Source organism: Curtobacterium pusillum (assembly GCF_013359865.1).
GTDB classification, from domain to species: Bacteria; Actinomycetota; Actinomycetes; order Actinomycetales; family Microbacteriaceae; genus Curtobacterium; species Curtobacterium pusillum.
In genome coordinates this window covers 1-57,289 of sequence record NZ_JABMCE010000069.1, presented here as the reverse complement: position 1 = coordinate 57,289, position 57,289 = coordinate 1, and the positions used below count along the sequence as shown (strand labels likewise).

The following is a 57,289-nucleotide window of genomic DNA, read 5'->3' as shown; positions in this document are numbered from 1 at the left end:
AGGCCGCCTGGCAGAAGGTCGCCGACACCGTGCAGACGGACGACGACGTCGACGTCACGATCCAGGGGTCGCCGTTCAACGACTACTGGACCAAGCTCCGCACCCAGCTCTCGACCGGCACCGCGCCCTGCATCGTCAGCATCCAGTCCCTCCGCGCCGCGAACTACACCGACGTCCTCGTGCCGATCGACGACCTGGCGAAGAAGGCGGACCTCGACCTGAGCGAGTACGACCAGACCGCACTCGACGGCATGAAGGTCGACGGCGATCTGTACGGCCTGCCGTACGACACCGGCCCCATGCTCATGTTCTACAACAAGGACCTCTTCGAGAAGGCCGGCATCGACGAGCCGAGGCCCGGCTGGACGGTGGACGACTTCGAGGCCGCGGCCGCGAAGATGAAGGCCGCCGGCACGACCATGTACGGCACGACGGTGGAGGACATCCCGCTCGAGTCGCAGATCCTCGCGTACGACGGCGGCCGGGTCATCAGCGACTCCGGAAAGCTCGACGCGAAGAACGCGAAGTTCGCCGAGGGCCTCGACTGGATCGCGAGCCTGGTGAAGAAGGGCTACGCCACGCAGGCGAGCGCGGACGGTTCGGCCGACGACAACGCGTTCGTGTCCGGCGACGTCGCGATGTACGCCGACGGCCCGTGGTCGATCATCAGCCAGAAGGCCAAGGTGAAGTTCGACCTCGGCGTCACGACGTTCCCGTCCGGCACGTCCGGTGCGAGCTCGTACGCGGCCGGCTCGGGCTTCGGCATCTCGAAGCAGTGCAAGTACCCCGAGCAGGCGTTCAAGGCCATCCAGACGATGACCAGCGAGAAGGTCCTCACGTCGCTCGCCGAGCAGGGTCGGGCCTTCCCCGGACGCACGGCGGCGCAGCAGGCCTGGTACGACAACGCCGGCATCGACGGCGTCGAGGACACCCTGAAGGCCGCGCTCGACAAGGCGGTCCCCCTGCCGGGCAACAAGAAGAGCGACCAGCTCAACCAGCTGTTCGCCCAGTACGGACTGCAGGCGGTGAACGGGCAGACCTCCGGCAAGGACACCATGTCCTCCATCGCGAGCCAGCTGAACCAGTGACGGCCTGGAGGCGCGGGTCGGCCCCGACCCGCGCCTCCCGTCCCGTCCCACCCCCTGACCGGACCCGGCGAACGACGAGGAGGTCGTCGCATGACCACCATCCAGGACCCACCGGCCGAGGCAGCCGTCCCCGCCGTCGCGACCGCGGTCGCGAGCGGTACGGTGACGCCCCGCCCGAAGGGCGGCGACGCCCCCGGCGTCGTCGGCCGGCGCTCGTGGTGGGGCGCCGCGTTCGCCGCCCCGCACTCGATCGGCCTCGTCGTGTTCACGGCGTTCCCGATCATCGCGTCGCTCGTCGTGAGCTTCATGAACTGGCCCATGCTCGGCGAACGCAGCTGGGCGGGGTTCGACAACTACGCGAAGCTCTTCACCGACCCGATCTTCCGAACGGTCACGCTGAACACGGTCGCGTTCGTGGTGCTGTACGTGCCGCTGAACCTCGTCGTGTCGCTCGGGCTCGCCGCCTGGCTGACGCCGAAGATCCGGCACCGGCACGTGTTCCGGGTACTGTTCTTCATCCCGACGGTGACGCCGATCGTGGCGAACGTCGTCGTGTGGCGGATGCTGTACCAGCCCGGCGGCGCCATCGACGCGACGCTGCAGTCGACCGTCGGCGTGCACGCGCCGAACTTCCTCGCCGACGACAAGTGGGCGATGCTCGCCGTCGTCGCGATGAGCGTCTGGCAGGGCTTCGGCTACAACATGCTGATCTTCTCGGCGGCGCTCGACTCGGTGCCGGAGAACCAGCTCGAGGCCGCGCAGCTCGACGGGGCGAACGCCTGGCAGCTGTTCTGGCGGATCAAGTTCCCGCTCATCTCGCCGTCGGTCTTCTTCGCCACCATGATGACCCTCATCACCTCGTTCCAGGTGTTCGTCCAACCCTTCGTGCTGACGAAGGGCGGACCCGGCACCGCGACCGAGACGCTCGTGCAGTACATCTACAACACGGGCTTCCAGACGCAGCAGCTCGGACTCGCCTCGGCGGGGGCCTGGGTGCTGTTCGTCATCATCCTCGGCATCACAGCCGTGCAGTTCCTCGGACAGAAGCGGTGGGTGCACTATGAGTGAGCTGACCTCGTCCAACCGGACGATCAACCCGCGGGCGGTGCCCCGCACGCACCGTCAGACCGGTCGGGTGCGCCGTGCCGTCGGCTACGTGCTGCTCTGCCTGGTGGCGCTGCTGTTCGTCTCGCCGCTCATCTACATGGTGGCGACCAGCCTGAAGCCGTCGGCCGACGTGTTCACCACGCCGCCGACGCTCTGGGGCTCCTCGTTCGAGTGGTCGAACTACGTGCAGGCGTTCACGTACCTGCCGTTCGCGCGGTTCATCCTCAACGGCGTGTTCGTCGCAGCGGCCGGCACCGCCATCAACGTCGTCGTCGCGGTGCTGTCGGGGTACGCGTTCTCCCGGCTGCGGTGGCGCGGCCGGAACCTGGTGTTCGTCCTGTTCCTCGCCACGCTGATGATCCCGCAGGACGTCCTCGTCATCCCCATGTACGTGATGATGCAGGGCTTCGGCTGGGTCGACACGTTCCAGGCGCTCATCATCCCGTGGGCGTTCACGGCCCTCGGGGCGTTCCTCGTGCGGCAGTTCTTCCTCACCGTGCCGCAGGAACTCGACGACGCAGCACGGGTCGACGGGGCGGGGACGATCCGGACGTTCTTCTCCGTGATGCTCCCGCTCGCCCGGCCGACCATGGCCGTCCTCGCGGTGTTCTCGTTCATCGCGTACTGGAACTCGTTCCTGTGGCCGCTCGTCGTCGTCAACGACGTCGAGGCCCGCGGCACCATCCCGCTCGGCCTGCAGCAGTTCTTCGGGCAGCAGGGCTCCGAGTGGAACCTCGTGATGGCGGCGTCGGTGATCTCGATGCTGCCGACCGTGATCCTGCTCGTCGTGCTCCAGAAGCACCTCGTCAAGGGCATCGTCACCTCCGGTCTCGGCGGCCGGTAGCCGACCTCGCCAGGGCGCACCGCGCCTCCCGTTCGTCCCCCTCAGAAAGGAAACCGGCCCACATGACCATCACCGCACCTGCAGAGCCGCAGACCGCGACCGACGCCGCCGGACTGCCCGCGTGGTTCACCCACGACCGGTTCGGCATGTTCATCCACTGGGGCCTCTACGCGCTCCCGGCCCGGCACGAGTGGGTGAAGAACCGCGAGCGGATCACCGACGCCGACTACCAGAAGTACTTCGACCACTTCGATCCGGACCTGTTCGACGCCGCGGACTGGGCCCGACGCGCGCGCGAGGCGGGCATGAAGTACGTCGTGCTCACCACGAAGCACCACGAGGGCTTCGCGCTCTGGGACTCGGCCCTCACCGACTACAAGGCCACGAACACCCGGTTCGGTCGGGACATCGTGCGCGAGTTCGTCGACGCCGTGCGGGCCGAGGGGCTCCGGGTCGGCTTCTACCACTCGCTCATCGACTGGCACCACCCGGACTTCACCGTCGACGGGGTGCACCCGCGGCGGGACGACGGGGAGGCCGAGATCGCCCGGCTCAACGAGGGCCGCGACATGGCCCGGTACCGCGAGTACCTGCACGGCCAGGTGTCCGAGCTGCTCACGGACTACGGCCGCATCGACTACCTCTTCTACGACTTCTCGTACCGGGACAACGACCACGAGGACATCTGGGGCGGCAAGGGCCGCGACGACTGGGGCTCGGAGGAGCTCATGGCGCTCACCAAGCGCCTGCAGCCCGGCATCATCGTCAACGACCGGCTCGACATCCCCGGCGACCTCGTCACTCCCGAGCAGTACCAGCCGGACAAGCCGATGGAGGTCGACGGCGTCCGGGTGCCGTGGGAGGCGTGCCAGACCCTCAACGGCTCGTGGGGCTACGACCGCGACAACCTCAACGTGAAGAGCGTCGACCTGCTCGTCCGGATGCTCGTCGACGGGGTGTCGAACAACGGGAACATGCTCCTCAACGTCGGGCCCACCGGCCGCGGCGAGTTCGACGGTGTCGCACGGTCGGCGCTCGCCGGGATCGGTTCGTGGATGCACCAGCACGCGCGATCGGTGTACGGCGCCGGCCCGTCGGAGTTCCGCGCCCCCGCCGGGACGGTCTACACGCAGAACGGGAACCGGCTCTACCTGCACCTGTTCACGTGGCCGTTCGAGCACGTGCACCTGCCGGACCTCGCCGGGCGCGTTGCGTATGCGCAGCTGCTGAACGACGCGTCGGAGATCCACTACCGCGAGATCCCGCCGGGGACCCGGGCCCAGAACACGGGGCTCGGTGGGCAGCCGGCCGGGACGCTGACGCTCACGCTGCCGATCGTCCGCCCGGACGTGGCCGTGCCGGTGGTCGAGCTGTTCCTCCGTGACGACGCCGTGGCGGGCCGCTAGTGCAGCGGATCCTCTCGCGGACGCGGCTGCGGGCGGGGAGCGAGGCGGAGTACGAACGCGTGCACGCCTCGATCCCGCCGGCACTCGCCGAACGGCTCCGAGCCGCCGGGGTGACGAACTGGAGCATCTGGCGGGACGGGCAGGACCTGTTCCACCTCATCGAGGTCGACGACTACCGTGCGATGCGTCGGTCGCTCGCCGACGACCCCGTGAACGTCGCCTGGCAGGAGATCGTGAACCCACTGCTCGAGGCCGACGACGACTACTCGGGCGACGACGAAGGCATTCCGCTCGTCTGGACCCTGGAAGGGCAGTCATGACCGACATCCCGTTCGACGACGGGCCGTTCTGGCTCGGCGGCGCCGGCATCGGGAACCTGCTGCGCCCGGTGTCCGACGCCGACGCCCGCGCGACCATCGACGCCGCGTGGGAGGCCGGCGTGCGCGGCTTCGACACGGCGCCGCACTACGGTCTCGGGCTGTCCGAGCGTCGACTCGGGGCAGCGCTCGCCGACCGGCCGCGGGACTCCTACCTGGTGTCCACGAAGGTCGGCCGGCTCCTCGTTCCCGCTCGGGGCGAGGGCGACGACCTGGAGTCGGGCGGGTTCGCGGTGCCGGACGACCTCGTGCGGCAGTGGGACCCGTCACCGTCGGGCGTTCGGCGGTCGCTCGACGAGTCCCTCGAGCGGCTCGGCCTCGACCGGGTGGACATCGCGTACCTGCACGACCCGGACGTGTACTCGTTGCGGGACGGGCTGACGCAGGCGTTGCCGACGCTGGCCGAGCTCCGGGACGAGGGCGTGGTGCGGGCCGTCGGCGTGGGCTCGAACTCGGTGGCGGCGCTGTCCGCCGCGGTGCAGACCGGGCTGTGCGACGTGGTCATGCTCGCCGGGCGGTACACGCTCCTCGAGCAGCCTGCTGCGGCGCTCGTCGAACGCTGCGCTTCCCTCGGCGTGGCCGTGGTCGCGGTCGGCGTGTACAACTCCGGGCTGCTCGGGCAGGTGCGACCGTCGGCCGGCGCGAGCTACGACTACGCCGAGGCGCCGGCGGGGCTCATCGCTCGGGCGAACGCGATCGCCGACGTCTGCGAACGTCACGGCGTGACGCTGCCCGAGGCCGCCCTCGCGTTCCCGCGTCGAGCGGACGCGGTGCGGGCGATCGCCCTCGGCGCCCAGTCCGCCGACCAGGTCCGCGAGAACGTGGAGCGGGCGGCCGTCGACGTGCCGGACGCCCTGTGGGACGACCTCCGCGCGGCAGGCCTGCTCGAGGTCTGAGCAGCCCGGGTACCTCCGGACGAAGAACACCCCGAGCCACGCGGAAGCGCGGCTCGGGGTGTCTTGGGTTGTGCGGTGCCTCGACTAGCGGGTGCGCGTCGAGCGGCCCGCGAACCGCGTGTAGATGAACAGCACGATGATCGCGCCGATGATCGATCCGATGATGCCGGCCGGCTGGAAGAAGCCGTCCATCGGGTCGTGCTGGAAGATCAGGAACCCGAGGAAGCCCCCGACGAACGACCCGACGATGCCGAGCACGATCGTCATGAGGATCGACATGTGCTGCCTGCCGGGGATGATGAGCCGAGCGAGCGCGCCGGCGATGAGTCCGATGATGATCAGGCTGATGATGAGACCGAGCACGGTTTCCTCCTTGTGGGGTCCTCGTGTCCAGCGGGTTGCCGGTTCACGACCAGCACCCGAGACAACACCGCTCTTCCTCAGCGGGCGTCCAGGTTCAGTCCAGGGAACGACGGAGCCAGCGCTCGACGCCCTCGACGTGGGACACGACGAGGGCCTGCACGAGCTGCGGGTCCCGTCGCCGGATCGCGTCCACGATGGCGGCGTGCTCGTCGAGGGTGCGCTGCACCGAGCCGTTCTGGGTGAGTCCGCGCCACACCCGGACCCGCACCGTCTTGCTGGACAGCGCGTCGAGGAGCCCGGACAGGTACTGGTTGCCGCCGATGCCGGCGATCGTCGAGTGGAAGAGGAGGTCGTGCGCGACGAGGTCCTCGACGCCGGTGTCCTCGCCCACCGAGTTCATCAGCGTCGCGAGGTCGTCGATCTGCTGCTCCGAGGCGCGGGCGGTCGCGAGGACGGCGGAGGCCGGCTCGAGGATGCGCCGGACCTCGAGCAGGTCCACGAGGGAACGGTCGTGGTGCATGTCGACGACGAACGACACCGCTTCCAGCAGCACGGCCGGTTCGAGGGACGTCACGTACGTGCCGTCGCCCCGCCGGACGTCGAGCACGCGGATGAGTTCGAGGGCCTTCACCGCCTCGCGCAGGCTGTTCCGGGACAGGCCGAGGGACTCACTGAGCTCCTTCTCGGGCGGGAGGCGCTGCCCGGGTTGGAGCTCGCCGCTCACGATCATCTGCTGGATGCGCGCGATCGCGTCGTCGGTCAGCGAAGCCACGTCACCACCTCCTGCTCAGCCCGCTCGCGGACGCGGGCGGACAGGACGACGATAGCCGCGCCTCCCGTCCGCCCCGCGCAGCCGGCGAGCGTCATCCGGCCGGCCGCAGCCGGAGGGCCTGCATCCCGCCGTCGACCGCGAGGTCGACGCCCGTCGTCGACCTGGCGAGCGGGCTCGTCAGGTAGGCGACGGCTTCGGCCACCTCCTCGGGGGCGACGAGGCGTCCGTGGGGTTGCCGCGCCTCCAGGGCCGCCCGTTCCGCGGCGGGGTCCTCCGCGGTCGAGAGCAGCCGCGCGACCCACGGGGTGTCCGCGGTGCCGGGGTTGACGGCGTTGACGCGGATGCCCTCCCGGAGGTGGTCCGCGGCCATCGCGCGGGTGAGGGCGGCGATGGCCCCCTTCGTCGCGGAGTACAGGGCCCGCTGGGGGAGTCCGGCGGTGGCGGCGATCGAGCAGGTGTTGACGATGCTGGCGGCGTCGGACCGGCGGAGGTGCGGCAGGCACGCGCGGGAGAGCCGCACGGCACCGAGCACGTTCACCTCGTACACGCGTCGCCACTCGTCGTCGGGGTTGTCCTCGACGGTGCCCTGGGCGCCGATGCCGGCGTTGTTGACGAGGACGTCGAGGCCACCGAGCGCGTCGACGGCGGCGGTGACCGCGGCGCGGACCGACTCGTCGTCCGCGACGTCGCAGGTCGCCGAGAACACGTCCTCGGCGACGGACGGCTGCAGGTCGAGCACGGCCACGGTGGCCCCGCGGTCCTGCAGTGCGGCGGCGATCGCGGCGCCGATGCCGGAGGCGCCGCCGGTGACGATCGCACGGAGGCCGTCGTGCGAGCCCATCAGGCTGATCCGACCGTCTGGCGCTGCGTCCCCAGGCCGTCCGCGGTCAGCTCGACGACGTCGCCGGGCCGCAGGTACGGGGCGTGTCCCGCGAGCGCGACGCCCGCCGGGGTGCCGGTGCTGATCACGTCGCCCGGGTACAGGACCATGAACTGCGACAGGTACCGGATGATCTCGGCAGGCCGGAAGATCATGTCCGCGGTCGTGCCGTCCTGCCGGACCTCGCCGTTCACGGTGAGGCGCAGCGCGAGGGCCCCGGGGTCGAGGCCGGCTTCCTGCAGCGACGACGGCGTGACGAGCCACGGTCCGAGCGGGTTGAACGTCTCGCACGACTTGCCCTTGTCCCACTGCCCGCCGCGCTCGAGCTGGAACTCCCGTTCCGAGACGTCGTTCGCGATGGCGTAGCCGGCGATGTGGGTCGCGGCCTCGTCCTCGGACTCGCAGTACCGAGCGGTGGTGCCGATCACGACGGCGAGCTCGACCTCCCAGTCGGTCTTCGTGCTGCCGCGGGGGACGAGGACCTCGTCGTCGGGACCGATCACCGTCATCGGGTCCTTCATGAAGACGATGGGCTCCGTGGGGATCTCGGCGCCGGTCTCGGCCGCATGGTCCCGGTAGTTCAGGCCGATGCAGACGACCTTGCCGGGTCGGGCGATCGGGGCACCGCGGCGGAGGCTGCCGGCTTCGGCGCCGTCGAGCACGGGCAGGTCGCCCACGGCGCGGGCGTGCTGCACGGCGGCGACCGGGTCGGACGCCAGGAACGGGCCGCTGATGTCGCCCGTGATGCTCCTGAGGTCGAGGACCTCGCCGTCGGTGTCGATGGCCACGGGGATCTCGCTCCCCGCTGGGCCCAGTCGTGCGAACCGCATCGTTCCTCGCTCTCCTGCTGCGCCGGTGCAGCGGAAACATCCTACGTCTGCGCGGGGCTTCCGGCAAGGTACACACGCTCGGCCGTCCCGCGGAACACGGCGTCCCGTTCCGACGAGGAGAGGTCGGCGAGGGCATCGCGTGTCGTCCGCAGCACCTCGTCGTACGTGCCCACCAGGGTCGACACCGGCCAGTCCGAGCCGTACATCGAGCGGTCCGGGCCGAAGCGTTCGACGACCTCGCGGGCGTACCGGGCGACGGGGCGATCGCGCCAGGAGCTGCCGGCCTCGGTGAGGAGTCCGGAGACCTTGCACGTGACCTGCGGTCGGTCGGCGAAGTCGCGCATCCGGTCTCGCCACGCGTCAGCGACGTCGGGTCCGTCATCGGCGATCGCGGGCTTGCCGGCGTGGTCGAGCACGAAGGACGCCTCGGGGACGGCGTCGACGAGGGTGAGTGCTGCGGTGTGTTCGCGCGCACGGACGAGCAGGTCGAACACCAGCCCGGCCTCGGCCAGCGCCCGGACCCCGCGCGCGACGTCGGGGCGGGCGAGCCAATCGGGGTCGGCCTCGTCCTGCGCCTGGTGCCGGATCCCCACCAGCCGGGGGTGCGCGTCGGACGCCAGGCGATCGGCCACGTCCGGCGCGGTCAGGTCGACCCACCCCACCACGCCGGCCACGGGGGACGGCTGCGTCAGGAGCCAGGCGGTCTCGTCCGGGTCGTGCACGGCCTGCACGACGATCGTCCTCGTGACGCCGGTGTCGTGCGAGACGGCGCGGAGATCGTCCACGTCGAACCGGCGACGGATCGGTGCGACGGAGTCGTCCATCCAGGGGTACGGCCGGTCCGCGGGGTCCCAGAGGTGGTGGTGAGCGTCGATGATCACGCCGCCATCATGCCCGATTCATCCGATGTCCGGGCGGCGGGCGGAGTCGCGCGTCAGACGACGCCCGCGGCCTCGAGCTCCGAGCGCAGCTCCGCATCGGACGGCTCGACGAAGTGCTTCCCGTTCGGCAGCACCACGACGGGGATGTTCTTGCGCCCGCTGATCTCCTCGGCGCGCCCGGCGGCCGACAGGTCCGCCTCGACGTCCACGTACTCGTAGTCCACACCGAGCGTGTCGAGCAGCGCCTTGGAGCGGCGGCAGTCGCGGCACCAGTCCGCGCCGAACATCGTGACCTTGTCAGGGGTGGCTTCGCTCATGTCCACAGAGTACGTCCGAGCGGGCCGCCGCATTCCCGTGACCGCGAGTCACGTCCGGGGAGCAGCATGGCGGCCATGAGCCTGCCCCTCGACGCCAGCGCCGCCCACCTGCACCACCGCCACGGATGGTGGTGGAAGACCCTGCTCGTGGGCTTCCTGCTGTGGGCCGTCACCATCGTCGTCACCGTGTCGACGCAGAACACGAACCTCGTGCCGACGATCATCCTGCTCGGGAGCTTCCTCGTGCCCTTCACGGTCGTGCTCTTCGTCATCGAACGGGTGACCGGGACGGTGAGCACCATGCAGCTCGTCGTGGCCTTCTTCGTCGGGGGCATCCTCGGCGTGCTCGGCGCGTCGCTGCTCGAGGCCGACCTCCGGGCCGGAGCCGCCGTGTACGTCGCGGTCGGCTTCGTCGAGGAGTTCGTCAAGGGCGTGCTGCTCGTGGTGGTCGGCTGGCGCGTGCGTCCGAAGACCGCGCGGCAGGGGGCGCTCCTCGGCGCGACGATCGGCGCCGGCTTCGCGGCCTTCGAATCGGCCGGGTACGCGTTCAACGCCGCCATCACGGCGCAGGGGATCGATCTCGCCTCCCTGCTGCAGACCGAGGTCGCCCGCGCCGTGCTGTCACCGATCGGGCACGTGCTCTGGACCGCGATCCTCGGAGCGGCCCTGTTCGGTGCCGCGCGGGGCCGGGCACGGTTCCGCTGGTCCGGGGCCGTCCTCGGTGCCTACGTCGCGGTGTCGGTACTGCACGGGCTGTGGGACTCGAACTCGACGATCTCGACGCTGCTCGCGTTCATCGTCACCGGCACGCCGTTCTCGGCAGCGCGCAACGGGTACGTCCCCGACGGCATCGCCGGCGTCGCGACGACGCTCTACGTCGCGGGGCTCGCGATCGTGTCGGTCATCGGCGTGGTCGTCCTCGTCGCGGTGCTGCGGCACCACCGCCGCATCGACCGGACCGGCGGGGCGACGTCGGTCCCCGGGTGGGGCCCGGCGGGTGCCGACGGTCGGTGGGACGGGACACCGCCCCCGCACACGCTGCGCTGAGCCGGCCAGGACCGGGCGCGGGGCCGGGCGGGCACGGGCCGTGGGCCGGCGCCGGGCCGCCCTACGATTGAGCCATGCCGCCAGGACCCGACCCCGAGACGCGAGCCTGGGCTTCGGCGGCCGTCCGGCGCTTCGCGCGCGCCACGAACATGCTCGTCGCCGCGCGCCGGTTCCGCATCGTCGGCGGCGACTCCCGCGACGTCGCCGCACTGCACGCCCTGCTGACCGGACTCGGCGCGCGTCCGGCCGCCGAGCAGGAGCCGGTCGACCAGCTCTGGTGTCTCGGTACGCCCGACGAGACCACCCCGGTCATCGAGCGCGAGGCGGACCGTCCGCGGGGCGCCACCCTCGTGGTGATCGACGCCGGCCGGCACCTGCCCGCCGTCGACGAGGACGCGTTCGGCCCCGTCGCCGCCGCCCGCCCCGGCGTGCTGAACGCCCCCGTGCTCGCCGACGACGTGTTCTTCGTCTCGAGCGGCCGTGACCCCGAGGACGACCCCGCGGCCGAGGCCCGCCTGCGTTGGGCGCGCCGCTCGATGCCGGTCTCACGTGCCGTGGCGGCCGAGCTCCGGGACGGCGGGCTGCTCCGCGGCACGAGGATCGGCGTGGCGATGTTCCTCGAGCCGAAGACCGCCGTGCTGAGCCTGCTCCTCCGGGACGCCGGCGCCGAGGTCGTCGTGTACGCGCACGCCGACGAGACCGACGACGCCGTCGCTTCGTCGCTCCGGGCCGCGGGGCTGGCCGTGCACGCGAGCAGCGCGGCGTCGACGGCGGAGCAGAAGGCGTTCGCCCTCGCGATGCTCGACACCCGGCCGCACATCCTCCTCGACGACGGGTCCCACCTCATCCGGCTCGCCCACCAGGAGCGCCCGGAACTGCTGCCGACGATGCTCGGCGCCGCCGAGGAGACCACGAGCGGTCTCCGCCCCCTGCGGGTCATGGCGTCGCGGGGCGAGCTCGGCATCCCCGTGGTCGCGGTGAACGACGCCCGCACGAAGACGTTCTTCGACAACCGGTACGGCACCGGGCAGTCGACGGTGTTCGCGGCGCTCGACCTGCTCGACGGGCTCCCGTCCGGCACGCACCGGGCGGTTCCGGGAGGCGCGGCGGTCGTCGCCGGCTACGGGCACGTCGGCGAGGGGGTCGCCCTGGTGCTCGCCGCGCTCGGCTTCCGGGTGACGGTCGCCGAGACGGACCCCGTGCGCGCCCTGCAGGCGCTGTTCGCCGGGTACGAGGTGGCGCCCCTGACCGACGCCGTTCGCGACGCCGACCTCGTCATGAGTGCGACGGGCGTGGCGGACACGATCGGCCTCGCGGTGCTGCGGGCGTGCGCGGACGGCGCGGTCGTGGCGGTCGCCGGCGGGGTCGACCAGGAGATCGCGATCGACCACGCGCTCGCCGACGGAGCCGTGCGGACACCGATCGGCCGGAAGGTCGAGCGGTTCGTGTGGGAGGACGGCCACGACGTGCTCGTGCTCGACGGCGGCGGCTGCATCAACATCACGGCTGCCGAGGGCAACCCGATCGAGATCATGGACCTGTCCTTCGCCGCCCAGCTCGGCGCGGTCCGGATGCTCCTCGAGCACGGCGACGAGCTCGACCGCGACGTCGTGCCGATCGACCCCGCGGTGGACGAGGCGACCGCGCGCACGGCGCTCGCCGCGTTCGGGAGCCGCCCTGTGCCTCCCGTCCGCCCTGCGGCACAGCCCGCGGACCGCGAGCCGGACGTCCGCACCCGCCGCTTCGGGGACCCGGCATGACCGCCGCGCACCCCGTGACGGTGCACTCGGCGCGCATCGTCGTGCCGATGACCGCCCCGCCCATCGCGGACGGCGCAGTCGCGGTGCAGGACGGTCGGATCCTGCACGTCGGCGACCGCTCGTGGGTCGTCGACCAGCTCGCCGGGTCGGGGACGTCGTTCACCGAACGGCGGTGGCGCGGCGCCCTCCTCCCCGGACTCGTCAACGCGCACTCGCACTTGCAGTACACCGGCATGGCCAGTGTCGGCCAGCGCCAGTACGACGGATTCGAGGACTGGGCCGTCGCGTTCAACGAGGAGTACGCCCGACCGCACGACTGGCAGGCCGAAGCCGCTGCCGGGGCGGCGGCGTCGATCCTCGCGGGCGTGACGAGCATCGCCGACATCGTCACCGACATCGAGGCCTCGAACGCGCTCGAGACGTACGGCCTCGGCGGCATCGCCTACTGGGAGGTGATGGACTGGGAGAACGACGCCTGGCAGGCCCACGGCCGCGACCAGGTCCTCGCCGAACTCGAGCGGATCCCGACGACGCCCGGCGCGGGGCTCTCGCCGCACGCGCCGTACTCCCTCGACGTCGCACCCCTGCTCGAGCTGCCCGACATCGTCCGGCAGCGGGGCCTCCGGCTGCACCTGCACCTCGGCGAGGCCGCGTTCGAGGGCGAACGGATCGCGCTCGGGCCGGTCCCCGGGCTCGAGGGCGTCGACGGTGTCGGGCACGGCAGCGACTGGCACCTCGCGAACGTGCCCTCGTTCCGGGCGATGCGAGCGCTCGGGTTCGGGGCGAGCGCGACGGTGTTCGTCGACCGGCTCGGCGTGCTCGGTCCCGACTGCCACATCGCGCACGGCGTCTACATGACGGCAGCCGACCGCGCACTGCTGCGGGCACGCGGGACCGCCGTCGCGCTCTGCCCGCGCTCGAACGCCGTCATCGGGCTCGACCCGCCGCCCGTCGCCGACTACCTGCGCGAGGGCAGTCCGATCGCCATCGGCACCGACTCGCTGGCGTCGTCTCCGTCGCTCGACCTCATGGCCGACGTCACCGCGCTCCACCGGATCGCCCGGGCCCAGGGCTACGGCCACCGGGACCTGCACGAGCGGCTCCTCGCGGCCGCCACCCTCGGCGGCGCGCACGCGATGGGACTCGCGGTCGGGCCGGACCGGATCGGGCACCTCGCCGTCGGCGCCCGCGCGGACCTCGCCGTGTTCGACGTCGATGCCCGCACCGTCCCGGACGCGATGGCCGAACTCGTCGAGGACGGGTCCGGCCGGGCGGTCGCGACCGTCATCCGCGGCGTCGTCCGGGCCGCGGACGGCGCGCTCGTCCCGCACCCCACACCCCAGGAGGAACCATGACCGAGACCGCACCCCGACCCGGCATGGCCGCCCGACGCACCGTGGGCGGCGAGCTCATCGAGTGGCTCGACGTGCCCAAGCGCGCCGTCGCCCTCGGCATGGAGCCGCACCCCGAGGGCGGTTGGTACGTCCGCACCTGGACCTCGCCCGCGACCGTGTCGACGCCCGCGGGCGAGCGGCCCGCCGCGACGCTCATCCACTTCCTGCTGCCCCCGGGGGAGGCGTCCGCGTGGCACCGGGTGACGAGCGACGAGATCTGGATGTGGCACGGCCCGGACACCGTCGAGCTGCAGCTCGGCGGCGACGGCGACCAGCCCGAACCCGGAGCGACGATCACGCTCGGCCCCGACGCCGGACGGGACCGGGTGAACGACGCGCAGGCGTTCGTGCGGGGCGGCGTGTGGCAGCGGACGCTCCCCGGCGACGGCGAGGTGCTGCTCAGCTGCCTGGTGTCGCCGGGCTTCTCGTTCGAGGACTTCACGCTCGCCCGGTAACGCCGCTTCACGCGTGCTCGCTGGTATGCCAGCGGGAAGTACACTGCTCCCTGCCCCGACCACTCGCACGAAGGCCCGACCGTGACCCGATCCCTCCGTCTCACCCTCACCGTCGCCACCGCCGCGGTCGCCGCACTCGCGCTCTCCGCCTGCGCGTCCGGCAGCAGCAGCGCCGACGGCACCGTCACCGACGGCAAGCTCACGATCGCCACCGGGCAGCCCGCGTACTCGCCGTGGGTCGAGGACAACAAGCCGCAGTCCGGCAAGGGCTTCGAGTCCGCCGTGGCGTACGCCGTCGCGAAGGAGATGGGGTACGCGAAGTCCGACGTGGTCTGGAAGCGCAGCACCTTCGACAGCGCGATCGCACCGGGCCCGAAGGACTGGGACCTCAACATCCAGCAGTTCTCGATCGACGCGAAGCGCAAGAAGGCCGTCGACATGTCGAGCGCGTACTACACGACGACGCAGGCCGTCGTGACGACCGCGAAGTCGAAGGCCGTCGACCACACCACGATCGACGCGCTCAAGAAGGACGCGATCGGGGTCGCGACCGGGTCGACCTCGATCGCCAGCGTGAAGAGCGTGCTCGGCGTCACCCCGCAGGTCTTCAACTCGAACGACGACGCCGTGCTGGCGCTCAAGTCGGGGCAGATCGACGCGATCGTGACCGACCTCCCGACCGCGTTCACCATGGCGTCGGCGCAGCTCGACGACGGCACCGTCTCGGCGCAGTTCCCGGCCGACGGCAAGGGCGACCAGTTCGGCTTCGTGCTGCCGAAGGCTTCCGAACTGACGAGCAAGGTCGACAAGGCCCTCGCCGCGCTCCAGAAGGACGGCACGCTCGAGGATCTGCAGACGAAGTGGCTCTCCTCGGAGACCGGCACCCCCGTCCTGAAGTAGCCGCGTGACCGTCCCAGCCGGCGCCGGCACACCGGTGGCCGCACCCGCGCCGAGCCAGATCGAGCTGGAACGCCGCCTCTACCGCCGGCAGCGTGGACGTCGCTCGATCGTGGTGTCGGTCGCCTCCACGGTGGTCGTCATCGCGGTCGTGTACTTCGGCGTCGTGAACACGCCCGGTTGGGCCGCGGTCCAGCAGTCGTTCTTCGACCCGCAGACCGCGATCGAGTCGTTCCCGTCGATCCTGCTCGGCCTGTGGTTGAACGTGCGGATCCTGTTCTTCAGCGCGATCGGCGTCGCCGTGTTCGGCACGCTGCTCGCGGTCGTCCGGGGCTTGCGCAACCCGGTGTTCTTCCCGCTGCGGATGCTCGCGACCGGGTACACGGACCTGTTCCGGGGCCTCCCGCTCATCATCGTGCTGTACCTGGTCGGCTACGGGATCCCCGGGCTCGGGGTCTTCCCGCGCCTGCCCGCCGAGGTCTGGGGCACGATCGCGATCGTCCTGACGTACTCGTCGTACATCGCCGAGGTGCTCCGCGCCGGCATGGAGGCCGTGCACCCCTCGCAGCGCCTCGCCGCCCGGTCGCTCGGCCTGTCGCACGCCAAGACGCTGCGGCTCGTGGTCCTGCCGCAGGCGATCCGCAAGGTCACGCCGGCCCTCATGAACGACTTCGTGTCGATGCAGAAGGACGTCGGTCTGGTGTCGATCCTCGGCGCCGTCGACGCGGTCCGGTCGGCGCAGATCGCCCAGGCGGAGACGTACAACTTCACGCCGTACTTCGTCGCCGGTCTGCTGTTCGTCGTGATCAGCCTGCCGCTGATCCGCGTCACGGACGCGATCGCGCGACGACAGCAGCGGCGTGAGCAGATCGGAGGGACCGTATGAGCGGCGCTGATGCGGGCCTGGAGGCGCGGGTCGGCACCGCACCGTCCGCTGCGGTCCTCGAGCTGCGCGGGGTGCGCAAGGCCTTCGGCGACGTCGAGGTCCTGCGCGGCATCGACCTGACGGTGCACCGCCACGAGGTCATCTGCGTGATCGGCGCCTCGGGCTCCGGCAAGTCGACGCTCCTCAAGACCGTGAACCTGCTCGAGGGTATCGACGACGGCGAGATCCTGCTCCAGGGCACGGACATCGCCGACCCGCGGATCGACGTCGACGCCACACGGGCCCGGATCGGCGTCGTCTTCCAGCAGTTCAACCTGTTCCCGCACATGAGCGTGCTCGACAACGTGACGCTCGCCTCGCGGCAGGTGCACGGCATCGGGCGCGCGGAGGCCGAGACGACCGCGAAGCGTCTCCTCGACCGGATCGGCCTGGCGGACTTCGCCGGGGCGTACCCGGACCGGCTGTCCGGCGGGCAGCAGCAGCGCGTCGCCATCGTCCGCGCGATCGCGTCCGACCCGGAACTGCTGCTGCTCGACGAGGTCACGAGCGCCCTCGACCCGCAGCTCGTCGGCGAGGTGCTCGACCTCGTCACCGAGCTGAAGCGGCAGGGGTCCACGATCCTGATGACCACGCACGAGATGCACTTCGCGCGCAACGTCGCCGACCGCATCGTGTTCCTGCACCGCGGCGAGGTCGTCGAGCAGGGCGCACCCGCCGAGGTGCTCGACGCCCCCCAGCACCCCGCGCTCGTCGAGTTCCTCACCCGCGTCCACGCCTGACCCGCACTTCCGCAAAACGCAACGTCGGCGGTTGTCCGCATCGGTGTACCGCTGCGAGAAACCGTGAACGTTGCGTTTTGCGGGTGGGGGTGATGTCTCCGCGAGTGCCTAGGGCGTCAGCAGCACCTTGCCGATGACCTCGCCGTCGCGGACGCGGCGGTGCGCCTCGGCGGCCTCGGCGAGGGGCAGGACCGAGTCGATCACCGGGCGCACACGACCGTCGGCGACGAACGGCCAGACGTTGTAGCGGACGGCCTCGACGATCGCGGCCTTCTCGTCGAGCGGACGTGCACGGAGCGTCGTCCCGCTGATCGTCGCCCGTTTCCGCATCATCGCGCCGAAGTCCAGCTCGCCCGTGCGGCCGCTGCCCGAGGCGATCACGGCGATGTGGCCGTTCGGTGCGAGGACCTCGAGGTTCCGGCCGAGGTACTCCGGCCCGACGACGTCGAGCACCACGTCGGCACCTCGGCCACCGGTGAAGTCGAGTGTGCGGGCGACGAAGTCCTCCGAACGGTGGTCGATCACGAGGTCGGCGCCGAGCTCCTCGGACGCGCGTACCTTGCGTTCGCCGCCGGACGTCGCGATCACCGTCGCCCCGAGGGCCTTCGCCCAGAGCACCGCGTGCGACCCCATCCCGCCCGTGCCGCCGTGCACCAGGAGCGTCTGCCCGGGACGGAGCCCGGCGAGCATGCCGACGTTGGAGTACACGGTGCACGCGGCTTCCGGGAGACCCGCTGCCTCCACCAGGCCGACGCCCTCGGGCACCGGCAGCACCTGTGTCGCGGGTGCGACGGCGAGCGAGGCGTAGCCGCCTCCGGAGAGCAGCGCGCAGACCCGGTCGCCCACCGCGAAGCCCTGCACACCGTCGCCGAGCGCGCGGACGGTGCCGGAGACCTCGAGCCCGAGGATCTCCGACGCTTCCGGCGGCGGCGGGTAGTTCCCCGCGGCCTGCTGCAGATCGGCGTTGTTCACCCCGGCGGCGGCCACCTCGATGAGGACCTCGCCCGCGCCCGGCACCGGGTCGGGGAGCTCGCCGGTGGTGAGGGAACCGTGGTCTGGGGTGATCGCTCGCATGCCCCCGACGGTACGCCGCGCGAAGGGACCGCCTCGCTACGCGGCCGCCGGCTGCGACGCGTCCAGGCGGGCCACGTCCTCCGGACGCAGCTTCACGGTGGCGGCCGTCACGGAGTCGAGAATCGACTGCGGGCGGGAGGCACCGGGGATCGGGATGACGACGTCGCTCTTCTGCAGCTCCCACGCCAGCGCGATGACCTGCGGGCTGACGCCGCGGTCCCGGGCGATGTACGCGAAGTCCTCGTACGCGGTGCCGAGGTCCGCGGCGTTCGCGATCCCGCCGAGTGGGCTCCACGGCAGGAACGCGATGCCGAGTTCGTCGCAGAGCTCCAGCTCCGGTTCGCTCGAGCGGAACTTCGGCGAGAACTGGTTCTGCACCGAGGCCAGTCGTCCGTCGAGGACCTCGTTCGCCGTGCGGATCTGGTCGGGGTCGGCGTTCGAGATGCCCGCCATCCGGATGACGCCCTCGTCGAGCAGTTCCGCGAGCGCCCCGACCGAGTCCGCGTAGGGCACGGACGGGTCCGGCCGGTGGAACTGGTACAGCCCGATCGTGTCCACGCCGAGCCGTTTCGCGGAGGCCTTCGCGGCCTCCTTCAGGTACTCCGGCCGACCGTTCTGCGCCCACGGCCCGGGCTCCGGTCGGAGGTGTCCGCCCTTCGTCGCGATGAGGACCTCCGCGGTGTCGCCGTGGTACTCACGCACCGCTCTCGCGATGAGCTCCTCGTTGTGCCCCACCTCGTCGTGGCCGGCGAGGTGGTAGGCGTCGGCGGTGTCGATGAGTGTGACGCCGGCCTCGAGCGCTGCGTGGATCGTCGCGATCGACCGCCGCTCGTCCGGGCGTCCCTCGATCGACATGGGCATCCCGCCCAGACCGATGGCACTGACCGACACGTCTCCGATGACTCGCTGCTTCATGGCCCCAGCATGCGCTCGGCGGTCAGCGTCGCGCCCAGGTGGGGGCGTGCTCCGGCAGCGGGCCGAAGGCGATCCCGCGCGCGTACAGACCGCGCACGGGTGGGACGTACTTCGCGAGGAGGACGGGCACCTTCGGCGGTCCAGCCTGCAGCTCGCCCGCGAACGCCCGCTCGAACACGACGCGGTGCAGCATCGCCTGCGCGGTCTGGATGAGCACCGCCGGGGCCGTCCGCCGTCGCTGCACGGCGGCGAGAGCACCGTTCAGTTCCGCGCCGCCGAGACCGCGCCGCAGCGCCGGCACGAGGATCGCGGCGGTCGCCACGGCGTCCTGCACCGCCAGGTTGATGCCGACGCCGCCCGCCGGGGACATGGCGTGCGCGGCGTCCCCGATGCAGAGCAGGCCCGGACGCCACCACCGCGTCAGCCGGTCCATGCGGACGTCCAGTACGTGCACGTCGTCCATCGAGCCGATCGCGTCGACACGGTCCGCGAAGTCCGGTCGGAGCCGGGCGATGCGCTCGCGGAAGGACGACACCCCCTCGGCGCGCAGTGCGGCGTCCGAGCCCTTCGGGGCGAAGTACGCCACCTGGTGGTAGTCCGGTCGCGGGAAGCTCAGCACGACGTCCGTGCCGGAGAAGGCCGGGACGAGGGCGGTGGCGGCGTCGCCGGCCTCACGGGGGAGCCGGAACCACCACGTGTCGAACGGCACCGGGAACGAGCGCGACCGGAGTCCCGCGGCGGCACGGAGCACGGAATCGCGGCCGTCGCAGGCGATCACCACGTCGGCGCGGAGTTCCTCGGGCTCGCCGTCGCGGTGGTACGGCCGGAGGTGCACGCCCGTGACGACCCCGTTCTCCTCGATCGTCCCGGTCGCCGCGAGGCCCATCGAGATCGTGAACGACGGCTCCTCGCGCGCGGCGGTCACGAGCATGTCGAGCAGGTCCCACTGCGGCACCATCGCGACGTGGTCGTACGGCGGGCGGAGTCGGGAGAAGTCCCCGAGGAGCGTGCGGGAGCCGTCCGGCCCGGGCAGGGAGAAGTCGTCGAGCCGCGACTGCGGAAGCGCACGGAACCGGTCACCGAGACCGAGTTCGTCGAGCAGTCGGATCGTCGAGGCGTGCACGGTGTCGCCGCGGAAGTCCCGGTTGAAGTCGTCGTGCTTCTCGACCACGCGCACCGCGACGCCGGCGCGGGCGAGCAGCAGGCCGAGGACCACCCCCGCGGGGCCGCCGCCGACCACCGCGACGGTCGTGCGTGAGATCGTCACCATGGCCCGGACCCTACGCGGGTCGGACGGGAGGCGCGGTTCGGGCCCGCCCCGCGCCTCCCGTCCGCCGCGGGTCGCGTCTGCCACGAGGACGGAGCGCGCGTCAGGCGGTCGATGAGACCGACGACGATCCCGAGGCGCTGTCCGCAGCGCCGGCGAAGACGACGCCGCCCCACGTGATGACGACGATCGCGAGGACGAAGCCCACCGCAGCGATCCACCACGACGACCTCCGCCGGATCCACGCGCCGATCGCGAGGACGAGCGTCGCGACCCCGATCACGAACGAGCCGCCGACCGCGATCGCCGTCCCGCCGATGTACGCGCCCGGCGAGCAGCCCGTGGCGGTGTCGCACGAAGCGGTGGCGGAGATGACGGCGATGATGCCGACGACGGCGGTGACGATCGTCATCACGGCGCCGAACGCCAGGAGCAGCACGGTCGAGATCCGGTCCGCGAGCTTCCCGGGCGGGAACAGCGTCGTGCCGCCGCGCTCCCACGCGGCGCGCTGCGCATCCGAGGGGCCGGGGCCGGAGGGCGAGGACTGCGGCGGACCGCCGGGGACGTTCGACCAGGTCATGGTGCAGTCCTACCGCGCCTCGACACCGAACGCCTGGGCGAGGCGCTGGATCTTCTGCGCACGGCCGAGCCGGGGCAGGTCGGACCCGTCGCGGATGACCCTCCCCCGGGCTTCGAAGTCGTCGAGGAAGTCCTGCGCCCAGGCGACGTCGGTCGGGGTGGGGGAGATGACCTCGTTGATGACGGGCAGCTGCTCGGTGTCGAGGCACAGCTTGCCGGTGAGGCCGAGGGACACCGCGACCTGCGACTGCTCGCGGAGGATCGGGTGGGACGACCCGACCGTGGGACCGTCGATCGGCCCGGGCAGGTCGCCCACACGGGACGCCACCACGAGCTTCGAGCGCGGGTACGCCATCGCCAGGGTGTCGGCGGAGGTGCCGGTGTCGCGGCGGTAGTCGCCCGAGCCGAACGCCAGCCGGAACGCCCCCTGCGCCTTCGCGATCGACGTCGCCTCCTCGATGCCGACCGCCGATTCGACGAGGGCGATCACCGGGGTGTGGCCGCCGAGCCGGTGCCACGTGTCGGTGACCTGCGCGGGCGACTCGGTCTTCGCGAGCATGACGCCCTGCAGCCCGGGCAGGCCGCGGAGCTCCTCGACGTCGTCCGCCCAGAACTCCGTCGTGACGTCGTTGATCCGTACCCAGGCCTCGCCGCCCCCGGCCAGCCAGGACGCCACGGTGTTCCTGGCACCGGGCTTCGCGGCCGGGTCGACCGCGTCCTCGATGTCCAGGATGATCTGGTCGGCGCGGGACCGCTGCGCTCGCTCGAACCGGTCCGCGGCCGTGCCGGCGACGAGCAGCCAGGACCGCGAGATCTCCGCGGGGACCGATCGGCGCCGGTTCGGCGCAGGGGTGGGCGGAGCGGTGCGGTCGTCGATGGCCATGCCCTGTTGGTACCACATCGGGTGCCCGCGGATCGCATCGGCCCGGCCCGGAAACCCCGAAACCTCGGTTCATTGCCAGAGAGCCGGCCCGCTTCCGCCTACAGTGTCGGATGTGTGGCGAGCGGACAGGGTGACCGACGGCGAGGACGACGTGAACGACGACGTCCCCGTCGAGGGCGCCGACGCGCCCGCAGACGACCAGCGGGGGAACCAGGAAGAGACCGTCGTGACGGACGAACCCGACCGCACCCTGCGCCCGGAACTGCAGCTCACGAGTCCGCAGGCGATCAGCCTCGGTGATCCGCGCCTCCAGGCCGGCAACGCCGCTGAGCCGGCCTGGGACGTCTGGCGCAAGCAGCTGACCGGCGTGGGCGGCACGAGCCCGCTGACCCACTTCGCCGACCACCCGCGTGCCCGCATCGAGCTCTCGACGACGCACCCGGGCGGCCTCGCCCAGTTCATCACCGGCAAGACGACCCTGCTGTCGAGCCTCATCCGCGACGAGGTGGCGCTCCGCGCCGCCCGGATCGCGGCGGCCCACGTCGAGGCGAAGGGCACCGAGCTCGCCACCGTGCGCGGCATCGACGCCGTGAAGCTCGGCATCGGCATGGCCGACTGGGAGCACGGCGACGAGCACTTCCGCGGTCCGGTGCTCCTCCGTCCGCTGGCGATCCGCCGGCACGGCCGGGACTTCGAGGTCCGTCTGCTCGGCGAACCCGTGCTGAACCCGGGGCTCGCCGACGCCCTCCACGAGCAGTTCGGTGTCATCCTCGACGCCCAGTCGTTCGTCGCGCTCGCGCAGCAGGACGGCTCGTTCACCCCGAACCCGGTGATCGACCGGCTCCGTGGCCTGACCGCGCACATCCCCGGCTTCTCGGTGCACGCGCGGCTCGTGGTGTCCACGTTCGCCGAGGTCGCGACCGGCATGGTCGAGGACACGCAGGACCTCGCGCACCCGGTGCTCGACGCCCTCGCCGGCAACCCGAGCGCGAAGTGGCAGGTCGAGCAGTCGTACCACCCGGTCGAGCAGACCCCGTCGGACGAACGCAGCCCGGAGACGGACACGCTCCTGCTCGACGCCGACGACGAGCAGGAGAACGTGATCGCCCAGATCACGGCCGGCAACTCGATCGTCGTGAAGACCCTCCCGGGCACCGGCGGTACGCAGACCATCGTGAACGCGCTCGGCGGTCTCGTCGCCGCGAACAAGCGCGTCCTCGTGGTGAGCCCCCGCCGGGCCACCCTGCGCGGCATCGCGGCCCGTTTCGCCGAGGTGCAGCTGCCCGGTGTCGCCGTGACCCCGTCGACGCTCCGCCGTGACGTCGTACGTGCGATCGCCCGCAACGAGAAGGCCTCCCGTCCGAACCTCCGCGAGGTCGACGACGCGTTGGTCCGGCTCCGCAAGGTGCTCAAGGACTACCGCGGTTCGCTGACCCGCGTCGACCCGGACTTCCGCGTCTCGGTGCTCGACTGCCTGGTCGAGCTGTCGCGCCTGTCGCTGCTGCCCGTCCCGCCGTCGACGACCGCCCGACTGTCGAAGACCTCGGTGACGAGCATGGTGGAGGGGCGCTCCCGCGTCGCCGAGACGATGGTCAGCGCCGCGAACCTCGGCGAGTTCCGCTACGGCCCCGACGACTCGCCCTGGTACGGCGCGAAGTTCTCCTCGAGCGACGGCGCACAACGCGCCCACAAGATCGCGAAGGACCTCGACGCCGACGCCCTGCCGACGCTGCTCCGTCGGGCCCACGACCTCGTGGCGACGACGCACATGCGGCAGTTCACGACGATCAACGAGCTGGGCATCTACCTGCGACTGCTCACCGAGATCCGGGACACGCTCGACCGCTTCCTGCCGGTCGTGTTCGACCGCTCGGTGTCCGAGCTCGTGGCCGCCACCGCACCCCGCGGCGAGGGCGCACCGATGTCGTCGACGAACCGCCGTCGGCTGAAGAAGCTCGCGCGGGAGTACGTCCGCCCGGGCGTGCACGTGTCCGACCTGCACGAGGCGCTCACCCGCGTGCAGCAGCAGCGCGTGCTCTGGCAGCGCTACGTCGCAGCCGGTGTGAACCCCGAGGTGCCCACGGGCATCGCCGACGTGCAGGTGCTGTTCTCGAACGTGGTCGAGGACCTCGCGCGCCTCGACGAGCCGCTGGGCCGCACCGCACGCGAGACCCAGCTGGCGAACGTGCCGATCGACGAGCTCGTCCCGACGATCGCGCGCCTGGCCGAGGACTCGGACGTCCTGCACAACCTGCAGGAGCGCACCGAGCTCATGCAGACCCTCCGCGACCTGCAGCTCGAACCGCTCATCACCGACCTGGCGAACCGGCACGTTCCGGACACGCACGTCCCCGCCGAGCTCGAGCTCGCGTGGTGGCAGTCCGCGCTCGAGACGATGCTCGAGTCCGACCGGGCCCTGCTCGGCGCGAACACGGACATGCTCGACCGGGTCGAGGCCGACTTCCGGCTCGTCGACGACGCGCACGCGGCCGGGGTCTCGCAGGGCCTGGCGTGGCAGCTCGCCGAGAACTGGAAGGTCGGGCTCGTCGACTGGCCGGACGAGGCCACGGCGCTCAAGACGCAGCTGAAGGAGGGTGCGATCACCTCGCGCCTCCTGCAGGACTCCGCGCCGCACCTGTCCCGGTCGATCGCGCCCGTGTGGCTCGCGAGCCCGTACGAGGTGTCGCAGATCGCCGACACGATGCCGTTCGACACGGTGATCCTCGTCGACGCCGGTGCCGTCACGATCGCCGAGACCGTCGGCGCCGTCCGCCGCGCCCGCCAGACCGTCGTGTTCGGCGACCCGGTCACCCAGACGCCGTCGCCGTTCCGGATCGCCGTGGACCCGGCGCACCGCGCACTGCAGGTCGACGAGGAGACCCTCGACGCCTTCCACGCCGACTCCGCGCTCGCGAAGCTGTCGACGCTGCTGCCGACCCTCTCGCTCACCCGGTCGTACCGTGCCGGCGGCGAGGACCTCGCCGAGCTCGTCAACCGTCGCTTCTACGGCGGCCGCATCGAGTCGCTGCCGTGGGCCGGTTCGTTCCTCGGGCACGGCTCGATCGCGCTCGACTACGTCAGCGACGGCAAGGCCGTGCCGGACCCGGAGTCCGGTGCCGTCGAGAGCGTGGACGCCGAGGTGGACCGCGTCGTCCGGATCGTCATGGACCACGCACGCACCCGTCCGACCGAGTCGCTCATGGTCATCACCGCGTCGGCGAAGCACGCCGTGCGCGTCGAGCAGGCCGTCCTCACGGCGGCGCAGGGGCACAAGGACCTCACCGAGTTCGTCATCGGCGACCGCGCGGAGCCGTTCATCGTCGCCACGCTCGAGCAGTCCGTCGCCCAGAGCCGCGACCGCGTCGTGTTCTCGATCGGGTACGGCCGGACCCCGCACGGTCGCGTGCTGCGCGACTTCGGTCCGCTCGGCAAGCCCGGCGGGGAGCGGCTGCTCGCGGTCGCGATGACCCGCGCCCGCCGCTCGATGGTCATCGTCACCTGCTTCCAGCCGTCGGACATCGAGGCCGAGCGGATGGGCCACGGCACCGTCGCGCTCGCGGAGATCCTCGCCGAGGTCCGCGCCCGTACCACCGCCGAGTACGTCCCGGACGACTCCGACCCGCTGCTCGTGGACCTCGCCCGCCGACTCGAGATGCGCGGCATCCCGGTCGCGCTCGGCCACCGCGGCAAGCTCGGGCTCGTCGCGGCGCACGGCGGGGTCTGCGTCACGATCGAGACGGACGCGTCGCTCGTGAAGGGGTCGCTGCGCGAGTCGCTGCGGCTCCGGCCCGAGGTGCTCCGCCGACTCGGGTGGCACTACGTGCGCGTGCACGCGTTCCAGCTGTTCTCGGACCCGGACCGTGTCGCGAACACCGTCGCCGCGGTGCTCGGCGTCGACCGCGGCGCCACGCAGGAGATCTCGATCCCGCCGATCCCCGCACGTCGGTGAACGAACGGGCGCGGGGTAGGCGGGCCTCCCGGCCCGCCGGTCCGGTGACGCCCGGCACCGACCAGCTGGTGGGCACCTGGACGCGGGCCGACGACGCGTCGTCAGCCGCGCCTCCCGTCCGTGCAGCGTCTGACGGCGGCGCGACGGACGAGCGGCCAGGAGGCACGGCCCCCCGCCGCAGGCGCGTCACCACCCAGCCGGTGCCGGGCTACGACCCGGCCGCGCCCGCGGAGCCCGCGCGGCACCGCGACGGCGAGAACGACGACCAGCTCCGGCGCGACGTCCCGCCGCACTGGTGAGCCGGTAGCCTTGCCTGCGATGACTGACACCGCCCGGGAGCGCCCCGACTGGCAGACCTGGCCGAACCTGATCACGCTGTTCCGGTTCGTGCTGATCCCGGTGTTCGTCTGGCTCGTCGTGGCGCATCACCCGGGCTGGGCGCTGGTGTCCCTCGTCGTGCTCGGCGTGAGCGACTGGGCGGACGGCTTCATCGCGCGGAAGTTCGACCAGGGCTCGGAGCTCGGCAAGGCCCTCGACCCCGTGGCCGACCGGCTCGCGATCATCGCGATCGTGCTGTCCCTCGTGCTCACCGGGCTGCTGCCGTGGTGGGTCGTGGCGGTCGTGGTGCTGGTCGACCTGGTGCTCGTCGTGCTCTCGAGCGTGCTGTTCCACGGCAACCCGGACCTCGACGTCACGTGGACGGGCAAGATCCGCTCGGCGCTGCTGTTCGTCGGGCTGCCGGTGCTGCTGTTCTCCGCCGTCCACACGGTGGACGAGCACGCGCCGTGGGTCCGTGTCGTCGCCCTCGTGTTCGTGTACCTCGGGACCGTGGGTCACGCGCTGGCGGGCGTCCAGTACGCGGTCGCCATGTTCCGCAAGCGCCGCGCGGTGACCGCCGCCCGCTAAAGGCGGCCCGTCGCGGCCCGTCCGTCGGGCCTGCCCGGTAAGCAAAACACCGGTGCTCGTCGTTCGCACCGCGGCATGCCGCGGTGCGAACGACGAACACCGGTGTCTCGCGCGGGGACGACGCCGCTAGAGCTTCGTCGAGCCGCCGATGCCCGGGCCCTCGGGAGCGTTCGACGGCGCCACGTGCGCGCCACCACCGGTGTCCGACGGGCCGCCGTTCTGGGAGCGGAGGAGGTCGCGGATCTCGAGCAGCACCTCGACGTCGGTCGGCGGGACGTCCTGCGGCGTCTGTTCCTCGTCGTTCTTCACCCGCTCGAACGCCAACTTCTTGAGGTGGTTCACGGGGAGCACGAGCGCGAAGTACACGACGGCGGCGACGATGACGAAGTTGAGCGCGGCGCCGATGATCGCGCCGAAGAGCAGCTTCGCGTGGTCGCCGTCGACGGTCGGGATCTCGACGATGAGCGCCTTGTCGAGGCTGGAGGCGTTGAAGACCGCGCCGATCAACGGGTTGATCAGGCTGGTGACGATCGCGGTCACGATCGCGGTGAACGCAGCACCGATGACGACTGCCACGGCCAGATCGATGACGTTGCCGCGGAGCAGGAACTCCTTGAAGCCCTTCACGGGACTCCTTCCGGGTCGAGGACGGCCGCCGGTCGGCGACGCCACAAACCTACCGAGGAGTGCGGCGGCCGGTCAGGACGCGGCGGGCTTCGAGGCGCTGGGCTTCGACCCGGACTTGGCGGCCGACCCGGTCGAGCCGGTCGACCCTGCCGATCCGGACGACGAGGACCCGGCGGACGACGACGACCCGGACGACGACGACCCGGACGACGATCCGGACGAGTCCGACGTCTTCGGCGCCGGCCGTGAGTCGGTGCGGTAGAACCCGCCGCCGTTGAAGGTCACCCCGACCGGCGAGAAGACCTTGCGCAGCACGCCGCCGCACGCCGGGCACTCGGTGAGCGTTGCGTCGGAGAACGACTGCTTGATGTCGAAGGCGTTGCCGCACTCGGTGCAGCGGTACGAGTAGGTGGGCACCCTAGCTCCGGAAGGTGATGATGCGCGACGGCGTGATGATGCCGTCGACGGGTTCGTCGTGGGGTTCGCGCGGGACCTCGTCGAGGTACTCCGAGTCGAAGATCACAGCATAGACGGGCGGGCGGTTCGCCATCGACCCGAGGGTCTTGTCGTAGTAGCCGCGGCCCCACCCCATCCGGACCCCGTCGTGCCCGACGGCTGCGGCGGGGGCGAGGATGGCGTCGACGTCGTTGATCGCGAGCGGGGAGAGCACCTCGCCGACCACCTCGGGCATGCCAGCGAGGCCCTCGGTCTCGGACGAGCCGTCGCCGACCGCCCAGTCGAGCAGTCCGTCCTCACGGGTGATCGGCAGCAGGACACGGACGTGGTGCTCGAACGCCCAGTCGAGGAAGGGTCGGACGTTCGGCTCGTCCGGGGCGGAGAGGTACAGCGCGATCGACCGGACCTGCCGCTCCTCGGCGAAGCGCTGGAGGGTCGCGGTGAGCGCCTCGGTGTCGGCATCGCGTTCGGTCGTGGTCCGGGTGCGCCGCCGCTGCCGGAGCTCGGCTCGCAGGGCGCGCTTCTCGTTCCCGAGATCGGCGATCATGCCGAGGAGTCTAACGAGCGCGCTGACAGCGGCCCCGAGCGCGCTGCTCGGGCCCCTGAGCGGTGCGCTGCGGCTTTCCGTCACATCGCGTCCTCATCCCGTGTCCTCGCTTCGTTTACGTCCCCGTAATGGGGGCATCCGATACGGTCGAGGTATGGGCTTCCAGATTTCCAAGGCGGTGATCCCAGCGGCAGGGCTGGGCACCCGCTTCCTCCCCGCGACCAAGGCGATGCCGAAGGAGATGCTCCCCGTCGTCGACAAGCCGGCCATCCAGTACGTGGTGGAAGAGGCTGTCGGCGCAGGACTCACCGACGTGCTGATGATCACGGGCCGCAACAAGAACGCGCTCGAGAACCATTTCGACCACGTGTCCGAGCTCGAGGAGACCCTGAAGAAGAAGGGCGACCACGAGAAGCTGCAGAAGGTGAACCAGTCGACGGACCTCGCCGACATGCACTACGTCCGGCAGGGCGACCCGCTGGGCCTCGGCCACGCGGTGCTCCGCGCGAAGATGCACGTCGGTCGCGAGCCGTTCGCCGTGCTCCTCGGTGACGACATCATCGACGCCCGCGACCCGCTGCTGCAGCGCATGATCGAGGTCCAGGGCGAGAAGAACGCCACCGTCGTGGCACTGCTCGAGGTCCCCGCGTCGCAGACGCACCTCTACGGCATCGCCACGGTCGAGGAGACCGACACCGACGACGTCGTGAAGATCACCGGCCTCGTCGAGAAGCCGGCCCAGGGCGAGGCGCCCTCGAACCTGGCGATCATCGGCCGCTACGTCATCCGCCCCGAGGTCTTCGACGTCCTGGAGAAGCAGGAGCCGGGCAAGGGCGGCGAGATCCAGCTGACCGACGCGCTCATGAAGATGGCGAGCGCCGAGGAGTGGACCGGCGGCGTGTACGGCGTCGTGTTCCGTGGACGTCGGTACGACACCGGTGACAAACTCGACTACATCAAGGCGATCGTCCAGCTCGCCTCGGACCGCGAGGACCTCGGGCCCGACCTCAAGTCGTGGCTGAAGGAGTTCAACGCGGGCGAATAGTCGACCCGTCGCCGAACGGGTCCGGGGACGTCCCCGGGCCCGTTCGACGCATCCGGAGGAACCAGCGCGATGACGACGATCCCGACCCTGTCCCACGGGCGGGTCACCATCCGGCCCCTCCGCCTCCGCGACACCCGCGACCTCGACGTCGCCCTCGCGACGAACCGTTCGTGGCTCCGCACGTGGGAGGCCACGAGCCCCTCCGGACACGTCTCCACCGACGTCCGGGGCAGCATCCGCGCGCTCCAGGCCAACGCCCGCGCGGGACTCGGACTCCCGTTCGCGATGGAGCTCGACGGCCGCTTCGTCGGGCAGCTCAACGTCTCCGGTATCACGTACGGCTCCCTCGCGAGCGCCTCGATCGGGTACTGGGTCGTCGAGGACGCGGCCGGCCACAACGTCACGCCGATCGCCGTCGCGATGGCCGTGGACCACTGCTTCCGGGTCGTCGGCATCCACCGGATCGAGATCTGCATCCGTCCGGAGAACGCCCCCTCGTTGCGCGTGGTCGAGAAGCTCGGCTTCCGGTACGAGGGACTACGTCGTCGGTACATCCACATCAACGGCGACTGGCGGGACCACTTCTGCTTCGCGCTCGTCGCCGAGGAGGTCCGCGAGGGCGTCCTCGAACGCTGGGTCCGCGGCCAGGTGCCGCCCGGCGCCGGCAGCGTCCCGCTGGCGGCCCGCGACGAGGCGGCACTGCCGCTCCACACAACCCCCCGCGTCTGACCCCGCCCACCCCCACCCCTCCCGCAAAACGCAACGTGGGCGGTTGCTCGCAGCGAGATACCGCTGCGAGCAACCGCCGAGGTTGCGTTTTGCGAGCGGGCGGGTGGTGGTGGGCGGACGGGAGGCGCGGCTCGCCCCCGGTGAATTCGTCACGACACGCGCAACACGCGTCCGGCAATCACCTGCCAGGTGAACCGCCACCCCTACCGTGTCCACATGGCAGGTATCGGCTCCTGGGGCGGCGGCATCGTCCTGCTCGTCGCGGCCGTGCTCTGGCTCGTGTACCTCATGCCGTCCTGGGCGGCCCGACGCCAGTACCTCGCCACCGAGCGGAACGCGATCCGCCTGCAGCAGACGCTCCGGATCCTCGCGCAGACCGCCGAGCTCCCGGACGAGGTCCGCATCGAGATGAACGCCAAGTCCCTCGCCGAGGCGCAGCGTGTCGCGAGGTCGGAAGAGGCCAAGCGCACCGCGATCGTCCGCGCGCACGAAGCCGCCCGTCAGCGGGAGATCACCCGGCGACTCGCCGAGCAGGCCCCCGTGCTCGAGCGCGCCTCCTCGGTCCCCGCCCTCACCGCGATGCGCATGCGGCGGTCCCGGCTCGGGGCGACCCTGCTCGGCACCGCCGGCGTCGTGGTCGCGGTCGTCGTGTTCGCCGCCGCCCCGGCCGCGTGGTTGGTCGGGGTCGCCGGACTCGTCGTCGCCGGCGGATCCGCCGCCGTCCTCGCGCAGCTGCACCAGGTCGCGAAGGCACGGAAGGCGCGGACCGCGACGGTCGTGCCGGAGGCGAGCCGTGCCTCCAGGCCGACGCACCAGTGGACGGACCCGGCGCCGCCGCTGTCGAGCGAGCAGCCCGCCGAACCCGCGCGCGACCGGACCTGGACGCCGAACTCGGTGCCGAAGCCGCTCTACGTGGAGCGTCCGGCTGCTCCCGCTGCCGCGCCGGAGTCCGCAGCCGAGCTCGCTGCCCGGCTGAAGGAGCGCGTGGCGGAAGCCAAGGCGGAGGCGGAGGCCGAGGCCGCCGCGATCCGCGCTGCCGAGGCCGATCCGTCGCTCGCCCGTGTCTCGCGGATGCGGCCCGACGTCGAGGAGGCGGTCGCGTCGCTCTCCGCGCACGACCAGGGGCGCCTGGCTGAGCGACTCGGTCTGCGTGCTCCGGCGCCTGCGTCTGCTGCCCCCACCGCTCCCGCGGCCGAACCGGTCGCCGAGACGCCCGCGCCGCCGAGCAAGTGGGCGGGCATGGGCGTCCTCGGCGACGATGCGTACCAGCAGGCCGACCTCGACGCGATCATGCGTCGTCGCCGCGCCGTCTGATTCCCCGATTTCAGGTCGGGCCGACCTGGGTGCTAGGGTTGACGAGTCCTTGGGGCTATGGCGCAGTTGGTAGCGCGTCTCGTTCGCAATGAGAAGGTCAGGGGTTCGAATCCCCTTAGCTCCACCAAGACAGAAGGCCACCCGCTCGGGTGGCCTTCGTCGTTTCCGGCGGCGCTCCCGCCCGGCAGCCCGGCGTCAGCCGGGAATGCTCTCCGTCAGCACGCCGGCCTGCGCGAGGTCGGTGTGGATCGCGTTCGCCGCCTGCTCGAACGCACGGTTGCCGCGTGAGACGCCGAGTGCGCCTCCCTTGAGCGCTGACGTACCGGCGCCCCGGAGCAGCCGCGCGACCGTCCGGCCGTCGGACGCGACCATGATCTGCACGTCGAGCCGGGTGTGGAAGGTGCGGTCGTTCGCCAGGCCGCCGATGAGCAGCGTGAGCCCCATGCTGCCGCGGGTCGCGCGGAGGGCTCCCTGCTCGCCGTCCTCGACGGTGTAGCCCTCTCGGACGAGGGCACCGCGGACTCGGGCGCGGACGGATCCGGGGTCGGCTGCGACGAAGAAGTCGTGGCTCTCGGGCATCGGGTCTGATCCTCTCGACGGTGGTTCCTGCCAGTGATCCTGCCGCGTCGTCGCCTACCCTGGGAAGCACCATGACTGCTTCGCTCACGCGCCGATCCCTGCTCTCGCTCGCCGGGGTGACCGGCATCGGGCTGGCGGTCGCGGCGTGCTCATCGGGCGACGGTGGGGTCGACAAGGGTTCGGGCGGGTCCGGCCGCGCCACGGCAGGGGGTGGCGCTTCCGCGAAGCCCGTCGCGACGTCCCTCAGCCCTGCTCGGGTCCCGCTCGCGGGCGGTGTGACGATCACCGTCGCCGGCGGCGGGCTGGCCGCCGTCAAGGGCGTCACCGTGGGCGGGGTCGCCGCTCGGGACGTACGGGCGACCGCGACGAAGGTGACCTTCACGGCACCGCACCAGGCGATGTACACGGCGGGGAGTGCCGACGTGGCGCTCTTCACCGATGCGATCGAGTCTTCGCCGTCTGCGAACCAGTCGTCGGACGGCAACGGCAGCGCCGCGAACGACGGGCAGGCGGGCGCGACGCAGGACGGTGCCACCGCGACGCCCACGCCGACGGCTTCGCCGGTGCCGGACGTCGGCTCCGCGATCGCGACGACGACCCTGGCCTACGCGGCGCTCACGGACGTGGACCGTCAGCTCGAGTACGCGATGGCGCACTGGAAGGACTACAACACCGCCGAGTACGGGACGATGAACCCGATCGGCGGCGACTGCGCGAACTACGTCAGTCAGACGCTCATCGCCCGGGGGTGGAAGCAGCGCTCCGACTGGTACAACCGGGACGCCGGCGCCGCGCACTCGGCGACGTGGACGTACTGCCCCACGATGGACCCCTGGCTGACGGCGAACGCAGCGGAGTTCGGGCTCACCCGGCGATCCCTCGACGAGCGCGACAAGGTCAAGGTCGGCGACATCGTGTTCTACGACTGGAACGACAACGACTCGCCGGACCACACCACGATCGTGTCCGAGGTGTTCACGGAGCCGGACGGCACGATCCGCATCAAGTCGGCGAGCCACAACCAGGACGGGCCGTACCGCGACCTCGACGAGATGATCACCGTGCAGCACCCGGGCGGCACGGCCTGGTTCCACACGTTCGACGCGTAGCGCGCTCCGCACCACACCGGTTCCCGTCCGTGACACCGCGGAATGCGCGTGTGCGATCGACGAACACCGGTGCTCAGCGGTCCCCGGCGCCGCGCGCCGCGCGGCCCGCGGCACGCGGCAGGCGGCACGCGTCAGGGGTACCCGAGGAACCAGAGCAGCACGATCGCGACCGGCTGCAGGCACACCCCGACGATCAGCCACGTCACCGCACGACGCCGGGTCCGCACGAACACGTCCGACCCGAGCAGCGGCGCCATCGGCATCAGCAGCCGCGGCAGGCTCTGCTGCGGCAGGAACACCGCGACGAGGTACAGCGCGTACGACGCCGTGAACGACAGCACGTCGACGCCCAGCGCCCGCACGGACGGACGGGTCCAGAACCACACCGCGCCGGCGAGTACGGCCACCACGAGCACGATCCCGAGCGGCCCGAGCCACGTCCCCGCCATCGTGAACCACGGCGTGAGCGGCGCGAAGTGCTGCCGTCCGACGAAGCCGACCCACCAGGACAGCTCGGTGTCGAGGTACGCGTTCGGCCGGCCGGTCACCGCGGAGGCGATCACCGGCCACGCCAGCCCCGCCCCCGCGACGACGAGCCCCGACACGACGATCGCGATCGTGTCCTTCACGGGGAGCGAACGCCGATCCTGCACCCACCGCACGACGAGGTGGACCGCGAGTGCGACCGCCAGCGCCAGCACCCCCGGCTTCGTGAACGCCGCGACGACCCCGAGCGGCGCCACCAGCCAGTACCGCCGACGCACGAGGGCCAGCAGCGCTCCGAAGAGCAGCAGCAGGAACGTGCTCTCGGCGTAGGCGACCTGCAGCAGGAAGGAGGTGGGTCCGAACGCGAACAGCGCGGTCGCCCATCGCGCCCGGTGCGAGCACCCCACCGCGAGGACCAGCCGGTACAGCAGGACGCACGCCCCGGCCCCGGCGAGCGTCGCGACGAGGAACCCGGCGACCCAGAACGAGCCACCCGTGAGCGGCATCGCAGCCCGCACGAGCGTGGGGAACACGGGCAGGAACGCCCACGCGTTCGGCGCCACGTGCCCGGCGTCGTCGAGGGGCAGCGTCGTCGGGTACCCGTGCTCCGCGATGATCCGGTAGAAGGACGCGTCCCACGATCCCGAGAACGTGAAGAACGACGGGTCGCGTCGGTACGACGCGAACGGCCAGCCGTTGGTCGTCGCCACGACGTAGACCGTCGCGAGCAAGGCCGTGCTGACCAGACGTGAAGCCAGCCACAGGAGCAGGGGAGTGGTCCACCCGCTGTGGCGCGCCTCCAGGGCCGGCCTGGAGGCGCGGGTCGTCTCCGCAACGCTGGTCACCCGACCGATCCTCGCACGCTCCCGCAAAACGCAACGTGGGCGGTTTCCCGCAGCGCTGTTCCGCTGCGGGAAACCGCCCAGGTTGCGTTTCGGGGAGGGGAAGGGAGGAGCGGTCAGCGTCCGGTGACCGCCCGGCGGATCTGCTCGATCGGCACCTTCGGGGTGCGGTCGGCGTTGAGGAGGCCGTTCGTCTCCTGCATCGTGTCGGTCAGCTGCGTGTAGCAGGACCCCGCGAGGAACGAGCTCGCGCGGATCGCGTCGTACAGGGCCGTGATGCGGGCGATCCAGTCGTCGCCGTCCGCAGCGGTCGTGTAGCCCCAGCCGTCCTCGCGCTGAGCGCCCGGCTGGTAGTTGACGCCGCCGAACTCGGTGAGCATCACGGGCTGCCCGTGGTCGACAGCGCCCCCGACGAGGATCCGGCGGTCGGCGGGACCGATGCCGTTCACCAGGACGGTGCGTGCGACCTCGTCCGCGTACGTCGCGGCGAGGCGCGGTCCGTCGCCCTCGTAGTCGTGGACCGTGATGATGTCCGACTCCGGGTGCTCCCAGCCGTCGTTCGAGATGACCGGCCGCGTCGGGTCGATCGCCCGCGTGACGTCGGCCAGCGCACGGGCGTACGCCTGCTGAGCTCGGTCGGTCGCGATGTGCTGCACGCCCCAGCTCTCGTTCGCGGGTACCCAGGTCACGATCGACGGGTGCGAGGCGTCGCGCTCGACGGCGTCCATCCACTCGCGCATGAGCCGCTGCACCGCGCGCGGCGAGAAGGCGTAGGCGCCGGGTGCCTCGCCCCACACCAGGATGCCGAGCCGGTCCGCCCAGTACAGGAAGCGCGGGTCCTCGACCTTCTGGTGGTTGCGTGCTGCGTTGAACCCGAGCTCCTTGATGAGTTCGACCTCACGGCGGAGCGCCTCGCGTGACGGCGCCGCGATGTGGGAGTCCGGCCAGTAGCCCTGGTTGAGGACGCTGCGGACGTCGTAGCTCCGACCGTTCAGGAGGAACGCGCCGCCGTCGATGCCGACCGTGCGGACGCCGAAGTACGACGAGACGGCATCGATCGGCGCCGAGTCCGCACCGGCGTCCGCTGGCAGCAGGCTGACCGTCGCGTCGACGAGTCGCGGCGCTTCGGGCGTCCAGTGCAGCTCGTCCTCGGCCTGCCCGTTCGTCTGCCGCGCGATCGGCACGAGCACCTCGAACTCGTCGGAGGCGTCGCCGAGCGTGGTCTCGATCGTGGCGAGGGGCTCGTCGCGCTCGTCCCAGCGGGCGACGACCCGGAGGCGCTCGCCGCCGGTGCGGACCCCGTCGATGCGGACGGTGAGGCGCACGGTCTGGTGGTCGAGGTTCGTCCAGCGGAGGTACTCGATCGACGCGGTCGGTACGGCCTCGAGCCACACGGTCTGCCAGATCCCGGTCGTCCGGCGGTACCAGATCGCGTGCGGCTCCTCGTGCCAGTCCTGCTTGCCGCGAGGCTGCGTGAGGTCGTGCGGGTCGTCCTCGGCGCGGACGACGAGCGTGTGCGCAGCGTCGGGATCGGCTGCGAGCACCTCGGTCACGTCGAAGGAGAACGGGGTGTGGCCGCCCTCGTGCTCGCCGATGAACTGCCCGTCCATCCAGACCCGGGCGCGGTAGTCGACGGCGCCGAAGTGCAGCACGAGGCGGGGGGCCTCGGCGCCGTGTCCCGCGGCGTCGAGTTCGGCGCGGGTGATCGGCCGGGAGTACCAGACCACGGGGTGGAAGCCGGGCTCGTCGATGCCCGAGGCGACGGACTCCGGCGGGAACGGGACGACGATGTCCCGGGCCTCCGGGAAGCCGCCGCGCCAGTCGGCGTCATCGCCGTCGTTGCGGAACGACCACGTGCCGTCGAGGTCTGCCCAGTGCGGGCGGAGCATCTGGGGCCGGGGGTACGTGCCGTCCTGCCGGGAGGCGAGCGGGAGGGCCGGCGAGGGGGCGGTGTCAGGTGCGGCGACGATGCCGTCGAGCGTGCTCATGCTTCCATGCTGGCGGCGCTGTACATCGTTGTAAAGAGGTGTGCCACGATTCCTTGCCGGAACCACGATTCCTCGCCGGAAGGAGGGCAGCGGCGGCGCTCAGCCGATCGCGGCGTCGCGCGTGAGCACCATCACGTCCATGCGTCCCTGCTGGACGACCTCGCCGCGCTGGTTGCGGAGCGACACCGTCCGCTCGACGATGCCGGTCCTCCCCGAACTCGTCAGACGGGTGGACAGGATCTCGACGTCGCACGTCAGTGTGTCGCCGATGAACACCGGGGCGGTGAAGCGCCACTGGTCGATCCCGAGCAGTGCCACGGCCGACCCCTCGAACACCCCAGTGCGTGCAATGAGTCCGAGGCACAGCGACGTCCCGAGCAGCCCGTGCACGATGCGCTGCCCGTACCGGGTCTTCGCGGCGAACTCGACGTCGGTGTGGACCTGGTTGTTGTCGTTCGTCCACGAGGCGAACGACACCACGTCCGCCTCCGTGATCGTGCGACCCGGGGTCGTGAAGGTCTGTCCGGCGGCGAGGTCCTCGAGGTAGTGCGGCACCTGGTCATCCTCCCAGACCGGCGGCTCCTCACGCCCGCAGCCGTGCGAGCACCTTCCTCGCGCGGTCCCAGCCGCGCTCGACGGCGGCGTGCTCGGTCGTCGCCAGCGCCCCGTACCCGAACGTGTCCGCGCCACCACGAGCCGCGAGCTCCGCCAGCTCCCGGTACGCAGCGGTGGCATGGGCGGCGTCGAGCACCTCGCCGAGTGACTCCTGCACGCGCTTCAGCAGCCCGAGCCGGCGCTTCCCGAGGTCGGGCCCGTCGCCGGCGGCCTGCAGTGCGTAGCGCAGCCGTCGCGCTGCCTTCCGGACCTCGTGCAGTTCGTCGAGACCCTCGATGCGGTGCTCGAGCGTCTTCGCCACGCGGGCACGCTCCCGTCCCATGCGCCGCGCGGCGAACGTGGAGGCGTCGTCGTCCGCGTGCGGTCCAGCGGGTGCCCGCTCGATGAGGTCGTCGAGGTGGTCCAGCGCCGAGAACCACGCGGCCGAGCGCAGGGCGCGCCGCAGGTCCCCGGCCGCCGCGTTCCGTGACTCGGCGAGGTGCGCGCCGATCCGGTCGAGGGTCGCGGCGTCCACGTACCCCTCGGGTGCGCGGGCGGCGGTCCGCAGGAGGCGATCGCGCAGGACCTCGGCGTCCCGGGCGACCCCCGCCACCCGGGCCGTCTCGGCGAGCTCGGCGCGGAGGGTCTCCGTCGCGCCTCGGTCCAGCGCGCCACGGTACGCGGCGAGCACGCTCCGCAGTCGGCGCAGCACCTTCCGGAGGTCGTGCACGGACTCGTGCTCGTCCGCCCGCACACGCGGGTCGACCGCGACGAGGTCGGCCCGGAGGGACCGGAGCACCTCGCGCAGGGCCGCGGCCGCCGTCCCGCGCCGCGGACGCTTCGACGTCCCGCTCCGACGGAGGGGTTCGAGCCGGGGGCGGGACGCCGCAGGGCCGTGGTGGTCCCCGGGATCGTCCCCGCCGGGCTCCGCCGCGTCCGCCAGTGCCCGCTCTGCGGCACGAGCGACCGTCCCGTGGTGTCCATCGTCGCTCAGCGCCCACCACCGCGCCGACCGGAGCATCGCCGTGTCGGGGTCGCCCTCGTCCACGCGGACGTCGGCCACCTCGGCCCGGAGCCGCCCGTCGCGCCCGCGGAGCTCGACCAGGGTCGTCACCGTGTCGCGGACCCGCACCACCCGGAGCGCCCGACCACGGAGGAAGATCTCCACCGCGTCGCGCGGCACACGGTCCGCGTCGGGGTCGTCCCCGCCGTCGAGGTCCGGGGCGACCGGGACCGGCCCGTCCCCGCGGTCGACGGACCAGCCGGTATCCGAGCGGAGCAGCTCGACGCCCTCGGCCGCCAGGGCGCGGTCGTCCGTGTCCCACAACCGTTCCCGGAGCACGACGGGGTCGTACCGCCGGACGTCGTCGGCGAAGGGCTCGAGGGCGGGCAGCCGACGGTCGTCGGCGATGCGCCACGTGCAACGGGGGTCGGTGCGGCCGTGCGGCTCCTGGTTCGGGGTCTGCATGTCGACGAGTGTCGTCCGCTCCGGCCGACGCGGCACGCCACGCGACGCGTTCTGTGGACGCAGCACGCGATCATCCCGCTGTGGAGGGAGGAGCGAACGCACGCGAGACCGTGACCGCGGCGCCGCCCACAGCACCCGGCGCGTACGGTTCGCCCCATGAGCGACGCGGCACCCGACCAGGCCCCCGGCGAGCCCATCGACCGCACCGGCGCGCCCACCCACGCGCCGGACGACCGCACCCTCGCGGACTGGATCGCCCACCAGCGCTGGTACACCGCGAAGGGCACGAACCCACGGCTCCGCACGCTCGCGGAGACCGACGGCACCCGGCTCGTCCTCGACGACGCCCCCACGGGCCCGGTCCTCTACCAGGCACCCGTCACGCACGACGGGACCGGGACCCTCCGTGACGCGACCACCGACCCCGACTGGATCCGTGACCTCGCGGCCCGCATCGACGCCGATGACGAGAGCCTCCGGCCGATCGGCACGGTGACGGCCTCGCGGGTCCTCAGCGGTGAGCAGTCGAACACCTCCGTCATCTGCGACACAGAGGACGGCGAGCAGGTCATCGTGAAGGTCTTCCGCGTGCTGCACCACGGCGACAACCCGGACGTCACCACGCAGCTCGCGCTCTCCGCCGCCGGCAGCAGCCGGGTACCGCGGGTGTACGGCGCTCTCCGCAGCACCTGGCCCGACACCGGCCGCCCCGAGGGCATCGCCAGGGGGCACCTCGCGTTCGCGCAGGAGTTCCTCCCCGGCCTCGAGGACGCCTGGCGCGTGGCGCTCCGCGACGCCCGGCAGGGCACCTCGTTCGCGACCGAGGCGGACCGTCTCGGCGCCGCGCTCGCCGAGGTGCACCGGACCCTGGCCACGGCGCTCCCCACCGAACCCGCCGACGAGGAGCGCCGCACGACGGCGATCGCCGCCATGCACCGGCGCCTGGCCGCAGCAGCCCGCGAGGCCCCCGCGGTCGCCGCCCACGTCGACGCCGTCCGCGCGGTCTACGCCCGCGCCGAGCAGGCCGTGTGGCCGGACCTCCAGCGCATCCACGGGGACCTGCACCTCGGCCAGGTCCTCGCCGCCCCGGAGCCGCGCGGGTGGGTGTTCCTCGACTTCGAGGGCGAACCGCTCCGCCCGCTCGCCGAACGCTCCCTGCCCGACGTCACCCTCCGGGACGTCGCCGGCATGCTGCGGTCGTTCGACTACGTCGCCGGCGCGCTCGCGCAGGACGCCGACCCGGTCGACGCGGGGGAGTGGGCGCACGCCGCGCGCTCGGCGTTCCTCGACGGGTACCAGCGCGGGACGAGCGCGGACCTCCGCGCGCACCGCGAACTGCTCGACGCGTTCGAACTGGACAAGGCCGTCTACGAGGTCGTCTACGAGACCCGCAACCGCCCCGGCTGGGTCGGCATCCCGCTCGCAGCCGTCACCCGGTTGGTCGCGCGCAGCGCGGCCTGAGCGCGCGAACGCACCAACGGCTCGCGAAGGCGACACGGTGACGGACTGGAGGCGCGGTGCCAGCTGCTCCCGCGCCTCCAGTCCGTCAGTGGCTCGCGTCGGTCAGTTGACCGGCCCGGTGTACTTCTCGCCCGGGCCCGCCCCGGGCGCGTCCTGGATCGTCGACGCCTCGCGGAAGGCGAGCTGCACCGACCGCAGGCCGTCGCGCAGCGGACGGGCGTGGTGGTCGCCGATCTCCGTCGCCGCGGCCGTGACCAGGCCGGCGAGTGCGGTGATGAGCTTCCGGGCCTCGTCGAGGTCGGTCTGCTCCTGCGGGTCGTCGGCCAGGCCGACCTTCACCGCTGCGGCGCTGAGGAGGTGCACGGCGACGGTGTTGATCAGCTCGACCGCGGGCACCTCCGAGATGTCGCGGGCCTCCTCGGCGCCGGTGGGCTCGTTCGGCGGGGTGTCGGTCACGGTGCTCCTCTGCTAGACTCTGTCGCGGCAGATGCTGTCCGTGCGCCCTCGGGTGCTCGAACTGCGTCACGAAAGAGGAGTCTCTCCCACCCGCGGCCGTGCACCATCAGGCTACCGGGTCCCAACCGCTCCGCCGTGCTGGTCACCCACGCGGCAGGCTGCCCCCGCAGGGGTCGGCGTCGGGCGGCTGCCGAACGGGTCACGATCCGTGCGTCAGATCTCCTCTCTCGTGCCGTCGCCCAGGGCAAACGCCCCGGACGGCCACCACTTGATTGAAGGAGCTCCGCATTCCCGATCCCCGTACCAACGACCGAATCCGCGTCCCCGAGGTCCGACTCGTCGGTCCCCAGGGCGAGCAGGTCGGCGTTGTCCCCATCGCCGTCGCACTGCGCCTCGCGCAGGAAGCCGAGCTGGATCTGGTCGAGGTCGCGCCGAACTCGAAGCCGCCCGTGGCCAAGATCATGGACTACGGAAAGTTCAAGTACGAGGCCGCTCAGAAGGCCAAGGAAGCGCGTCGCAACCAGGTGAACACGGACCTCAAGGAAGTCCGTTTCCGCCTGAAGATCGACACGCACGACTACGAGACGAAGCGCAAGCGCGCCGAGGGCTTCCTCCTCGGTGGCGACAAGGTGAAGGCGATGATCCTCTTCCGTGGCCGCGAGCAGTCGCGTCCGGAGCAGGGTGTCCGTCTGCTCCAGAAGTTCGCCGAGGAGATCGCCGAGTTCGGTGTCGTCGAGTCGCGTCCGACCCAGGACGGCCGCAACATGACGATGATCATCGCCCCGCTCAAGAACAAGTCCGACGTCAAGGGCGAGCAGAACGCCAAGCGCGCTGCTCAGAAGGCCGAGCGTCGTGCGTCGGAGCACGCTGCCAAGGGCAAGGACGGCGCGGATGCGCCCGCCGAGTCCGAGCAGTCGGAGACTCCGGCCGAATAGGTCCCACCGACCGACCGCAACGACGCGGCTCCCCATCCATCCCACGGAAAGGCACCACCATGCCCAAGCAGAAGACCCACTCCGGGTCGAAGAAGCGCTTCAAGGTCACCGGCAGCGGCAAGATCATGAAGCAGCAGGCCGGTATGCGTCACAACCTCGAGGTCAAGAGCGCGAAGCGCAAGGCCCGCCTCAACGAGGACCAGGTCCTCGCCAAGGCTGACGCGAAGAACGTCAAGAAGCTCCTCGGCCACTGAGCCCCGCAGAACGTAAAGGAATAGATCAATGGCACGAGTAAAGAGAGCGGTCAACGCCGCCAAGAAGCGCCGCGTCATCCTCGAGCGCGCCGAGGGCTACCGCGGCCAGCGTTCGCGCCTGTACCGCAAGGCCAAGGAGCAGGTCACCCACTCCCTCGTCTACGCGTACCGCGACCGTCACGCGAAGAAGGGCGAGTTCCGTCGCCTCTGGATCCAGCGCATCAACGCTGCCTCGCGTGCGAACGGCCTCACCTACAACCGCCTCATCCAGGGTCTGAACCTGGCCGGCGTCGAGGTCGACCGTCGCATCCTCGCGGACCTCGCGGTGAACAACCCCGAGACGTTCACGGCGCTCGTCGAGACCGCCAAGAAGGCACTCCCGGCCGACACCTCGGCCCCGAAGGCCGCGTAGTCGGTCCTTCTGCTCGCGAAGCCCCCGTCGTTCCCGACGGGGGCTTCGTCGTTCCCGGGGTTCCTAGACTTGTGCCGTGAGCGATCTCCTCGAGAACCCCAGGGCCGGCCGTGTCCGTGCCGTCGCAGCGCTGTCGAAGAAGGACGTGCGCGCCGACACCGGACTGTTCCTGCTCGAGGGGCCGCAGGCGGTTCGCGAGGCGCTCGAGTACCGCCCGGAGCTCCTGCGCGAGCTGTACGTCACGCCGACGGCGGCCGCGCGCTACGGGCTCGACGACGCGGCGGTCGACACGTGGTTCGTGACGGAGCAGGTGCTCGACGCGATGGCGGACACGGTGACGCCGCAGGGCGTGGTCGCGGTGTGCCAGCAGTTCCCGACGTCGGTCAAGGACGTCTTCCCGGACTCGGCTGCGGACGCGGACGTCTCCGGCGATGCCGACCTGGAGGCGCGGGGCGGTCTGCCGGGGATCGTCGCCATCCTGGAGCAGGTGCGTGATCCCGGCAACGCCGGCACCATCATCCGTGCCGCGGACGCGGCCGGCGCCGACGCGGTCGTCCTCACCGGGCGCAGCGTCGACCCGTACAACCCGAAGGTCGTCCGGTCGACCACCGGCTCCCTGTTCCACGTGCCGGTGTCGGTGGGCGTCACGCTGGAGGACGCCGTCTCGCGCGCTCGGGCGCTCGGCTACACGGTCCTGGCAGCGGACGTGTCCGGAGACGACCTCCCTGACGTCCGTGCCGACGGCATGCTCGACGGCGCCACCGCATGGGTCTTCGGCAACGAGGCCCGCGGACTGACGTCGGAGGACCTCGCGCTCGTCGACCGCGCGGTCAAGGTGCCGATCTACGGGAAGGCGGAGTCGATGAACCTCGCCACCGCAGCGTCGGTGTGCCTGTACGAGTCGGCCTTCGCGCACCGGACGCGGTAGCGGTATCCCAGGGGCCGGTAGGCTTGGGTCTCGTGTCAGAACCTCTCGAGATCAGCGAATCGGCCGTCGCCGACGCGGTGGACCAGGCCCTCGCGGCGGTCCGCGCCACGACGACCGTCGCCGAGCTGAAGCAGGCCAGGGCCGAGCACACCGGTGAGCAGTCGCCGCTGGCGCGGATGAACGCGTCGATGCGCAGCGTGCCGCCGGAGCAGAAGGCCGCCGCCGGCAAGCTCGTCGGACGGGCCCGCGGGCAGGTGAACCAGGCGATCGCGTCGCAGGAAACCGTCCTGGCCGAGGCCGAGGAACGTGCCCGGCTCGACGCCGAACGCGTCGACGTCACCGCGCTCCCGAGCCGTCGCGCTCCCGGCTCCCGCCACCCGCTGTCGCTCCTCAACGAGACCGTCGCCGACATCTTCGTCGGCATGGGGTGGGAAGTGGCGGAGGGGCCCGAACTCGAGCACGAGTGGTTCAACTTCGATGCGCTGAACTTCGACCCGGACCACCCCGCGCGGGCCATTGCCGACACCATCTTCGTCGAGCCCGTCGACCGTCACCTGGTCATGCGCACCCACACCTCCCCGGTGCAGGTGCGGTCGCTGCTCTCGCGCGAGCTCCCGCTGTACGTTATCGCCCCGGGCCGGGTCTACCGTGCCGACGAGCTCGACGCCACGCACCTGCCGGTCTTCACCCAGGTCGAGGGCATCGCCATCGACAAGGGCCTGACGATGGCACACCTGCGCGGCACGCTCGAGCACTTCGCGCGCCAGATGTTCGGTGCCGAGGCGCAGATCCGCCTCCGCCCGAACTACTTCCCGTTCACCGAGCCCAGCGCCGAGATGGACGTGTGGCAGCCGAACGCCAAGGGCGGCGCGCGGTGGGTCGAGTGGGGTGGCTGCGGCATGGTCAACCCCAACGTCCTGCGTGCGGCCGGCATCGACCCGGCCGAGTACCAGGGCTTCGCGTTCGGCATGGGCATCGAGCGGACGCTGCAGTTCCGCAACGGCCTGAACGACATGCGTGACTTCCTCGAGGGCGACATCCGCTTCTCGCAGCAGTTCGGAACGGTGGTCTGATGCGCGTCCCACTCCGTTGGCTCGGTGAGTCCGTCGACCTCCCCGACGACGTCACCCTCGAGCACGTCCACGCGGCGCTCGTGTCGGTGGGCTTCGAGGAAGAGGACGTCCACACCTACGACCTGACCGGTCCGATCGTCGTCGGCCGTGTGCTCGAGCGCGAGCCCGAGCCGCAGAAGAACGGCAAGACGATCAACTGGTGCCAGGTGGACGTCGGGGAGTCCGAGCCCCGTGGCATCGTCTGCGGTGCGCACAACTTCGACGTCGGCGACCTCGTCGTGGTCACGCTGCCGGGCGCCGTGTTGCCCGGCCCGTTCCCGATCGCGGCGCGCAAGACCTACGGCCACGTGTCCGACGGCATGATCGCCTCGGCGCGCGAGCTGGGACTCGGCGACGAGCACGACGGCATCCTGCGCTTCGCCGACCTCGGCATGGAGCCCGAGGTCGGACAGGACGCCATCGCGCTCCTCGGTCTCGACGACGCCGCGGTCGAGATCAACGTCACCCCTGACCGCGGCTACGTCATGAGCATGCGCGGTGTCGCACGGGAGTACGCCCACGCCACGGGCGCGAGCTTCCACGACCCGGCGGACCGCGTCACGCCGCGCACCGCCGACGGCTTCGCGGTGACGATCGACGATCGGGCTCCGATCCGCGGCCGCCTCGGTGCGCACACCTTCGTCACGCGCGTGGTCCGCGGCATCGACCCCGCGGCCAAGACACCCGCGTGGATGGTCTCGCGGCTGGCCCTCGCCGGGGTGCGCTCGATCTCGCTGCCCGTCGACATCACGAACTACGTCATGTTCGAGCTCGGCCAGCCCCTGCACGGGTACGACCTGACGAAGGTGCAGGGCGGCCTCGGTGTCCGCCGGGCCGCGGCGGGCGAGACCCTGACGACGCTCGACGACGTCGAGCGGAAGCTCGACCCGGAAGACCTCGTGATCACCGACGACGCGGGCCCGGTCGGCCTCGCCGGCGTGATGGGCGGCGCCCGGACCGAGATCTCCGGCACCACGACGGACGTCCTGATCGAGGCCGCCGGTTTCGACCAGGTCTCGATCGCCCGCACCGCTCGTCGGCACAAGCTCCCGAGCGAGGCGTCCCGACGGTTCGAGCGCGGGGTCGACCCGCTCGTGGCCGAGGCGGCCGCGAACCGCGCCGTCGAGCTCCTCGTCGAGCTCGCCGGCGGCACGGCCGACACCCTCGGATCCACCCTCGTCGACACCACGCCGCGGCCGACCGTGACCATGCGGATCTCCCGACCTGCCGAGATGATCGGTGTCGAGTACACCGACGCCGAGGTCATCGACACGCTCCGCGCGATCGGTTCCAGGGTCGATGTCGACGGCGAGACGCTCGCCGTCACCCCGGCGTCCTGGCGTCCGGACCTCACCGACGACACCACCCTCGTCGAAGAGGTCGCACGCATCGTCGGCTACGACCGCATCCCGAGCGTCCTGCCCGTCGCCCCGCCCGGCCGGGGCCTGACCGGACACCAGCAGGCACGTCGTCGGGTCTCCGCGGCGCTGGCGGCCGACGGCCTGGTAGAGGTCGTCACGGCGCCGTTCGTGTCGCGGGCCACCCAGGACGCGTACCCGGGCATCGACGGCGAGGGCGGACCGAGCGTGGTGCTCGCGAACGCCCTCGACAGTGAGCAGAACCTCCTGCGGCGCAGCGGGCTGCCCGCGCTCGTGGACGCCGCGCGTCGCAACGTGTCCCGCGGGCTCGTGGACGTCGCCCTCTACGAGACCTCGCGCGTGTTCCTCCCGGTGCGGGGCGAGACGCTCGGTACCGAGACGGTCCCGGCCGGTGCCGCGCTGCCGGACCGCGAGACCCTGGCCGCGCTCGACGCATCCCTGCCGCCGCAGCCGTTCCACGTGTCCGCGCTGCTCACCGGCAACCGCGTCGTGAAGCAGCCGGGCGTCCAGCCCGAGCCGTACGGCATCGCGGACGCGCTGGACGTCGCCCGTGCCGTGGCCTGGGCCGTCGGCGTGGACCTCGACGTGGCGCAGACCACCCACCCGTCCCTGCACCCGGGCCGTGCGGCCTCGCTCCTCGTGGGCGACGCCGTGGTGGGTGTCGCGGGCGAACTCCTGCCCGAGCTCACCGAGGCGGCGGTCCTGCCGCGCGTCGTCGCGGTCGTCGAACTCGACCTCGACGCGCTGGTCGCCGCAGCACCCGAGCTCGTCTCGGTGGCGCCGATCGTGTCCTACCCGGCGGCGACGCAGGACCTCTCGCTGGTGGTCGCGGCCGATGTCCCGGCGGGCGATGTACTGGATGCGGTACGGACTGGTGCGGGGGAGCTCTTGGAGTATGCTCGCCTCGTGGACGACTACCGGGGCACCGGCGTGGACGAGGGACAGAAGTCCCTCACGTTCGCGCTGCGCTTCCGCGCCACGGACCGCACGCTGACCGCTGCCGAGGCCACCCAGGCCCGCGACGGCGCCGTCCGACGTGCCGGCGAGCGATTCGGGGCGACCCTGCGCGACTGATCCCATCGGGACCAGCACCGCCCGGGGCCGCCGCCTCCGACTCTCTCGACGACCAGTCCGACCAAAGGTGGAATCCCATGTCCGTATCCGTCGCCGTGGCGGGAGCCTCCGGCTACGCGGGCGGTGAGCTCCTGCGCGTGCTCTCCGGCCATCCCGAGTTCGACGTCAGGACGGTGACGGCGTTCTCGAACGCCGGACAGCCGCTCATCGCGACGCAGCCGCACCTCCGCTCGCTGTCGCACCTGACCCTGGTCGAGACGACGGCGGAGAACCTGCGCGGGCACGACGTGGTGTTCCTGGCGCTTCCGCACGGTCAGTCCGGGGCGATCACCGCCGAGCTGGGCGACGACGCCCTCGTCGTGGACTGCGGCGCGGATCACCGCCTGACCGACCCGGCCGCCTGGGAAGCGTTCTACGGCGGCGACTACCACGGCGCCTGGACCTACGGCCTCCCGGAGCTGCTGCACGCGGCCCCGACGCCGGGCTCGGCGGACGAGTGGCGCGACGTCGACGACATCCAGGCGCTGGGTCGCCAGCGGTCCGCGCTCGTCGGCACGAAGCGGATCGCGGTCCCCGGCTGCAACGTGACCGCGGTGACGCTCGGCATCCAGCCGGGCATCCAGGCCGGGCTCGTCGAGTCGGACGACATCGTCGCCGTGCTGAGCGTCGGCCCGAGCGGTGCCGGCAAGAAGCTCGCGACGACCTACCTCGCGTCCGAGATCATGGGTTCCGCCAGCGCCTACGCGGTCGGCGGGAAGCACCGGCACATCCCGGAGATCCAGCAGAACCTCGAGGTCGCCGGCGCGTCGGACGTGACCATCTCGTTCACGCCCGTCCTCGTTCCGATGTCACGGGGCATCCTCGCGACGACCACCGCGAAGCTCGCCCCCGGGGTGAGCGCCCGCGACGTCCGACTGGCGTGGGAGCAGGCCTACGCCGACGAGCCCTTCGTGCACCTCCTGCCCGAGGGGGAGTTCCCCCGGGTCGCCGACACGATCGGGGCGAACACGGCCCTGGTCGGGATCGCAGTGGACGAGGCCGCAGGCCGGGTCGTCGCGGTCAGCGCCCTCGACAACCTGGCGAAGGGCACCGCGGGTGCCGCCGTCCAGTCGACGAACATCGCCCTGGGCTTCCCGGAGACCCTCGGCCTCAGCGTGGACGGAGTCGCACCGTGACCGACGTGACCGACAGCACCCAGACCGAGCCGCGCCTCCAGGGCGTCACCGCGGCAGCGGGCTTCCGCGCGGCCGGCGTGACCGCAGGACTGAAGCCGAGCGGCAAGCCCGACGTGGCCCTCGTCGTCAACGACGGCCCCCGGGCGGCGGTCGCCGCCGTCTTCACGAGCAACCGCGCGCAGGCGCACCCCGTCATCTGGTCGCGTCAGGTGGTCGGTGACGGTGTCGCGCGTGCGGTCGTCCTCAACTCAGGAGGCGCGAACTGCTTCACGGGTCCGTTCGGCTTCCAGACCACCCACCTCACGGCGGAAGCCGTCGGCGATGCGCTCGGCATCGGTGCCGGTGACGTCGTGGTGTGCTCGACCGGGCTGATCGGCGTCGGCGGTCAGGCGTTCCGGGACACCGTCCTCAAGGGTGTCGACCTCGCGAGCGCCGCCCTCACCGCCGACGGTGGTCCCGATGCCGCCACGGCGATCATGACGACCGACACGAAGCCGAAGCAGTCCGTCGTCACCGAGGACGGCTGGACCGTCGGCGGTATGGCGAAGGGGGCGGGCATGCTCGCTCCGGGCCTCGCGACGATGCTCGTGGTCATCACCACGGACGCGGTCCTCGGATCGGACGAGCTCGACCAGGCGCTCCGGGCGGCCACCCGGGTGACCTTCGACCGCGTCGACTCCGACGGCTGCATGTCCACCAACGACACGGTCGTGCTGCTCTCCTCCGGGGCGAGCGGTGTCACGCCCGAGGTCGGCGACTTCCAGGAAGCGCTGACGGCCGTCTGCGCCGATCTCGCGCGGCAGCTGCAGCAGGATGCCGAGGGCGCGAGCCACGACATCGCGATCGAGGTCGTGAACGCCGCGAGCGAGGACGACGCGGTCACGGTCGGTCGGAGCGTCGCGCGCAACAACCTGTTCAAGGCCGCTGTGTTCGGCAACGACCCGAACTGGGGAAGGGTCCTCGCGGCGATCGGCACGACCGACGCCGAGTTCGACCCGTACGCCGTGGACGTCACGATGAACGGCGTGCGCGTCTGCCACGCCGGCGCACCGGACCAGCCGAGCGACAGCGTCGACCTGACCCCTCGGGACACCCACGTGCTCATCGACCTCGGGGTCGGACCGTACGCGGCGACGATCCTCACCAACGACCTCACGCACGACTACGTGCACGAGAACAGCGCGTACTCCAGCTGATGGCCGACGACAGCGTCCTCTCGAAGGAAGAAGAGCACGAGCTCGCGACCGTCAAGGCCGCGACGCTCATCGAGTCCCTGCCGTGGCTGAAGCGGTTCTCGGGCAAGATCGTCGTCGTCAAGTTCGGTGGCAACGCCATGGTGAACGACGACCTCAAGCGCGCGTTCGCCGAGGACATGGTCTACCTGCGCTACGCCGGACTCCACCCGGTCGTCGTGCACGGGGGCGGCCCGCAGATCTCGGCGGCGCTCAAGGAGCAGGGCATCGAGTCCGAGTTCCGCGGCGGCTACCGCGTCACCACGACCGAGGCGATCTCGGTCGTCCGCGACGTCCTGGCGGGCGAGGTCAACCGCGAGATCGTCGACCTGATGAACGAGCACGGCGAGGGCCTGGCCGTCGGCGTGTTCGGCGACGGCGGTTCGCTGTTCACCGGCGAGAAGAAGGGCGTCGTCGTCGACGGGGAGTACTTCGACCTCGGACACGTCGGCGACATCACCCACGTGGACCCGTCCGGGGTCCTCGCCGCGATCGAGGCCGGGCGCATCCCGGTGGTCTCGAGCATCGCCATCGACGACGCCCACCCGGACCAGGCGCTCAACGTGAACGCGGACGCCGCGGCCGGGGCACTCGCGATCGCGCTCAAGGCGTCGAAGCTCATGATGCTGACGGACGTGCCCGGGCTGTACCGCAACTGGCCGGACCGCGACTCGATCGTCGACCTCATCGCGGTCGAGGAGCTCCGCGAGCTGCTCCCGTCGCTCGAGTCGGGGATGATCCCGAAGATGACGGCGTGCCTCGACGCGGTGGTCGGCGGGGTCGGCGGCGCGACGATCATCGACGGCCGGATCCCGCACTCGATCCTCCTCGAGGTCTTCACGCTCCGGGGGGCGGGCACCGAGGTGATCCCGGACCCGAGCCGTCGCACCGAGAACCAGATGACCCACGCGGAGATCGGCCGACGCGTCGCAGCGCCGAGCACTCCCGCGGGGAAGCACGAATACGACACGACCGGAAAGGGACACGAGCAGTGAGCACCGAGACGCAGACCGAGAGCTGGAACGACCGGTTCGGGGCGTCGCTCATGCGATCCCTGACACCGCCGAAGATCATGCTCGAGCGCGGCCAGGGCTGCCGCGTCTGGGACGTCGAGGGCAAGGAGTACCTCGACTTCCTCGCCGGCATCGCGGTGAACTCCCTCGGGCACGCGCACCCCGCGCTGGTCGAGGCGATCACGGACCAGGCCGCGAAGCTCGTGCACGTCTCGAACTACTTCGCGACGCCGCCGCAGCTCGAGCTCGCCGAGCGCCTCAAGCGCATCACGGGTGCGGGCGAGGCCGGTCGCGTGTACTTCGGCAACTCCGGCGCCGAGGCGAACGAGGCCGCGTTCAAGCTCGCGCGCCTGAACAAGGGCGCCGACGGCCGGAGGACCCGCATCCTCGCCCTGAAGCAGGGCTTCCACGGCCGCACGATGGGCGCGCTCGCGCTCACCGGCAAGCCCGCACTGCAGCAGGACTTCCTGCCGATGGTGCCGGGTGTCGAGCACATCGACTCGACGGTCGCCGCGCTCGAGGAGTCGATCGACGACACCGTCGCCGCACTGGTCATCGAGCCGATCAAGGGCGAGGCGGGCGTGGTCGACCTGCCCGAGGGCTTCCTGCAGGCCGCTCGTCGCCTGACCGAGGAGCACGGCGCGCTGCTGATCCTCGACGAGATCCAGACCGGCGTGGGACGGACCGGCAACTGGTTCGCGTTCCAGGGTCACGGCTTCGAGCCCGACGCGGTCACGGTGGCGAAGGGCATCGCCGGCGGGTTCCCGATCGGCGCGCTCGTGACGTTCGGCTGGGCGTCCGACCTGTTCTCGGCGGGCCAGCACGGCTCGACCTTCGGCGGCAACCCGCTCGGCACGCGCGTCGCGAACGCGGTGCTCGCCGAGATCGAGCGCGCCGACCTGGTCGCCGGTGCGGTCACGAAGGGGGAGCGGATCCGAGCGGGCATCGCGAGCATCGCCTCGCCCCTCGTGGAAGAGGTCCGCGGAACCGGTCTGCTCATCGGTGTCGGCCTGACCGCCCCCGTCGCGGCCGCCGTCAACGCCGCCGCGCTCGAACGCGGTCTCATCATCAACGCCCCGAACGAGTCGAGTCTGCGCATCGCGCCGCCGCTCGTCGTGTCCGACGCCGAGATCGACGAGTTCGTGTCGATCCTCGCCCAGAGCCTTGCGGCCGTCGCCGCCGCAGAGGAGACCTCCGCATGACCCGCCACTTCCTCCGGGACGACGATCTCAGCCAGGCCGAGCAGTCCGCGATCCTCGACCTCGCCGAGCAGATGAAGGCCGACCGCTGGGGCTCGAAGCCCCTCGCGGGTCCGCAGAGCGTCGCGGTGATCTTCGACAAGTCGTCGACTCGTACCCGGGTGTCCTTCCACGTCGGCATCTCCGACCTCGGCGGCAGCCCGCTCATCATCTCGACGGCGAACAGCCAGCTCGGCGGCAAGGAGACCCCGTCGGACACCGCCCGCGTGCTCGAGCGCATGGTGTCCGCGATCGTCTGGCGCACGTACGGGCAGGCCGGCCTCGAGGAGATGGCGGCGAACACCAGCGTCCCCGTGGTGAACGCCCTGTCGGACGACTTCCACCCGTGCCAACTCCTCGCCGACCTCCTGACCATCCGTGAGCACCGGGGGACCCTCGCGGGCCAGACCGTGGCGTTCATCGGCGACGGGGCGAGCAACATGGCGCAGTCCTACCTGCTGGCCGGCGCCACCGCGGGCATGCACGTCCGGGTCGCGGCGCCGGCCGAGTTCTCCCCGGCGGCAGAAGTCGTCGCGGACGGCGAACGCCGCGCGGCGGAGACCGGCGGCTCGGTCCTCGTCGTGACCGACCCGGTCGCGGCCGTCGCCGGGGCGGACGTCGTCGTGACCGACACCTGGGTGTCCATGGGCAAGGAGGACGAGAAGCAGGCCCGACTCGACACCTTCAACGGGTACCGCGTCGACGACGCCCTCATGGCGCACGCCGCCGACGACGCGGTCTTCATGCACTGCCTTCCGGCGGACCGGGGCTACGAGGTCACCGCCGAGGTCATCGACGGCCCGCGGAGCATCATCTGGGACGAGGCGGAGAACCGTCTGCACGCCCAGAAGGCGCTCCTCGCCTGGCTCCTGGCAGCGAACGCGACCACCGCGAACGCGACCACCGCGAACGCGACCACCGCGAACGCGAGCACCGCGACCACCGCGACCGCGACCACCGCGACCGCGACGGCCTGACCGAGGGAGACCCACGTGGCAGACCGCGTCGTCCTCGCGTACTCCGGCGGCCTCGACACCTCCGTCGGGATCGGCTGGCTGCGTGACGCCACGGGCAAGGACGTCGTCGCGCTCGCGGTCGACGTCGGTCAGGACGGCGAGGACCTGGACGCGGTGCGCCAGCGCGCGCTCGACTGCGGCGCGGTCGAGTCGATCGTCGTCGACGCGAAGGACGAGTTCGCCGACGACTACCTCGTGCCGGCGCTCAAGGCGAACGCGCTGTACCAGAAGCGCTACCCGCTGGTGTCCGCGCTGAGCCGTCCGCTGATCGCGAAGCACCTCGCCCTCACCGCGAGGCAGCTCGGCGCGGACAGCGTGGCGCACGGCTGCACCGGCAAGGGCAACGACCAGGTCCGGTTCGAGGCCGCCGTCGCCGCGATCGCCCCGGACCTGACGAGCGTCGCGCCCGTCCGTGACCTCGCGCTCACCCGCGACGAGGCGATCGCCTACGCCCAGCAGCACGACCTGCCGATCGAGCAGTCCGAGCGATCGCCGTACTCGATCGACCAGAACGTGTGGGGCCGAGCGGTGGAGACCGGCTTCCTCGAGGACCCGTGGAACGCCCCGACCGAGGACCTCTACGCGTACACGCAGGACCCGACCGTCCCACGCGAGCCGGACGAGGTGACGATCACCTTCGAGCAGGGTGTCCCGGTCGCCATCGACGGACAGCGGTTCAGTGTGCTGCGCGTCGTGCAGGAACTGAACGCCCTCGCCGGGAAGCACGGGGTCGGCCGGATCGACGTCGTCGAGGACCGGCTCGTCGGCATCAAGTCGCGCGAGGTGTACGAGGCCCCGGCCGCGATCGCCCTCATCGCCGCGCACGAGGAGCTCGAGAGCCTCACGCTCGAACGCGACGTGCGCCGCTACAAGCGGAACGTCGAGTCGGAGTGGGCCGACCTGGTCTACGACGGCCTGTGGTTCGGGGGGTTGAAGCGCAGCCTCGACGCCTTCGTCGACCACACCCAGCTGCACGTCTCGGGTGACGTCCGGCTGCGGCTCCACGGCGGTCGCGCGGTCGTGACGGGTCGTCGGTCGAGCCAGAGCCTCTACGACTTCGACCTCGCGACGTACGACAGCGGTGACACGTTCGACCAGTCCCAGGCGAAGGGCTTCATCGACATCTGGTCGCTGCCGAGCAGGATCTCCGCCCGACGCGACCAGGCGAACTGACCGAGCACCGAGCACCGAGCACCGAGCACCACGACCGAACGACGAGAGAACAGACGTGACCGACGCGAACCAGCCCGCAGCCAAGACCGACGCCACCAACACGGGCGCCCTCTGGGGCGGCCGCTTCGCGGACGGCCCGAGCGCCGAGCTCGCCGCCCTCTCCCGGTCGACGCAGTTCGACTGGCAGCTCGCCCCCTACGACATCGCCGGCTCGCGCGCTCACGCGCGAGCGCTCCACACCGCCGGGTACCTGACCGCCGACGAGCTGGACCGGATGCTCGCCGGCCTCGATCGTCTGCTCGAACAGCACACGTCCGGCGAACTGCAGCCAGCGGACGGCGACGAGGACGTCCACGGAGCCCTCGAGCGGCTGCTCATCGCAGACCTCGGTCCCGAGCTCGGCGGCAAGCTCCGCGCCGGCCGGAGCCGCAACGACCAGATCGCGACGCTCGGCCGCATGCACATGCTCGACCACGGGCGTCGCATCGGGCACCTCGTGATCGACCTCGTCGACGCGATCTCCCAGCAGGCGAACGAGCACCCGGGCGCCATCATGCCGGGCCGCACGCACCTGCAGCACGCGCAGCCGGTCCTCCTCGCGCACCACCTCCTGGCGCACGCGTGGCCGCTCGTCCGCGACCTCGAACGCCTCCGTGACTGGGCGGGTCGTGCCAGCGTCAGCCCGTACGGTGCCGGGGCGCTGGCCGGCAGCTCGCTCGGCCTCGACCCGTCGGCGATCGCGCGGGAGCTCGGGTTCGACCGTCCGGCGGACAACTCGATCGACGCGACGGCCGCGCGTGACGTCGTGGCGGAGTTCGCGTTCGTCCTCGCGCAGATCGGCATCGACGTGTCCCGCCTGGCGGAGGAGATCATCCTCTGGAACACGAAGGAGTTCGGTTTCGTCCGTCTCCACGACGCGTTCTCGACCGGGTCGAGCATCATGCCGCAGAAGAAGAACCCGGACATCGCCGAGCTCGCGCGCGGCAAGTCCGGCCGGCTGATCGGCAACCTGACGGGGCTGCTCGCGACGCTCAAGGGCCTCCCGCTGGCGTACAACCGCGACCTCCAGGAGGACAAGGAACCGGTGTTCGACTCCGTCGCCCAGCTCGAGGTCCTGCTCCCGGCGTTCACCGGCATGGTCGCGACGCTGTCGTTCGACACCGACCGGATGGCCGAGCTGGCGCCGCAGGGCTTCTCACTCGCCACGGACGTCGCGGAGTGGCTGGTCAGGCAGGGCGTCCCGTTCCGGGACGCGCACGAGATCTCCGGCGCGCTCGTCCGGCACTGCGAGGAGCGCGGGATCGAGCTCGACGAGCCGACGGACGACGACTACCGGACGGTCTCCGAGCACCTCACGCCCGAGGTCCGCGACGTCCTCACGATCGAGGGCAGCGTCGCGTCGCGCGCCGGCGTCGGTGGCACGGCACCGGACCGAGTCGCCGAGCAGCTCTCGTCGCTCACGCGCCGCGTCCACGACCTCGCCGAGGGCGCTCCGTTCACGCGATGACCAACCCGACGCTCGCGCTCCTCTCCGAGTCGGCGCCGGTCTCGGCCCCAGCGCTCCTCGGAGCGACGATCGCGGGCAAGGGCGTGACCCTGCTCGTCACCGAGGTCGAGGCGTACTTCGGGCCCACCGACCCCGGATCGCACGGGCATCGTGGTCCGACCCCGCGCAACCGGCATCTGTTCGGGCCGCCGGGCACGCTCTACGCGTACCGCTCGTACGGCATCCACACGTGCGTCAACGTGGTGAGCGGGCCGGCCGGGACCTCCTCGGGTTCCCTGCTCCGGGGCGCCCGGGTGGTCGACGGCATCGAGACGGCCCGCGGACGACGCGGTCCCTCCGTCTCGGACGTCGCATTGGCGCGCGGGCCCGGCAACCTCGGCGGCGCCCTCGGTGCCGTCCTCGGCGAGGACGACGGCACGGGGCTCCTCGACGGTTCCGGCCCGTACGTGCTCACGCTGGCTCCCGGCCTGGAGGCGCGGCTCGCCTCCGCCGGACCGGCCCGCGTCATCGAGGAGCTCCTGTCCGAGACTGTGCCCGGCCCGACCGGGACCGGTCCGGTCCCACGGATCTCGCGGGGGCCGAGGACCGGCGTCGGCGGCATCGCCGGCGGCGCCAGCTTCCCCTGGCGTTTCTGGCTCACGGGCGACCCCACGGTGTCGACGTACCGACGCCACAAGGGCGCCCTCGACTGACCGTCTCGACCCGCGCCTCCCGCCCCGCCCCGCGCCGCTACGATGGCTGGGTGTCCAGTGAATCCGCTCACGATGTCCTGACGCGCCAGCAGAACGACCCGACCTTCGCCTCGGTCTGGGACGAACTGCGCTGGCGCGATCTGGTGCACGTCTCCACCGACGAGACGGCACTCAAGGAGGCCCTCGCCGGCGAGCCGATCACGTACTACTGCGGCTTCGACCCGACTGCCGCGTCACTGCACTGCGGCAACCTGCTGCAGCTGCTGACGATGCGCCGGATCCAGCTCGCGGGGCACCGGCCGCTGGCGTTGGTCGGCGGCTCGACCGGACTGATCGGCGATCCGCGTCCGACGGCCGAGCGCACGCTGAACACCCGCGAGACCGTCGCTGACTGGGTGACCCGCCTGCAGGGGCAGGTGTCGCGGTTCCTCAGCCCGGACGGCGACAACGGCGTCCGGCTGGTGAACAACCTCGACTGGACGGCGCCGCTGTCGGCGATCGACTTCCTGCGTGACATCGGGAAGTACTTCCGGGTGAACTCGATGCTCAAGAAGGACGCGGTCGCTGCGCGGCTGAACTCCGACGCGGGGATCAGCTACACCGAGTTCAGCTACCAGATCCTCCAGGGGCTGGACTACCGCGAGCTGTTCCTGCAGTACGGGTGCACGCTGCAGACCGGCGGTTCGGACCAGTGGGGCAACCTGACCTCGGGGACGGAGCTCATCCGGCGGACCGAGGGCAAGGCGGTGCACGCGCTCGGGACGCCCCTCATCACGAACTCCGACGGCACGAAGTTCGGCAAGAGCGAGGGCAACGCGATCTGGCTCGACCCGGAGATGACGTCGCCGTACGCGTTCTACCAGTTCTGGCTCAACACGGCGGACGCCGACGTGATCCCCCGGTTGCGGCAGTTCACGTTCCTGTCGCGTGCCGAGATCGAGCGCCTCGAGCAGGCCGTGGCCGACGAACCGTTCCGGCGAGAGGCGCAACGGACGCTGGCGTTCGAGGTGACCGCGGTCGTGCACGGGGTCGAGGCGACGCAGGCGGCGATCGACGCCTCCGCGGCGCTGTTCGGCAACGGTGACCTCGGGGCGCTCGACACCGAAACGCTGCGGTCGGCGATCGCCGAACTCCCGGGTTCCGTCGCGCTCCCCGGGGATGCCGATGTCGCCCGGGCGCTCGTCGATACCGAGCTCGTGAAATCCCTCGGCGAGGCCCGGCGGGCGATCGACCAGGGCGGCGTGTACGTGAACAACGCTCGCGCCGAGGACCCGGCGGCACCGCTGTCGGACCTCGCGCTGCCCGGGGGAGTGCTCGTGCTCCGTCGTGGCAAGAAGACCCTCGCCGGCGTGACGCTCTCCTGATCGTCGCCGGCCCGTCGATGCCCGGTTCCCGTGGTGGGAGCCGGGCATCGCTGCGTTCGGGCGGCACGTGTTGCAGAACGCGACACGCCCGGGATGTGGGGGGAGTTGGCGCTCCGGCCCAGTGCTGCGTAAAGTTCTTACTCGTCACCCCAAAGGTGCGGCGGAGCGGCTGGAGCGAGAGCCCAGAGCCTGCCGGCCCTCAAGCGGGACCATCCTCCACTGAAGTTCAGAACTGGCCTTGCGCCGGATCGCTTCGACGCCTAGGATGACTACTCCACCGGTTCTCTCCCTCGGGATGAGCCACTCGACCTCCGGGTCGGACGCAGGTCGCTCGACCTGGCCGGTGACACCAAGAACGAATGCCTCTCTGGCGAAGCTCGTGTGACGAGTGGAGTGGGGAGTGCGTCTGGTCCTTGAGAACTCAACAGCGTGCACATTGTCAATGCCAATTTATTGACCCCGTGCGTGATCAGCTTCGGCTGTGATCGTCGGAGACAATTCCTTTTGGATTGAAGATTGTCCAGTGGACAGT

General features: G+C 71.5%; 55 protein-coding genes, 1 tRNA gene and 1 pseudogene (1 of these 57 cut by a window edge). 37 read left to right on the top strand and 20 right to left on the bottom strand.

What is annotated here, in order from left to right:
- The 6 genes from HP507_RS07005 to HP507_RS06980 form a co-directional block, all read left to right on the top strand.
- On the top strand, window positions 1-1,088 hold the 3' portion of the coding sequence (locus HP507_RS07005) for an ABC transporter substrate-binding protein (protein WP_217508560.1). The gene continues 145 nt to the left of window position 1, outside the view; 1,088 of the gene's 1,233 nt are visible here — the last part of the coding sequence; its start codon lies beyond the left edge, outside the window; its stop codon occupies window positions 1,086-1,088.
- Window positions 1,089-1,178: 90 nt separating this feature from the next.
- Complete coding sequence (locus HP507_RS07000) at window positions 1,179-2,156, top strand: carbohydrate ABC transporter permease (RefSeq protein WP_175351074.1); 978 nt, start codon at window positions 1,179-1,181, stop codon at window positions 2,154-2,156.
- The gene (locus HP507_RS06995) at window positions 2,149-3,039 is read left to right on the top strand and encodes a carbohydrate ABC transporter permease (RefSeq protein WP_175351073.1); all 891 of its coding nucleotides are present in this window, start codon (window positions 2,149-2,151) and stop codon (window positions 3,037-3,039) included. Before HP507_RS07000 ends, HP507_RS06995 begins: the two co-directional genes overlap by 8 nt.
- Window positions 3,040-3,101: 62 nt before the next feature.
- Entirely contained in the window at window positions 3,102-4,445 is a 1,344-nt protein-coding gene (locus HP507_RS06990; protein WP_175351072.1) for an alpha-L-fucosidase, read from the top strand.
- Complete coding sequence (locus tag HP507_RS06985) at window positions 4,445-4,765, top strand: L-rhamnose mutarotase (protein WP_175351071.1); 321 nt, start codon at window positions 4,445-4,447, stop codon at window positions 4,763-4,765. Before HP507_RS06990 ends, HP507_RS06985 begins: the two co-directional genes overlap by 1 nt.
- Window positions 4,762-5,718, top strand: coding sequence for an aldo/keto reductase (locus HP507_RS06980; protein WP_175351070.1), 957 nt, complete (start codon window positions 4,762-4,764; stop codon window positions 5,716-5,718). The genes HP507_RS06985 and HP507_RS06980 overlap by 4 nt, the downstream gene beginning before the upstream one ends.
- Window positions 5,719-5,802: 84 nt before the next feature.
- Here the strand turns inward: HP507_RS06980 and HP507_RS06975 are convergent, their stop codons facing one another.
- From HP507_RS06975 to HP507_RS06950, 6 genes are all read right to left on the bottom strand, one after another.
- Entirely contained in the window at window positions 5,803-6,081 is a 279-nt protein-coding gene (locus HP507_RS06975; RefSeq protein ID WP_175351069.1) for a GlsB/YeaQ/YmgE family stress response membrane protein, read from the bottom strand.
- A 94-nt stretch (window positions 6,082-6,175) separates the two neighbouring features.
- Window positions 6,176-6,853 carry a FadR/GntR family transcriptional regulator gene (locus tag HP507_RS06970; RefSeq protein WP_175351068.1) on the bottom strand — a complete coding sequence of 226 codons (678 nt, stop codon included), beginning with the start codon at window positions 6,851-6,853 and terminating at the stop codon, window positions 6,176-6,178.
- A 91-nt stretch (window positions 6,854-6,944) separates the two neighbouring features.
- The gene (locus tag HP507_RS06965) at window positions 6,945-7,694 is read right to left on the bottom strand and encodes an SDR family NAD(P)-dependent oxidoreductase (RefSeq protein ID WP_175351067.1); all 750 of its coding nucleotides are present in this window, start codon (window positions 7,692-7,694) and stop codon (window positions 6,945-6,947) included.
- Entirely contained in the window at window positions 7,694-8,563 is an 870-nt protein-coding gene (locus tag HP507_RS06960; protein ID WP_175351066.1) for a fumarylacetoacetate hydrolase family protein, read from the bottom strand. The genes HP507_RS06965 and HP507_RS06960 overlap by 1 nt, the downstream gene beginning before the upstream one ends.
- Window positions 8,564-8,604: 41 nt before the next feature.
- Window positions 8,605-9,444, bottom strand: coding sequence for an amidohydrolase family protein (locus HP507_RS06955; RefSeq protein ID WP_217508559.1), 840 nt, complete (start codon window positions 9,442-9,444; stop codon window positions 8,605-8,607).
- Between the two features lie 53 nt (window positions 9,445-9,497).
- Window positions 9,498-9,761, bottom strand: coding sequence for a glutaredoxin family protein (locus tag HP507_RS06950; protein ID WP_175351065.1), 264 nt, complete (start codon window positions 9,759-9,761; stop codon window positions 9,498-9,500).
- A gap of 75 nt (window positions 9,762-9,836) precedes the next feature.
- Here HP507_RS06950 and HP507_RS06945 point away from each other — a divergent pair, with 75 nt between their 5' ends.
- From HP507_RS06945 to HP507_RS06915, 7 genes are all read left to right on the top strand, one after another.
- Entirely contained in the window at window positions 9,837-10,808 is a 972-nt protein-coding gene (locus tag HP507_RS06945) for a PrsW family intramembrane metalloprotease (protein WP_254700982.1), read from the top strand.
- Between the two features lie 74 nt (window positions 10,809-10,882).
- Window positions 10,883-12,568: an adenosylhomocysteinase gene (locus HP507_RS06940; protein ID WP_175351063.1), complete on the top strand. Its 1,686-nt coding sequence runs from the start codon at window positions 10,883-10,885 to the stop codon at window positions 12,566-12,568.
- Entirely contained in the window at window positions 12,565-13,923 is a 1,359-nt protein-coding gene (locus HP507_RS06935) for an amidohydrolase family protein (protein WP_175351062.1), read from the top strand. The genes HP507_RS06940 and HP507_RS06935 overlap by 4 nt, the downstream gene beginning before the upstream one ends.
- Window positions 13,920-14,417 carry a cupin domain-containing protein gene (locus HP507_RS06930; RefSeq protein WP_246328184.1) on the top strand — a complete coding sequence of 166 codons (498 nt, stop codon included), beginning with the start codon at window positions 13,920-13,922 and terminating at the stop codon, window positions 14,415-14,417. The genes HP507_RS06935 and HP507_RS06930 overlap by 4 nt, the downstream gene beginning before the upstream one ends.
- 81 nt (window positions 14,418-14,498) lie before the next feature.
- The gene (locus HP507_RS06925) at window positions 14,499-15,317 is read left to right on the top strand and encodes an ABC transporter substrate-binding protein (protein ID WP_175351061.1); all 819 of its coding nucleotides are present in this window, start codon (window positions 14,499-14,501) and stop codon (window positions 15,315-15,317) included.
- A 4-nt stretch (window positions 15,318-15,321) separates the two neighbouring features.
- Entirely contained in the window at window positions 15,322-16,200 is an 879-nt protein-coding gene (locus HP507_RS06920; RefSeq protein ID WP_175351060.1) for an amino acid ABC transporter permease, read from the top strand.
- Window positions 16,197-16,979: an amino acid ABC transporter ATP-binding protein gene (locus HP507_RS06915; protein WP_175351059.1), complete on the top strand. Its 783-nt coding sequence runs from the start codon at window positions 16,197-16,199 to the stop codon at window positions 16,977-16,979. Before HP507_RS06920 ends, HP507_RS06915 begins: the two co-directional genes overlap by 4 nt.
- Window positions 16,980-17,087: 108 nt before the next feature.
- Here the strand turns inward: HP507_RS06915 and HP507_RS06910 are convergent, their stop codons facing one another.
- The 5 genes from HP507_RS06910 to HP507_RS06890 form a co-directional block, all read right to left on the bottom strand.
- Entirely contained in the window at window positions 17,088-18,053 is a 966-nt protein-coding gene (locus HP507_RS06910) for an NAD(P)H-quinone oxidoreductase (RefSeq protein ID WP_175351058.1), read from the bottom strand.
- 36 nt (window positions 18,054-18,089) lie between these two features.
- A complete protein-coding gene (locus tag HP507_RS06905; RefSeq protein WP_175351057.1) occupies window positions 18,090-18,968 on the bottom strand; it encodes an aldo/keto reductase in 879 nt (292 codons plus the stop codon).
- 22 nt (window positions 18,969-18,990) lie between these two features.
- On the bottom strand, window positions 18,991-20,238 hold the full coding sequence (locus HP507_RS06900) for an FAD-dependent oxidoreductase (RefSeq protein WP_175351056.1): 1,248 nt from the start codon (window positions 20,236-20,238) through the stop codon (window positions 18,991-18,993).
- 100 nt (window positions 20,239-20,338) lie between these two features.
- Window positions 20,339-20,815: a DUF6264 family protein gene (locus HP507_RS06895; protein WP_175351055.1), complete on the bottom strand. Its 477-nt coding sequence runs from the start codon at window positions 20,813-20,815 to the stop codon at window positions 20,339-20,341.
- A gap of 9 nt (window positions 20,816-20,824) precedes the next feature.
- Window positions 20,825-21,697: an HpcH/HpaI aldolase/citrate lyase family protein gene (locus HP507_RS06890; RefSeq protein ID WP_175351054.1), complete on the bottom strand. Its 873-nt coding sequence runs from the start codon at window positions 21,695-21,697 to the stop codon at window positions 20,825-20,827.
- A 130-nt stretch (window positions 21,698-21,827) separates the two neighbouring features.
- Between HP507_RS06890 and HP507_RS06885 the strand changes: the two genes are divergently transcribed.
- From HP507_RS06885 to HP507_RS06875, 3 genes are all read left to right on the top strand, one after another.
- Window positions 21,828-25,646, top strand: coding sequence for an ATP-binding protein (locus HP507_RS06885; protein ID WP_175351053.1), 3,819 nt, complete (start codon window positions 21,828-21,830; stop codon window positions 25,644-25,646).
- A 68-nt stretch (window positions 25,647-25,714) separates the two neighbouring features.
- On the top strand, window positions 25,715-25,945 hold the full coding sequence (locus tag HP507_RS06880; RefSeq protein WP_175351052.1) for a hypothetical protein: 231 nt from the start codon (window positions 25,715-25,717) through the stop codon (window positions 25,943-25,945).
- Between the two features lie 19 nt (window positions 25,946-25,964).
- Complete coding sequence (locus HP507_RS06875) at window positions 25,965-26,552, top strand: CDP-alcohol phosphatidyltransferase family protein (protein ID WP_175351051.1); 588 nt, start codon at window positions 25,965-25,967, stop codon at window positions 26,550-26,552.
- A gap of 126 nt (window positions 26,553-26,678) precedes the next feature.
- On the opposite strand, the gene mscL is transcribed toward HP507_RS06875, so the two are convergent.
- The 3 genes from mscL to HP507_RS06860 form a co-directional block, all read right to left on the bottom strand.
- On the bottom strand, window positions 26,679-27,179 hold the full coding sequence (gene mscL, locus HP507_RS06870) for a large conductance mechanosensitive channel protein MscL (RefSeq protein ID WP_175351050.1): 501 nt from the start codon (window positions 27,177-27,179) through the stop codon (window positions 26,679-26,681).
- A 72-nt stretch (window positions 27,180-27,251) separates the two neighbouring features.
- Window positions 27,252-27,596 carry an FmdB family zinc ribbon protein gene (locus HP507_RS06865; protein ID WP_175351049.1) on the bottom strand — a complete coding sequence of 115 codons (345 nt, stop codon included), beginning with the start codon at window positions 27,594-27,596 and terminating at the stop codon, window positions 27,252-27,254.
- A 1-nt stretch (window position 27,597) separates the two neighbouring features.
- Window positions 27,598-28,182, bottom strand: coding sequence for a 5-formyltetrahydrofolate cyclo-ligase (locus HP507_RS06860; RefSeq protein ID WP_175351048.1), 585 nt, complete (start codon window positions 28,180-28,182; stop codon window positions 27,598-27,600).
- Window positions 28,183-28,336: 154 nt separating this feature from the next.
- Here HP507_RS06860 and galU point away from each other — a divergent pair, with 154 nt between their 5' ends.
- From galU to HP507_RS06840, 4 genes are all read left to right on the top strand, one after another.
- Complete coding sequence (gene galU / locus HP507_RS06855; protein ID WP_175351047.1) at window positions 28,337-29,227, top strand: UTP--glucose-1-phosphate uridylyltransferase GalU; 891 nt, start codon at window positions 28,337-28,339, stop codon at window positions 29,225-29,227.
- 69 nt (window positions 29,228-29,296) lie between these two features.
- A complete protein-coding gene (locus HP507_RS06850) occupies window positions 29,297-29,956 on the top strand; it encodes a GNAT family N-acetyltransferase (protein WP_175351046.1) in 660 nt (219 codons plus the stop codon).
- Window positions 29,957-30,172: 216 nt separating this feature from the next.
- The gene (locus HP507_RS06845; protein WP_175351045.1) at window positions 30,173-31,270 is read left to right on the top strand and encodes a hypothetical protein; all 1,098 of its coding nucleotides are present in this window, start codon (window positions 30,173-30,175) and stop codon (window positions 31,268-31,270) included.
- A 51-nt stretch (window positions 31,271-31,321) separates the two neighbouring features.
- A tRNA-Ala gene (locus HP507_RS06840) sits at window positions 31,322-31,397 on the top strand.
- 68 nt (window positions 31,398-31,465) lie between these two features.
- Here the strand turns inward: HP507_RS06840 and HP507_RS06835 are convergent.
- Window positions 31,466-31,849: a hypothetical protein gene (locus HP507_RS06835; RefSeq protein ID WP_175351044.1), complete on the bottom strand. Its 384-nt coding sequence runs from the start codon at window positions 31,847-31,849 to the stop codon at window positions 31,466-31,468.
- A 71-nt stretch (window positions 31,850-31,920) separates the two neighbouring features.
- On the opposite strand from HP507_RS06835, the gene HP507_RS06825 reads away from it, so the two are divergent.
- Window positions 31,921-32,958 (top strand): amidase domain-containing protein, encoded by a 1,038-nt coding sequence (locus tag HP507_RS06825; protein WP_254700981.1) that lies wholly within the window; start codon window positions 31,921-31,923, stop codon window positions 32,956-32,958.
- A 131-nt stretch (window positions 32,959-33,089) separates the two neighbouring features.
- Here HP507_RS06825 and HP507_RS06820 read toward each other — a convergent pair whose 3' ends face one another.
- The 4 genes from HP507_RS06820 to HP507_RS17800 form a co-directional block, all read right to left on the bottom strand.
- Window positions 33,090-34,289, bottom strand: coding sequence for a hypothetical protein (locus HP507_RS06820; protein ID WP_175351043.1), 1,200 nt, complete (start codon window positions 34,287-34,289; stop codon window positions 33,090-33,092).
- A gap of 113 nt (window positions 34,290-34,402) precedes the next feature.
- Entirely contained in the window at window positions 34,403-36,274 is a 1,872-nt protein-coding gene (locus tag HP507_RS06815) for a glycoside hydrolase family 2 protein (RefSeq protein ID WP_175351042.1), read from the bottom strand.
- Between the two features lie 99 nt (window positions 36,275-36,373).
- A complete protein-coding gene (locus tag HP507_RS17805; protein WP_133520734.1) occupies window positions 36,374-36,829 on the bottom strand; it encodes a MaoC/PaaZ C-terminal domain-containing protein in 456 nt (151 codons plus the stop codon).
- 28 nt (window positions 36,830-36,857) lie between these two features.
- Window positions 36,858-38,336: a CHAD domain-containing protein gene (locus tag HP507_RS17800; RefSeq protein ID WP_254700979.1), complete on the bottom strand. Its 1,479-nt coding sequence runs from the start codon at window positions 38,334-38,336 to the stop codon at window positions 36,858-36,860.
- Between the two features lie 156 nt (window positions 38,337-38,492).
- Between HP507_RS17800 and HP507_RS06805 the strand changes: the two genes are divergently transcribed.
- A complete protein-coding gene (locus HP507_RS06805) occupies window positions 38,493-39,797 on the top strand; it encodes a phosphotransferase (RefSeq protein ID WP_175351040.1) in 1,305 nt (434 codons plus the stop codon).
- A gap of 102 nt (window positions 39,798-39,899) precedes the next feature.
- Here HP507_RS06805 and HP507_RS06800 read toward each other — a convergent pair whose 3' ends face one another.
- On the bottom strand, window positions 39,900-40,253 hold the full coding sequence (locus HP507_RS06800; RefSeq protein ID WP_175351039.1) for a DUF1844 domain-containing protein: 354 nt from the start codon (window positions 40,251-40,253) through the stop codon (window positions 39,900-39,902).
- Window positions 40,254-40,525: 272 nt separating this feature from the next.
- Between HP507_RS06800 and infC the strand changes: the two genes are divergently transcribed.
- From infC to tyrS, 15 genes and pseudogenes are all read left to right on the top strand, one after another.
- Window positions 40,526-41,188: a translation initiation factor IF-3 gene (infC, locus tag HP507_RS06795; RefSeq protein WP_175351038.1), complete on the top strand. Its 663-nt coding sequence runs from the start codon at window positions 40,526-40,528 to the stop codon at window positions 41,186-41,188.
- Window positions 41,189-41,247: 59 nt separating this feature from the next.
- The gene (gene rpmI, locus HP507_RS06790; RefSeq protein ID WP_022903519.1) at window positions 41,248-41,442 is read left to right on the top strand and encodes a 50S ribosomal protein L35; all 195 of its coding nucleotides are present in this window, start codon (window positions 41,248-41,250) and stop codon (window positions 41,440-41,442) included.
- A gap of 28 nt (window positions 41,443-41,470) precedes the next feature.
- Window positions 41,471-41,854 carry a 50S ribosomal protein L20 gene (gene rplT / locus HP507_RS06785; protein ID WP_017887975.1) on the top strand — a complete coding sequence of 128 codons (384 nt, stop codon included), beginning with the start codon at window positions 41,471-41,473 and terminating at the stop codon, window positions 41,852-41,854.
- Between the two features lie 76 nt (window positions 41,855-41,930).
- A complete protein-coding gene (locus tag HP507_RS06780; RefSeq protein WP_175351037.1) occupies window positions 41,931-42,782 on the top strand; it encodes a TrmH family RNA methyltransferase in 852 nt (283 codons plus the stop codon).
- A 32-nt stretch (window positions 42,783-42,814) separates the two neighbouring features.
- Window positions 42,815-43,855 carry a phenylalanine--tRNA ligase subunit alpha gene (gene pheS, locus HP507_RS06775; RefSeq protein ID WP_175351036.1) on the top strand — a complete coding sequence of 347 codons (1,041 nt, stop codon included), beginning with the start codon at window positions 42,815-42,817 and terminating at the stop codon, window positions 43,853-43,855.
- The gene (gene pheT / locus HP507_RS06770; RefSeq protein ID WP_175351035.1) at window positions 43,855-46,347 is read left to right on the top strand and encodes a phenylalanine--tRNA ligase subunit beta; all 2,493 of its coding nucleotides are present in this window, start codon (window positions 43,855-43,857) and stop codon (window positions 46,345-46,347) included. The genes pheS and pheT overlap by 1 nt, the downstream gene beginning before the upstream one ends.
- 77 nt (window positions 46,348-46,424) lie before the next feature.
- Window positions 46,425-47,522, top strand: a complete 1,098-nt coding sequence (locus tag HP507_RS06765) for an N-acetyl-gamma-glutamyl-phosphate reductase (RefSeq protein ID WP_175351034.1) — start codon at window positions 46,425-46,427, stop codon at window positions 47,520-47,522.
- Window positions 47,523-47,527: 5 nt separating this feature from the next.
- Window positions 47,528-48,718, top strand: coding sequence for a bifunctional glutamate N-acetyltransferase/amino-acid acetyltransferase ArgJ (argJ, locus tag HP507_RS06760; RefSeq protein WP_376984410.1), 1,191 nt, complete (start codon window positions 47,528-47,530; stop codon window positions 48,716-48,718).
- Entirely contained in the window at window positions 48,718-49,749 is a 1,032-nt protein-coding gene (gene argB / locus HP507_RS06755) for an acetylglutamate kinase (protein WP_175351032.1), read from the top strand. Before argJ ends, argB begins: the two co-directional genes overlap by 1 nt.
- Entirely contained in the window at window positions 49,746-50,969 is a 1,224-nt protein-coding gene (locus tag HP507_RS06750; RefSeq protein WP_175351031.1) for an acetylornithine transaminase, read from the top strand. Before argB ends, HP507_RS06750 begins: the two co-directional genes overlap by 4 nt.
- Window positions 50,966-51,877, top strand: a pseudogene (gene argF / locus HP507_RS06745) (ornithine carbamoyltransferase); the annotation flags it as partial. The gene HP507_RS06750 and the pseudogene argF, both read left to right, overlap by 4 nt.
- 120 nt (window positions 51,878-51,997) lie before the next feature.
- Window positions 51,998-53,194: an argininosuccinate synthase gene (locus HP507_RS06740; protein WP_175351029.1), complete on the top strand. Its 1,197-nt coding sequence runs from the start codon at window positions 51,998-52,000 to the stop codon at window positions 53,192-53,194.
- Window positions 53,195-53,249: 55 nt separating this feature from the next.
- Window positions 53,250-54,701, top strand: a complete 1,452-nt coding sequence (argH, locus tag HP507_RS06735) for an argininosuccinate lyase (protein WP_175351028.1) — start codon at window positions 53,250-53,252, stop codon at window positions 54,699-54,701.
- Window positions 54,698-55,393 carry a DNA-3-methyladenine glycosylase gene (locus HP507_RS06730; protein WP_175351027.1) on the top strand — a complete coding sequence of 232 codons (696 nt, stop codon included), beginning with the start codon at window positions 54,698-54,700 and terminating at the stop codon, window positions 55,391-55,393. Before argH ends, HP507_RS06730 begins: the two co-directional genes overlap by 4 nt.
- 50 nt (window positions 55,394-55,443) lie before the next feature.
- On the top strand, window positions 55,444-56,757 hold the full coding sequence (gene tyrS, locus HP507_RS06725) for a tyrosine--tRNA ligase (protein WP_175351026.1): 1,314 nt from the start codon (window positions 55,444-55,446) through the stop codon (window positions 56,755-56,757).
- Window positions 56,758-57,289 lie beyond the last annotated feature (532 nt).

Excerpts from the sequence above, each read along its gene's own strand:
- HP507_RS06940 (WP_175351063.1), top strand. The coding sequence starts at position 10,883 with ATGCCGCCAGGACCCGACCCCGAGACGCGAGCCTGGGCTTCGGCGGCC.
- HP507_RS06930 (WP_246328184.1), top strand. The coding sequence starts at position 13,920 with ATGACCGAGACCGCACCCCGACCCGGCATGGCCGCCCGACGCACCGTG.
- HP507_RS06960 (WP_175351066.1), bottom strand. The coding sequence starts at position 8,563 with ATGCGGTTCGCACGACTGGGCCCAGCGGGGAGCGAGATCCCCGTGGCC.
- rplT (WP_017887975.1), top strand. The coding sequence starts at position 41,471 with ATGGCACGAGTAAAGAGAGCGGTCAACGCCGCCAAGAAGCGCCGCGTC.
- HP507_RS06825 (WP_254700981.1), top strand. The coding sequence starts at position 31,921 with ATGACTGCTTCGCTCACGCGCCGATCCCTGCTCTCGCTCGCCGGGGTG.
- rpmI (WP_022903519.1), top strand. The coding sequence starts at position 41,248 with ATGCCCAAGCAGAAGACCCACTCCGGGTCGAAGAAGCGCTTCAAGGTC.
- HP507_RS07000 (WP_175351074.1), top strand. The coding sequence starts at position 1,179 with ATGACCACCATCCAGGACCCACCGGCCGAGGCAGCCGTCCCCGCCGTC.
- HP507_RS06845 (WP_175351045.1), top strand. The coding sequence starts at position 30,173 with ATGGCAGGTATCGGCTCCTGGGGCGGCGGCATCGTCCTGCTCGTCGCG.
- HP507_RS06890 (WP_175351054.1), bottom strand. The coding sequence starts at position 21,697 with ATGGCCATCGACGACCGCACCGCTCCGCCCACCCCTGCGCCGAACCGG.
- HP507_RS06905 (WP_175351057.1), bottom strand. The coding sequence starts at position 18,968 with ATGAAGCAGCGAGTCATCGGAGACGTGTCGGTCAGTGCCATCGGTCTG.
- HP507_RS06860 (WP_175351048.1), bottom strand. The coding sequence starts at position 28,182 with ATGATCGCCGATCTCGGGAACGAGAAGCGCGCCCTGCGAGCCGAGCTC.
- HP507_RS06765 (WP_175351034.1), top strand. The coding sequence starts at position 46,425 with ATGTCCGTATCCGTCGCCGTGGCGGGAGCCTCCGGCTACGCGGGCGGT.
- HP507_RS06805 (WP_175351040.1), top strand. The coding sequence starts at position 38,493 with ATGAGCGACGCGGCACCCGACCAGGCCCCCGGCGAGCCCATCGACCGC.
- HP507_RS06910 (WP_175351058.1), bottom strand. The coding sequence starts at position 18,053 with ATGCGAGCGATCACCCCAGACCACGGTTCCCTCACCACCGGCGAGCTC.
- HP507_RS06935 (WP_175351062.1), top strand. The coding sequence starts at position 12,565 with ATGACCGCCGCGCACCCCGTGACGGTGCACTCGGCGCGCATCGTCGTG.
- pheT (WP_175351035.1), top strand. The coding sequence starts at position 43,855 with ATGCGCGTCCCACTCCGTTGGCTCGGTGAGTCCGTCGACCTCCCCGAC.
- HP507_RS06915 (WP_175351059.1), top strand. The coding sequence starts at position 16,197 with ATGAGCGGCGCTGATGCGGGCCTGGAGGCGCGGGTCGGCACCGCACCG.
- HP507_RS06850 (WP_175351046.1), top strand. The coding sequence starts at position 29,297 with ATGACGACGATCCCGACCCTGTCCCACGGGCGGGTCACCATCCGGCCC.
- HP507_RS06950 (WP_175351065.1), bottom strand. The coding sequence starts at position 9,761 with ATGAGCGAAGCCACCCCTGACAAGGTCACGATGTTCGGCGCGGACTGG.
- HP507_RS06980 (WP_175351070.1), top strand. The coding sequence starts at position 4,762 with ATGACCGACATCCCGTTCGACGACGGGCCGTTCTGGCTCGGCGGCGCC.
- HP507_RS06990 (WP_175351072.1), top strand. The coding sequence starts at position 3,102 with ATGACCATCACCGCACCTGCAGAGCCGCAGACCGCGACCGACGCCGCC.
- HP507_RS06730 (WP_175351027.1), top strand. The coding sequence starts at position 54,698 with ATGACCAACCCGACGCTCGCGCTCCTCTCCGAGTCGGCGCCGGTCTCG.
- HP507_RS06945 (WP_254700982.1), top strand. The coding sequence starts at position 9,837 with ATGAGCCTGCCCCTCGACGCCAGCGCCGCCCACCTGCACCACCGCCAC.
- HP507_RS06900 (WP_175351056.1), bottom strand. The coding sequence starts at position 20,238 with ATGGTGACGATCTCACGCACGACCGTCGCGGTGGTCGGCGGCGGCCCC.
- HP507_RS06815 (WP_175351042.1), bottom strand. The coding sequence starts at position 36,274 with ATGAGCACGCTCGACGGCATCGTCGCCGCACCTGACACCGCCCCCTCG.
- HP507_RS06995 (WP_175351073.1), top strand. The coding sequence starts at position 2,149 with ATGAGTGAGCTGACCTCGTCCAACCGGACGATCAACCCGCGGGCGGTG.
- argB (WP_175351032.1), top strand. The coding sequence starts at position 48,718 with ATGGCCGACGACAGCGTCCTCTCGAAGGAAGAAGAGCACGAGCTCGCG.
- HP507_RS06835 (WP_175351044.1), bottom strand. The coding sequence starts at position 31,849 with ATGCCCGAGAGCCACGACTTCTTCGTCGCAGCCGACCCCGGATCCGTC.
- HP507_RS17800 (WP_254700979.1), bottom strand. The coding sequence starts at position 38,336 with ATGCAGACCCCGAACCAGGAGCCGCACGGCCGCACCGACCCCCGTTGC.
- HP507_RS06895 (WP_175351055.1), bottom strand. The coding sequence starts at position 20,815 with ATGACCTGGTCGAACGTCCCCGGCGGTCCGCCGCAGTCCTCGCCCTCC.
- galU (WP_175351047.1), top strand. The coding sequence starts at position 28,337 with ATGGGCTTCCAGATTTCCAAGGCGGTGATCCCAGCGGCAGGGCTGGGC.
- HP507_RS06875 (WP_175351051.1), top strand. The coding sequence starts at position 25,965 with ATGACTGACACCGCCCGGGAGCGCCCCGACTGGCAGACCTGGCCGAAC.
- HP507_RS06965 (WP_175351067.1), bottom strand. The coding sequence starts at position 7,694 with ATGGGCTCGCACGACGGCCTCCGTGCGATCGTCACCGGCGGCGCCTCC.